The sequence below is a fragment of the Acinetobacter sp. CY05 genome (assembly GCF_059515805.1).
The window spans coordinates 1-57,671 of record NZ_JCAKMW010000004.1 but is presented as its reverse complement, the minus strand read 5'-3'; the positions used below and the strand labels follow the sequence as shown (position 1 = coordinate 57,671).

46 protein-coding genes (1 of these 46 running past the window's edge) are annotated in these 57,671 nt (G+C 41.2%); 30 read left to right on the top strand and 16 right to left on the bottom strand.

The annotated features are described in order from the left end of the window. From cyoB to alr, 9 genes are all read left to right on the top strand, one after another. Positions 1-1,976: the 3' portion of a cytochrome o ubiquinol oxidase subunit I gene (cyoB, locus tag AC5YCD_RS05355; RefSeq protein WP_496129038.1), read on the top strand. Its footprint begins 13 nt before the window's first position; only the last 1,976 of its 1,989 coding nucleotides appear in the window; its start codon lies off the left edge, out of view; its stop codon occupies positions 1,974-1,976. 4 nt (positions 1,977-1,980) lie between these two features. Beyond that, entirely contained in the window at positions 1,981-2,601 is a 621-nt protein-coding gene (gene cyoC, locus AC5YCD_RS05350) for a cytochrome o ubiquinol oxidase subunit III (RefSeq protein WP_122898055.1), read from the top strand. Continuing rightward, entirely contained in the window at positions 2,598-2,933 is a 336-nt protein-coding gene (gene cyoD / locus AC5YCD_RS05345) for a cytochrome o ubiquinol oxidase subunit IV (protein ID WP_122898146.1), read from the top strand. The genes cyoC and cyoD overlap by 4 nt, the downstream gene beginning before the upstream one ends. A 10-nt stretch (positions 2,934-2,943) precedes the next feature. After that, on the top strand, positions 2,944-3,828 hold the full coding sequence (gene cyoE, locus AC5YCD_RS05340; RefSeq protein ID WP_496129036.1) for a heme o synthase: 885 nt from the start codon (positions 2,944-2,946) through the stop codon (positions 3,826-3,828). A gap of 193 nt (positions 3,829-4,021) precedes the next feature. Beyond that, a complete protein-coding gene (rpsF, locus tag AC5YCD_RS05335) occupies positions 4,022-4,411 on the top strand; it encodes a 30S ribosomal protein S6 (protein ID WP_122898059.1) in 390 nt (129 codons plus the stop codon). A 12-nt stretch (positions 4,412-4,423) separates the two neighbouring features. Beyond that, complete coding sequence (gene rpsR, locus AC5YCD_RS05330) at positions 4,424-4,651, top strand: 30S ribosomal protein S18 (protein ID WP_004278792.1); 228 nt, start codon at positions 4,424-4,426, stop codon at positions 4,649-4,651. 9 nt (positions 4,652-4,660) lie between these two features. Next, entirely contained in the window at positions 4,661-5,107 is a 447-nt protein-coding gene (rplI, locus tag AC5YCD_RS05325) for a 50S ribosomal protein L9 (RefSeq protein ID WP_122898061.1), read from the top strand. Between the two features lie 141 nt (positions 5,108-5,248). Next, on the top strand, positions 5,249-6,670 hold the full coding sequence (dnaB, locus tag AC5YCD_RS05320; RefSeq protein ID WP_496129034.1) for a replicative DNA helicase: 1,422 nt from the start codon (positions 5,249-5,251) through the stop codon (positions 6,668-6,670). A gap of 25 nt (positions 6,671-6,695) precedes the next feature. Then, entirely contained in the window at positions 6,696-7,766 is a 1,071-nt protein-coding gene (alr, locus tag AC5YCD_RS05315) for an alanine racemase (RefSeq protein ID WP_496129033.1), read from the top strand. A gap of 35 nt (positions 7,767-7,801) precedes the next feature. On the opposite strand, the gene AC5YCD_RS05310 is transcribed toward alr, so the two are convergent. Genes AC5YCD_RS05310 through AC5YCD_RS05290 form a run of 5 tightly spaced genes read right to left on the bottom strand, consistent with a single transcriptional unit; the run spans position 7,802 to position 11,940 of the window. Continuing rightward, complete coding sequence (locus AC5YCD_RS05310) at positions 7,802-8,227, bottom strand: BLUF domain-containing protein (RefSeq protein ID WP_496129032.1); 426 nt, start codon at positions 8,225-8,227, stop codon at positions 7,802-7,804. Positions 8,228-8,231: 4 nt separating this feature from the next. Beyond that, a complete protein-coding gene (locus tag AC5YCD_RS05305; protein ID WP_496129031.1) occupies positions 8,232-8,966 on the bottom strand; it encodes a proteasome-type protease in 735 nt (244 codons plus the stop codon). 26 nt (positions 8,967-8,992) lie between these two features. Then, complete coding sequence (locus AC5YCD_RS05300; protein ID WP_496129030.1) at positions 8,993-9,772, bottom strand: transglutaminase family protein; 780 nt, start codon at positions 9,770-9,772, stop codon at positions 8,993-8,995. Beyond that, entirely contained in the window at positions 9,769-10,371 is a 603-nt protein-coding gene (locus AC5YCD_RS05295) for an alpha-E domain-containing protein (protein ID WP_496129028.1), read from the bottom strand. Before AC5YCD_RS05295 ends, AC5YCD_RS05300 begins: the two co-directional genes overlap by 4 nt. A gap of 27 nt (positions 10,372-10,398) precedes the next feature. Beyond that, positions 10,399-11,940: a circularly permuted type 2 ATP-grasp protein gene (locus tag AC5YCD_RS05290; protein WP_496129027.1), complete on the bottom strand. Its 1,542-nt coding sequence runs from the start codon at positions 11,938-11,940 to the stop codon at positions 10,399-10,401. 244 nt (positions 11,941-12,184) lie between these two features. Here AC5YCD_RS05290 and AC5YCD_RS05285 point away from each other — a divergent pair, with 244 nt between their 5' ends. Continuing rightward, complete coding sequence (locus AC5YCD_RS05285) at positions 12,185-13,192, top strand: helix-turn-helix transcriptional regulator (protein WP_496129026.1); 1,008 nt, start codon at positions 12,185-12,187, stop codon at positions 13,190-13,192. A 352-nt stretch (positions 13,193-13,544) separates the two neighbouring features. Here AC5YCD_RS05285 and mhpT read toward each other — a convergent pair whose 3' ends face one another. After that, positions 13,545-14,744 (bottom strand): 3-(3-hydroxy-phenyl)propionate transporter MhpT, encoded by a 1,200-nt coding sequence (gene mhpT / locus AC5YCD_RS05280; RefSeq protein WP_496129025.1) that lies wholly within the window; start codon positions 14,742-14,744, stop codon positions 13,545-13,547. A 298-nt stretch (positions 14,745-15,042) separates the two neighbouring features. Further along, complete coding sequence (gene mnmG / locus AC5YCD_RS05275) at positions 15,043-16,923, bottom strand: tRNA uridine-5-carboxymethylaminomethyl(34) synthesis enzyme MnmG (RefSeq protein ID WP_496129023.1); 1,881 nt, start codon at positions 16,921-16,923, stop codon at positions 15,043-15,045. A gap of 241 nt (positions 16,924-17,164) precedes the next feature. Here mnmG and AC5YCD_RS05270 point away from each other — a divergent pair, with 241 nt between their 5' ends. The 7 genes from AC5YCD_RS05270 to AC5YCD_RS05240 all read left to right on the top strand — a co-directional run bounded on the left by AC5YCD_RS05270 (position 17,165) and on the right by AC5YCD_RS05240 (position 24,309). Beyond that, positions 17,165-17,524 carry a hypothetical protein gene (locus AC5YCD_RS05270; RefSeq protein ID WP_496129206.1) on the top strand — a complete coding sequence of 120 codons (360 nt, stop codon included), beginning with the start codon at positions 17,165-17,167 and terminating at the stop codon, positions 17,522-17,524. Positions 17,525-17,703: 179 nt separating this feature from the next. After that, positions 17,704-18,606, top strand: coding sequence for a 50S ribosomal protein L11 methyltransferase (gene prmA / locus AC5YCD_RS05265; RefSeq protein ID WP_496129022.1), 903 nt, complete (start codon positions 17,704-17,706; stop codon positions 18,604-18,606). A 14-nt stretch (positions 18,607-18,620) separates the two neighbouring features. Beyond that, positions 18,621-19,484 carry an MJ0042-type zinc finger domain-containing protein gene (locus AC5YCD_RS05260; RefSeq protein WP_496129021.1) on the top strand — a complete coding sequence of 288 codons (864 nt, stop codon included), beginning with the start codon at positions 18,621-18,623 and terminating at the stop codon, positions 19,482-19,484. Positions 19,485-19,872: 388 nt separating this feature from the next. Beyond that, the gene (gene fis / locus AC5YCD_RS05255; protein ID WP_001086304.1) at positions 19,873-20,142 is read left to right on the top strand and encodes a DNA-binding transcriptional regulator Fis; all 270 of its coding nucleotides are present in this window, start codon (positions 19,873-19,875) and stop codon (positions 20,140-20,142) included. A gap of 95 nt (positions 20,143-20,237) precedes the next feature. Continuing rightward, complete coding sequence (purH, locus tag AC5YCD_RS05250) at positions 20,238-21,812, top strand: bifunctional phosphoribosylaminoimidazolecarboxamide formyltransferase/IMP cyclohydrolase (RefSeq protein ID WP_496129020.1); 1,575 nt, start codon at positions 20,238-20,240, stop codon at positions 21,810-21,812. A gap of 129 nt (positions 21,813-21,941) precedes the next feature. Further along, positions 21,942-23,225 carry a phosphoribosylamine--glycine ligase gene (gene purD, locus AC5YCD_RS05245; RefSeq protein WP_496129019.1) on the top strand — a complete coding sequence of 428 codons (1,284 nt, stop codon included), beginning with the start codon at positions 21,942-21,944 and terminating at the stop codon, positions 23,223-23,225. 85 nt (positions 23,226-23,310) lie between these two features. Beyond that, positions 23,311-24,309 carry a hypothetical protein gene (locus AC5YCD_RS05240; RefSeq protein WP_496129018.1) on the top strand — a complete coding sequence of 333 codons (999 nt, stop codon included), beginning with the start codon at positions 23,311-23,313 and terminating at the stop codon, positions 24,307-24,309. Positions 24,310-24,492: 183 nt separating this feature from the next. Here the strand turns inward: AC5YCD_RS05240 and AC5YCD_RS05235 are convergent, their stop codons facing one another. Beyond that, entirely contained in the window at positions 24,493-25,119 is a 627-nt protein-coding gene (locus AC5YCD_RS05235) for a hypothetical protein (RefSeq protein WP_496129017.1), read from the bottom strand. Positions 25,120-26,150: 1,031 nt separating this feature from the next. Here AC5YCD_RS05235 and AC5YCD_RS05230 point away from each other — a divergent pair. The 8 genes from AC5YCD_RS05230 (at position 26,151) to AC5YCD_RS05195 (ending at position 37,285) form a co-directional block, all read left to right on the top strand. Further along, the gene (locus AC5YCD_RS05230; protein ID WP_496129016.1) at positions 26,151-27,017 is read left to right on the top strand and encodes a MetQ/NlpA family ABC transporter substrate-binding protein; all 867 of its coding nucleotides are present in this window, start codon (positions 26,151-26,153) and stop codon (positions 27,015-27,017) included. A 73-nt stretch (positions 27,018-27,090) separates the two neighbouring features. Then, positions 27,091-28,116: a methionine ABC transporter ATP-binding protein gene (locus AC5YCD_RS05225; protein WP_496129015.1), complete on the top strand. Its 1,026-nt coding sequence runs from the start codon at positions 27,091-27,093 to the stop codon at positions 28,114-28,116. Continuing rightward, a complete protein-coding gene (locus AC5YCD_RS05220; RefSeq protein WP_496129014.1) occupies positions 28,113-28,808 on the top strand; it encodes a methionine ABC transporter permease in 696 nt (231 codons plus the stop codon). The genes AC5YCD_RS05225 and AC5YCD_RS05220 overlap by 4 nt, the downstream gene beginning before the upstream one ends. Before the next feature lie 121 nt (positions 28,809-28,929). After that, complete coding sequence (dnaE, locus tag AC5YCD_RS05215; protein ID WP_496129013.1) at positions 28,930-32,502, top strand: DNA polymerase III subunit alpha; 3,573 nt, start codon at positions 28,930-28,932, stop codon at positions 32,500-32,502. Positions 32,503-32,520: 18 nt separating this feature from the next. Beyond that, a complete protein-coding gene (locus AC5YCD_RS05210) occupies positions 32,521-33,369 on the top strand; it encodes an RNA methyltransferase (protein ID WP_496129012.1) in 849 nt (282 codons plus the stop codon). Beyond that, on the top strand, positions 33,369-34,172 hold the full coding sequence (gene cysE / locus AC5YCD_RS05205) for a serine O-acetyltransferase (protein WP_496129011.1): 804 nt from the start codon (positions 33,369-33,371) through the stop codon (positions 34,170-34,172). Before AC5YCD_RS05210 ends, cysE begins: the two co-directional genes overlap by 1 nt. Before the next feature lie 108 nt (positions 34,173-34,280). Then, the gene (locus tag AC5YCD_RS05200; RefSeq protein ID WP_496129205.1) at positions 34,281-35,180 is read left to right on the top strand and encodes an ABUW_2363 family tetratricopeptide repeat lipoprotein; all 900 of its coding nucleotides are present in this window, start codon (positions 34,281-34,283) and stop codon (positions 35,178-35,180) included. Between the two features lie 113 nt (positions 35,181-35,293). Then, positions 35,294-37,285 (top strand): esterase/lipase family protein, encoded by a 1,992-nt coding sequence (locus AC5YCD_RS05195; RefSeq protein ID WP_496129010.1) that lies wholly within the window; start codon positions 35,294-35,296, stop codon positions 37,283-37,285. Between the two features lie 38 nt (positions 37,286-37,323). Here the strand turns inward: AC5YCD_RS05195 and AC5YCD_RS05190 are convergent, their stop codons facing one another. Then, entirely contained in the window at positions 37,324-38,094 is a 771-nt protein-coding gene (locus AC5YCD_RS05190; protein ID WP_496129009.1) for an iron-containing redox enzyme family protein, read from the bottom strand. Positions 38,095-38,440: 346 nt separating this feature from the next. On the opposite strand from AC5YCD_RS05190, the gene AC5YCD_RS05185 reads away from it, so the two are divergent. Continuing rightward, positions 38,441-39,649: a GGDEF domain-containing protein gene (locus AC5YCD_RS05185; RefSeq protein ID WP_496129008.1), complete on the top strand. Its 1,209-nt coding sequence runs from the start codon at positions 38,441-38,443 to the stop codon at positions 39,647-39,649. Here the strand turns inward: AC5YCD_RS05185 and AC5YCD_RS05180 are convergent. Together AC5YCD_RS05180 and AC5YCD_RS05175 are read right to left on the bottom strand one after the other, a co-directional pair. Beyond that, complete coding sequence (locus tag AC5YCD_RS05180; RefSeq protein WP_496129007.1) at positions 39,576-40,700, bottom strand: 5-methylcytosine restriction system specificity protein McrC; 1,125 nt, start codon at positions 40,698-40,700, stop codon at positions 39,576-39,578. The two genes, AC5YCD_RS05185 and AC5YCD_RS05180, sit on opposite strands and share 74 nt — an antisense overlap. Next, positions 40,667-42,730: an McrB family protein gene (locus tag AC5YCD_RS05175; RefSeq protein WP_496129006.1), complete on the bottom strand. Its 2,064-nt coding sequence runs from the start codon at positions 42,728-42,730 to the stop codon at positions 40,667-40,669. Before AC5YCD_RS05175 ends, AC5YCD_RS05180 begins: the two co-directional genes overlap by 34 nt. A gap of 167 nt (positions 42,731-42,897) precedes the next feature. Between AC5YCD_RS05175 and mutS the strand changes: the two genes are divergently transcribed. From mutS to AC5YCD_RS05155, 4 genes are all read left to right on the top strand, one after another. Continuing rightward, on the top strand, positions 42,898-45,522 hold the full coding sequence (gene mutS, locus AC5YCD_RS05170; RefSeq protein ID WP_496129005.1) for a DNA mismatch repair protein MutS: 2,625 nt from the start codon (positions 42,898-42,900) through the stop codon (positions 45,520-45,522). Positions 45,523-45,723: 201 nt separating this feature from the next. Continuing rightward, positions 45,724-46,047, top strand: coding sequence for a ferredoxin FdxA (fdxA, locus tag AC5YCD_RS05165; protein ID WP_004696359.1), 324 nt, complete (start codon positions 45,724-45,726; stop codon positions 46,045-46,047). A gap of 135 nt (positions 46,048-46,182) precedes the next feature. Then, the gene (locus AC5YCD_RS05160; protein ID WP_496129004.1) at positions 46,183-46,908 is read left to right on the top strand and encodes a D-Ala-D-Ala carboxypeptidase family metallohydrolase; all 726 of its coding nucleotides are present in this window, start codon (positions 46,183-46,185) and stop codon (positions 46,906-46,908) included. 115 nt (positions 46,909-47,023) lie between these two features. Continuing rightward, positions 47,024-47,689, top strand: a complete 666-nt coding sequence (locus tag AC5YCD_RS05155) for an O-methyltransferase (protein ID WP_122898154.1) — start codon at positions 47,024-47,026, stop codon at positions 47,687-47,689. A 128-nt stretch (positions 47,690-47,817) separates the two neighbouring features. Here the strand turns inward: AC5YCD_RS05155 and AC5YCD_RS05150 are convergent, their stop codons facing one another. From AC5YCD_RS05150 to AC5YCD_RS05130, 5 genes are all read right to left on the bottom strand, one after another. Further along, the gene (locus tag AC5YCD_RS05150) at positions 47,818-48,660 is read right to left on the bottom strand and encodes a universal stress protein (RefSeq protein ID WP_496129003.1); all 843 of its coding nucleotides are present in this window, start codon (positions 48,658-48,660) and stop codon (positions 47,818-47,820) included. Positions 48,661-48,743: 83 nt separating this feature from the next. Further along, positions 48,744-49,361: a DapH/DapD/GlmU-related protein gene (locus AC5YCD_RS05145; RefSeq protein ID WP_496129002.1), complete on the bottom strand. Its 618-nt coding sequence runs from the start codon at positions 49,359-49,361 to the stop codon at positions 48,744-48,746. Beyond that, positions 49,354-49,950 (bottom strand): IMPACT family protein, encoded by a 597-nt coding sequence (locus AC5YCD_RS05140; protein ID WP_496129001.1) that lies wholly within the window; start codon positions 49,948-49,950, stop codon positions 49,354-49,356. The genes AC5YCD_RS05145 and AC5YCD_RS05140 overlap by 8 nt, the downstream gene beginning before the upstream one ends. Before the next feature lie 92 nt (positions 49,951-50,042). Continuing rightward, on the bottom strand, positions 50,043-50,411 hold the full coding sequence (locus AC5YCD_RS05135) for a hypothetical protein (protein ID WP_496129000.1): 369 nt from the start codon (positions 50,409-50,411) through the stop codon (positions 50,043-50,045). A 72-nt stretch (positions 50,412-50,483) separates the two neighbouring features. Further along, on the bottom strand, positions 50,484-57,647 hold the full coding sequence (locus tag AC5YCD_RS05130; protein ID WP_496128999.1) for a BapA/Bap/LapF family large adhesin: 7,164 nt from the start codon (positions 57,645-57,647) through the stop codon (positions 50,484-50,486). Positions 57,648-57,671: the final 24 nt, after the last annotated feature.

The following is a 57,671-nucleotide window of genomic DNA, read 5'->3' as shown; positions in this document are numbered from 1 at the left end:
GTAAGTTAAATGTAGACGCGATTCCGTACGATCCAATCGTACAGGTGACCGTTCTCATGATGATTTTAGGTGGTATCGCGGTATTTGCGGGTATCACTTATTTCAAAAAATGGGGCTACTTGTGGAACGAATGGTTCACATCAGTCGACCATAAAAAAATTGGTATTATGTACCTGTTCGTATCGATCATCATGTTATTACGTGGTTTCGCCGATGCGATCATGATGCGTCTTCAATTGTTCCTTGCAAAAGGTGGCGGTGAAGGCTATTTACACCCAGAACACTATGACCAGATCTTCACCGCACACGGTGTGATCATGATCTTCTTCGTGGCAATGGGTCTTGTAGTAGGTTTAATGAACATCTCTGTACCACTTCAAATTGGTGCACGTGACGTTGCCTTCCCATTATTAAACTCTTTAAGCTTCTGGTTATTTGCCGGCGCTGCGGGCTTAATGATGGTGTCTCTTGCTCTTGGTGAGTTCGCTGCAACAGGTTGGATGGCTTATCCACCGCTTTCAGGTATCGAATACTCTCCTGGCGTAGGTATGGACTACTACATCTGGGCACTTCAGATTTCTGGTCTTGGTACGCTTTTAACAGGTGTTAACTTCTTCGTTACCATCATCAAAATGCGTGCGCCTGGCATGAAGTTAATGGATATGCCGATTTTCACTTGGACATCTTTATGTACTTCTGTGTTAATCATTGCATCATTCCCTGTACTAACTGCAACTATTGCAATGCTTACTCTTGACCGTTACTTCGGTTTCCACTTCTTCACCAACGACATGGGTGGTAGCCCAATGTTGTATGTGAACTTGATTTGGACTTGGGGTCACCCAGAAGTATACATTCTGATTTTACCTGCATTTGGTATTTACTCAGAAGTGGTATCAACGTTCTCTCGTAAAACGTTGTTCGGTTACAAATCTATGGTGTATGCAACGATCGCGATTACTGTACTTGCGTTCGTAGTATGGTTACACCACTTCTTTACCATGGGTGCTGGTGCCAACGTTAACGCGTTCTTCGGTATCATGACCATGATTATTGCGATCCCAACAGGTGTGAAAATCTTCTCTTGGTTATTCACCATGTATAAGGGCCGCATTACATTTACAACACCAATGCTTTGGACACTTGGCTTCCTTGTGACTTTTGGTATCGGTGGTTTAACGGGCGTATTAATGGCGGTTCCACCAGCGGACTTCCTTGTTCACAACTCGTTATTCTTAATCGCTCACTTCCATAACGTAATTATTGGTGGTGTAGTGTTTGGTATGTTCGCAGGTATCATTTTCTACTGGCCAAAAATGTTTGGTTGGAGACTCAATGAGACTTGGGGTAAAGCTGCATTCTGGTTCTGGTTCTTCGGTTTCTACTTTGCATTCATGCCGTTATATATCCTTGGTTTCATGGGTATGACACGTCGTTTGAATACATATGACAACCCAGAGTGGGATCCGTACTTAGCCATTGCTTTATTCGGTTCTGTGCTTGTGCTTTTCGGTATTCTTTGCTTCATCATGCAAATCGTGGTTGGTTTCTTACAACGCAACCAACGTATCGACTACACAGGCGATGCATGGGATGGCCGTACTTTAGAATGGGCAACTTCATCTCCTGCTCCGTTCTATAACTTTGCTCATCTTCCTAAGATCAATGGTATTGATACTTTCTGGAATGACAAAGAAAATGGTATTGCTTATGCAAAACCAACCAAGTACGAAGACATCCATATGCCAACTAACCGTGCTGCGGGTATTGTCATCGCGTTAATTATTACCGTGATGGGCTTTGCGTTAATCTGGCACATTTGGTGGTTAGCTATCGCAACTTTCGTTGCTTCGATCATTGCCTTCATCGTTTCTTCTTTCACGAAGAAAGTGGACTACTATGTTCCTGCTGCTGAAGTTGAACGTATTGAAAACGAACGCTATGCGATCCTTGAAAAACACTTGAAGAAGGACTAAGACAATGGCTGACGTACTTCATCACGACAATCATGGACATGATGAGCATCATCACCACGATGATACTGACATCACTGTCTTTGGTTTCTGGACGTATTTGATGAGTGACCTTGTACTATTTGGTACACTCTTCATCGCGTTCGCTGTATTAAGTAGCCATATTCCTGTGGGTACACCAAGTGCAAAAGATTTATTCGAAAACTCTTTAGGTTTCGTATTAACTGAAACTTTTGCCTTACTTATCTCTTCTGTAACGTTTGGTTTTGCAGTGCTTGCTGCATACAAAAAAGACGTTGCAAAAGTGTTAACTTGGTTAGGTATCACATGGTTATTTGGTGCTATCTTCATCGGTATGGAACTGTATGAATTTAATCATTTAGTTCATGCTGGTCACGGTCCAAGCACAAGTGCGTTCTTATCTGCGTTCTTTACTTTAGTTGGTACGCACGGTATTCACGTAACTTCAGGTTTAGTTTGGATGTTAGTGTTAATGTATCAAATCAAGAAAAATGGTTTGACATTAATCAACTTACGTCGTTTAGCTTGCCTAAGCTTGTTCTGGCACTTCCTTGACATCGTTTGGATCTGTGTATTCAGCGTCGTTTACTTGATGGGAGTTCTATAATGAGTCACGATCATAACGCAGCTGGTGCTTCACACGGCAACGTCAAACAATACACGATTGGTTTCATCCTTTCTGTCATTCTTACCGTAATTCCTTTCGGTATGGTAATGGCAGGTATGCACCATGACAATCGTGGCATGGTTGTTGCTGTAATTGCGATTACTGCTGTTGCTCAGATTCTTGTACAATTAGTTTACTTCTTGCACATGAACTCTTCGTCTGAACAACGCTGGAACGTGATTGCATTCGTTTATACAATCCTATGTATCGCTGTATTACTCATCGGTTCTGTATGGATTATGAACTACTTACACTACAACATGATGATCTAAACTGGTTGTCATGCTGAAGAAGTATTTATTCCTGACAAAACCAGGGATTCTCTTTGGTAACTTCGTTACCACCTTGGGCGGCTACTTTGTAGCTGCTCAAGGTTCTGTAGATTTCCTTCTCCTGCTTCTTACCCTACTTGGCACAACTTTGGTTGTCGCTTCTGGATGTGTAGTCAATAACGTCATTGACCAAGACATCGATCAAAAAATGCAACGCACACAAAATCGTGCGATGGTAAAAAAATCCGTTTCTGTTCCTGTTGCCCTTGTTTACGCATTGGTGTTAGGTGCTTTGGGTTTTAGCATTTTATGGTTTTGGGTGAATGCATACGCTTTTCTCTTTGCCATGATTGGTTATGTGTTTTACGTGGGCTTTTATAGCTTATGGACCAAACGCACAACAATTCATCAAACTGTTGTTGGTAGTATCTCTGGAGCGAGTCCTCCGGTGATTGGTTATACCGCGATTGCCAATCAATTTGACTTAGCTGCTTTGCTGATTTTTTTAGGCTATGCACTTTGGCAAATGCCCCACTCTTGGGCGATTGCGATTTATCGTTTTGACGACTACAAAAATGCAGGTATTCCGATTCTGCCTGTGGCGCGTAGTATTTTACGCACCAAAATTGAATCCTTGATTTATGTGGTGTTATTTACCATCGCAATGAATGGCTTGTTTATCTATGGTTATGCCAATTGGATTTACGCGATCATTTTAAATGCCTTGTGTATCTACTGGCTGTATATTGCCATCCTTGGTTTTAAAGCTTCGGCTGAACAAGATGTGCTCTGGGCCAAACGCTTTTTCTTATTTTCAGTGATTTTAATTACTGTAGTAAGTTTGTGCTTTAGCTTTACATCTACAGCACCATCAATCAATACGGTATTCTTTTAAAAGATAGTTGCGTGCTATCTTTTAAAAGGTATCGCCCTCTCTGCTGATAAAAACAACAATCTATTTTTCTTATTGCGCTTCTCTTGTATTTTTCAATCAAACCCTCTAGAATTGCGGCTTCGCACAACTTAGGTTGTGACTCCTTGCCCCTAACAATTGCGTTAGCGGCTGTATAATCCGTAAGGAGCTGACAATGCGTCACTACGAAATCGTACTTTTAGTACATCCTGATCAAAGCGATCAAGTAGTGGGTATGGTAGAACGTTACCTAACTCACATCAAAGACGCTGAAGGTCAAATTCACCGTTTAGAAGATTGGGGCCGTCGTCAATTGGCTTACCCAATTAACAAAATTCACAAAGCGCATTACATTTTAATGAATGTTGAATGTAACCAAACTACGCTTGATGAATTAGAAGAATTGTTCCGTTACAACGATGCAATCCTTCGTAACCTTATCATCCGTCGTGAAAACGCAATCACTGAAGAGTCTTTATTGGCTAAGAGTGCTGAAGAAAAACGTGCGCGTAAAGCTCAACGTGAAGAAGCACAACAAGTTAACCAAGACTCTGCTGAAGCATAAGGAGAACACTAAATGGCACGTTTTTACCGTCGTCGCAAGTTCTGCCGCTTTACAGCTGAGAACGTTACGTACATCGACTACAAAGATATCGATACTTTAAAACAGTACATCACTGAAAACGGCAAGATTGTTCCTAGCCGTATTACAGGTACTAAAGCTCGTTACCAACGTCAATTAGCGCTTGCTATCAAACAAGCTCGCTACTTATCGTTGATCCCTTACACTGACAATCATAAGTGAGGTTGAGCTGTGGACATTATCTTATTACAACGCATTAAAAACCTAGGTAAACTAGGCGATAAAGTATCTGTTAAAGCTGGTTACGGCCGTAACTTCCTTATCCCACAAGGTAAGGCTGTTGCTGCAACTGAAGCTAACACTGCTGCTTTTGAAGCTCGTCGCGCTGAACTTGAAAAAGCTGAAGCTGACGTTTTAGCTGCTGCTCAAGCACGTGCTGACCAATTAAACGAAGTAAATATCGTAATCACTGCGAAAGCGGGTGATGAAGGTAAATTATTCGGTTCAATCGGTACTCGTGATATCGCTGACGCGTTAACGAATGCTGGTCTTACTGTAGACCGCGCTGAAGTTCGTTTACCAAACGGTGCGCTTCGCAATACTGGTGAATTCAACATCGCAATCCAATTGCACCATGATGTTGTTGCAGAAGTTCTTGTTACTATCGTAGCAGAGTAATTTCTCGCCAAAAAAAAGGGCATGCTTTGGCATGCTCTTTTTTTATCTGTAAAATTTGCAAATCCCCCGCTGTACCCAGCCATTTTTTGTTAATATCGGTCTTTGCCGTTTGTTTTGCACTAGCTTCTTATAGGGTTTTATATGTCTCAGGCGAATGCCACTGCGAGTTCTGAAAAAAAATCAGAACAACTCAAAGAGTTTCGCACTCCCCCACACAACCTTGCAATTGAGCAAGCTGTATTAGCTGCGCTCATGACTGTGGCTGAGTCCTTCGAACAAGTCGGTGACATCTTAGTTGAAGACGATTTTTATGCCACACGGCATAAATATATTTTTCGTGCAATTCATCAACTTGCCAAAGACAGCTCACCTTATGATGCCGTGTTGGTGAATGACTGGCTGATTAAACAAAATTTAATTGATGCTGTGGGCGGTGAAGAGTATTTAATGCAACTCATGGCAGAATCGCCGTCGAGTTTTTATAATTTAGAAACCTATGCCGGCAAAATTAAAGAATTTGCCACACTGCGCAATATGATTAAGGTCAGCACCGAAATTTTACAAAGTGCTTATGACACCAAAGGCCGCAGCGTTTCTGAAATTTTAGATTTAGCTGAAACCAATATTTTCTCAATTGCTGAACAACACAATAACAATGCTAAAGCACAAGGACCAAAGGCCATTACCTCTGTGGTGGCAGATGTCTTTGATAAACTCAATGAACTGTCACAAATGGATGGCAATATTACTGGCCTGACCACAGGTTTTGTTGAATTGGATAACAAAACCTCAGGCATGCAATCGGGTGACTTAATTATTGTTGCAGCCCGTCCATCGATGGGTAAAACCACTTTTGCTATGAACTTAGTGGAAAGCGTACTATTTAACTGTGATTTACCCGCGCTGGTATTCTCCATGGAGATGCCGGCTGACTCCATCGCTATGCGTTTAATTTCGTCTTATGGTAAGGTTCATCAAGGACATTTACGTGCCGGTAAACTTGATGGTGATGAATGGTCAAAAGTCACTGGTACCATTTTACAATTACAAGAAAAGAATCTATATATTGATGATTCCTCTGCGCTGCCCCCTACGGAATTACGTGCCCGCGCCCGTCGTATTGCCAAACAACATGGCGGTAAACTCGGCTGCATCATGGTCGATTACTTACAGCTCATGAAAGTGCCGGGTATGGGCGATAACCGTGTTGGTGAGATCTCGGAAATTTCTCGAAGTCTTAAAGCCTTAGCCAAGGAAATGATGTGCCCTGTGATTGCCTTATCACAGCTGAACCGATCACTGGAAAACCGTCCAAATAAACGCCCTGTGATGTCCGATTTACGTGAATCTGGTGCCATCGAACAAGATGCCGACTTGATTATGTTTATTTACCGTGATGAGGTTTACAATAAAGAATCCAAAGAAGCCGGAACAGCTGAAATTATTATTGGTAAACAGCGTAATGGTCCAATTGGTACAGTGCGTTTGGCGTTTGAAGGTCACTACACCCGTTTTAGTAACCTTTCACCAGAGTACTATAACCAATACAACGACGACGAATAATTTAATCACGAAGGAGTGACTTAAGGTGCGCCAAGCAACCGTCTATATTGACAGTCAAGCACTGCAATATAACCTAAACCGTGTCAAACAACTTGCCCCCAATGCCAAAGTGGTAAGTATGGTTAAAGCCAATGCCTACGGACATGGTGTAAAAGACTGCTTAGCAGCCTTAAGTGCAACTGACGCCTTTGGTGTCGCTTGCTTAGAAGAAGCCTTGGAAATTCGTAACTTAGGCTTTGAACAACCGATTACCTTAATTGAAGGTGTATTTAGTGCTGATGAAATGCAGATGGTGCTTGAACAAAATATTGAAGTGGTCGTGCATCATCAGCAACAAGTCGGTTGGTTACTTGAACACAAGGCTGCTTATATTGCTAAAGGCTTAAAAGTTTGGGTCAAGCTCAATAGCGGTATGAACCGTCTTGGCTTTAAAATTGCTGAGATCAAAGATGTTATCAATCGCTTAAAAGCCGAAGGTTTTACTTGTGTACTGGTAATGCACTTTGCCAATGCCGATGCCGATCATCCGTTAAATGATGAACAAATTCGTCAATTTTTAGACATTAAACATGACTGTGCCCCACTGTTAGCTTCATGCTGTAACTCTGCGGCCATTTATAAGTACCCAGAATTGCATTTTGACTATGTGCGTCCAGGCATTATGCTCTATGGCGCAAGCCCTTTTGCTGATCAAACTGTCCATGACCTTGACTTACAACCAGTGATGCAATTTACTGCTGAAGTGATTGCTTTAAATTCTATTCAAGCTGGTGAATCAGTGGGTTATGGTTCAACCTTTGTTGCCAGCCAAGCCATGGATTTAGCCATTGTTTCGATTGGTTATGGCGACGGTTATCCGCGTGCCTTTGTAATGCCTAATACAGTGGCGATAAATGGTACGCTGACACCTGTAGTCGGTCGTGTGGCGATGGATATGATTGCCATTGATGTCACAGGCTTAGATGTAGCTTTAGGTACGCAAGTAGAACTGTGGGGTAAACAGCGTTTAGTCGATGATGTCGCGACTGCCAATGGTACCATTGGTTATGAATTACTGTGTCGTTTAAGCAATCGACCACAGCGTAAATTAATTTAAGCATCTATAAAAAAAGAACCTGAAAGGTTCTTTTTTTATGCCACTAAATCAGGTGCTTCCAATTGATACAGTAGATGTAACAATTGGTTCAATTGGTTTGGATTTAACAGATGTGGATAAAATTGCGCATAACCATGTTGCTGGAAAAACTGCTTAACCTGATTGTGCCTTGCCACAAATTTCATTGACCAATGCTTAAAAATCGCTTGTTCAACCATGTCTGTAGCAATAATACGCAAATCCTGATGACGAGGATCACGTGTTAAACGTTGCAGGACTAGCTCAATGGCCTGGCTTTCCCCTTCTAAACATTGTAAAAAATAACCGTCAGCAAAATACAAAACACCTTGTACGTGATGTCTAGCATTAAAGTCGCGTGCTTCCGTTAAAATATCAGTTAAACATTGCAGCTGCTCGGGCAACTTAAACGTTGCTTGACTCACGTAACATAGTCTTTGCATAGGATTACTCTAAATAATCATGAGTTGGAGTGGGTAACTCATGTAAACCTTTTCTTAGGGTTTCTGACCATTGTTTACTAATGCCAGAAAAATATGGATCTTCTTCATAAATACGCTTGCCTACAGGAATATGCAAACTATTAATATTGTAAACTAAACAATCTAGTGGCAAACCTACAGATACATTAGAACGTAAAGTCGAATCAAACGAGATTAAACTGCAACGTAGTGCTTCATCTAAAGGCATGTCATAACTAAGCGCACGATCTAAAATTGGCTTACCATATTTACTCTCACCAATTTGAAAAAATGGCGTATCTTTGGTGGCACAAATAAAATTCCCTTGTGGGTAAATATTATAGAGCTGCATTTCTTGATCGCCAATTTGGCCACCAACCAATAAACTACAATAGTAGGTGCTTTGATCTTCAGGATCAGGCGCGACATTATGAATCACTTTTTTCACTAAACTACCCACCAGTTCAGCTGCCTCAAACAGCGTATTAACACTGTTTAAGTTGGGTTCTTGTTCAAGTGCTAACTGATTTTTTAAATGGCCAATTACCGCCTGTGTTGTGGCTAAATTCCCTGCAGCTTGTATGGCAATAAATCGCTCGCCCTCTATACCAAAAGTATAGAGCTTACGAAATACTGAAATATGATCGACACCGGCATTGGTTCGGGTATCGCTAATAAAAATAAGTCCTTGCTTTAAACGTAGCGCACAACAATAGGTCATACATCCTCCTCTGATGATTGATTAAATTAGCAGGCCAACACTTGTACAATTGAATGCATGCTCTCTACACCACCTTGTTGGCGTACACCACGCACCGGTGCCACATCCCAATAATCACGTCCAATCGCAACATAGATATGGGAAGATGGGGTAAAAATTTGATTACTAATATCAAAACTATACCAATGATTGTTTAAAAATACCTCAGCCCAAGCATGACTGGCAAGATGCGCTGAATTGGGCACATATAAATAACCCGATACATAACGTGCTGGCAGACCTAAAGCCTTGCACATGGCAATAAAGACATGACTATGGTCTTGGCACACGCCTTGACGATAGGCAAAGGCCTGTGGTGCCGATGTAGTCACTGAGGTCGTGGCGGGCAAATATGGCATATAATCTAAAACTGCCCCAGCCAAGTGAATTAACTGTTGCCGAGAAGGCTGTTTGACATAACGCTTGGCAAATTCCAGCATCTCTAAACTGCACTGTGTGGCGACCGTGGGTTGTAAAAATAAAGTCGGATGAAGATGATCAGCAGGCATGGCCTCAGTTTCAGGCTCAATCTCAATAATGCCTTGTGCCATAATTGACATTTGTTGGTAGCTAAAACGCTGTGAACTGGTAATCCAAATGTTGGCAAAGGCATCTTGTTTTATCTGTCGTTCACCCGGCACGCTCACATCCCAATATTGTACCTGTTGATGCCGATTAGAACCCGGTGACATACGAATATATTGGATGCTGCTTTGCACAACATCCGTATAGTAATAATGGGTTTGATGATTAATCATCAATTTCATACATCAACCTCAAACAGCTGTTGGATATGGTCGCTAAAGCGATAGAAGTTAATACTGTTGGGTAAAATTTGTAGTTGTAACCATGCGCCTTTGAGTTTGCTCCAGCCCATCGTGTTGAGTAAATCAATAATTTTTTCTAAATCATTCAGGGTATGTTGGGTGTCTTGTTGTAAACGTAATTGACGATCCAGTTGTTCGACGTTTTGTCCTAAAACAAAAAATAAGAAGATATCTTGTGATTCGGCCTCGAGAATATCATGACACTCACCCACTACATCACAGATATAATTCTTATTTTCACTTGCCGCTTTAATCAATTGATTTAACTCAGCATAACTTTTTGATGATAAAACGCCACGCAGGTCTTGAATATTATCTTTAGCACATTGGAATTGCTGAGCAAACGATGCCAATTGCTGTTCATCTTGCACTAAGCGATTTAAAGCTTCAGCATCTTGAGCATCTAATACAAAAGCCTCTGCATACTGTTTCGCTAGTGCGTCATCCTCAAAAGGAAATTGGCTACATAAATACTGTACACGGGTTAAATAACGGCCTAACCAAAAAATTTGCTGTGCATTACTGCTGAGTAAAATCATATATTCCCTCCTTATCATTGTTTTATTTTAAGAATGTAATGCGTCAACAACCCAAGTGTCTTTAATGCCACCACCTTGCGACGAGTTGACCACCAATGAACCAGGTTGCATGGCAACACGTGTTAGGCCACCTGGTACAATTTCAGTACGTAATGGCGAACTTAAAACAAATGGACGTAAATCAATATGACGTTCTGCCATGCCATGCTCAGCTAAGGTTGGACAGACCGAAAGCTCAAGGGTAGGCTGAGCAATATAAGCCTGCGGCGTTTCTAATAGTTTTTTACGGAAGCTGGCAATTTCTTGACCCGATGCCTGTGGACCAATCAACATACCATATCCGCCTGAACCCTGTGCTTCTTTGACAACCAGTTTTTCTAAGTTTTCAACCACATATTCTAAAGATTTTTGTTCACGGCATTGGTAAGTCGGCACATTCTTTAATATCGGTTGTTCATTTAAATAATATTCAATCATTTTATCCACATAAGGATAAATTGATTTGTCGTCAGCAACACCTGTGCCTGGCGCATTGGTAATCACCACATTTTGCGCTAAGTAGGCAGACATTAAACCCGCCACCCCTAAAGTACTGTCGGGTTTAAAGCACAATGGATCTAAATAGGCATCATCGACACGGCGGTAAATCACATCTACTTGTTGACGACCACGTATCGTACGTACATAAACTTTGTCATTTTCTACAAACAAATCACGCGCAGACACCAAAGGTACATCCATTTCACGTGCTAAGAACGAATGTTCATAATACGCGCTGTTAAAACGCCCCGGTGTTAACACCACAATAAATGGATGATCGACGTTGGCACTTTCAGCCAAAATCTGACGTAGTAGTTGTGGATATTGCTCAATTGATAAAATATTATTGCTTTGACATAGATCAGGTATAAGTTTCTGGCTGATTTTACGACTCTCTAACATATAAGAAACACCTGATGGGGTGCGTAGATTGTCTTCTAATACGTAAAATTCGCCCGCACGATCACGAATAATATCAATACCGCTAATTTGGCTATAAATTCCACCTTTAAGATGATGTCCTAACATCTGAGGTAAATAAGCTTCATGAGTCAGCACTTGCTGGGCTGGAACAATACCTGCTTTTAAGATTTCTTGGTCATGGTAGATATCATGTAAAAATAAATTCAGGGCTCGCACACGTTGCGCTGAACCTAGGGCGATTTTATTCCATTGTTGTTTAGCAATAACGCGTGGAATCACATCAAATGGAATAGTGCGCTCAATACCCGTGTCTTCACCATAAACTGTAAAGGTAATGCCCTCATATAAGAAATGTTGTTTGGCTGCTTCGTTGAGACCTTTAAGTTCAGTGAGGTCATGTTGTGATAACCAATGCTCAATTTTGGCAAAGGTTTCAGCAGACATGGTTTTGTCATCACGTAATTCATTAAAAAATTCAGACTTTAATTGTTGAAATAAATAATGTGCCTGTGCTGGTGTTCGTTTGGCTTCTTGTACCGTTTTAGGCTGTAAACTTTCTTTGCTCTTGGCAGGTGCTATTTCACCTTGTTTCGTCTCTTTTAACATGCCTACCCTCTCTTATGTATTTGTTATGTATTGTTTATATATGTAAGCAAAATCAATGCCATAGTTACAAATTGGCATGTAATCTATGTTAATAGATTGGCTATAGGCTTGCCAATGGTCTTTTACTCCAACTTATTTCAGGACAATTGTGATGTAGCTCATATTTTAAACAGCAAAAGCATTCATTTTTGCCAACAACAGGCTTTACAATGGGAAAGAAATTAAATTTGAGCATCATACATCTATGGCTGCAACTTCAGAAAAAGAAACCTCCAATAGCTTATATCGGCAATGGCAAATCTTGTCACGCTTATCTACAGGCAAATGGATGGGTACACGTGAACTGCAACAACAGTTACAACGTGAGGGCATTGAGACCAGTTTAAGGACCATTCAACGTGACTTAAACCAAATTGCACAACGCTTTCCAATTGAGAGTAATAAAACCGTGCCACAAGGTTGGCGCTGGTGTAGCGATGCACCAATTCAGAGCTTACCGCATATGACCAGTTCACAAGCAGTAACGTTCATGATGGTTGAGGAACATTTAAAACATTTACTTCCGCCGAGTTTAGTTGCAGAAATGAACCCCTGGTTTGATGCCGCCAGACGCAGCTTGCTCGAGCAAAATCATGTTAAACAATGGGTCAATCGTGTGCGTATTGTGCCTTCTAGCCAACCTTTGATCCCACCAACCGTGGATCAAGATGCACAGCAAGCCATTTATGAAGCCCTGCTACAAGATCGCCAATTAGAGTGTGTTTATCAAAGTCGTAGCCATACCAGTGGTGAAAAAAACTATACTTTAAATCCTTTGGCCTTGGTACAAAAAGGTGCTGTGATTTATTTAATCTGTACGCGGCATGACAAAACTGCCATTCAAACTTTTGCTTTGCACCGTTTTAGGTCAGCAAAAGTATTAGACAGTCGTACCGTGCACCAAAATGATTTTCACTTAGACCATTATATTGAATCAGGTGCTTTAGGTTTTCGTGTGGATTATCAAAAACCTACCGAAAACATTGAACTCAAACTGACCATGAATGCAAATTCAGTGCATTTTTTTGAGGAGAGTGCTTTAAGTCGCGATCAAGTGATTGAGAAGTTAACCGATAATTTATATCAGGTGCGTGCGACCGTACCGTTTACTTCACAATTGGTGTGGTGGTTAAGAGGCTTTGGACGAAAGATCTTACAGATTGAACCTGAGGCCGTGGCACATGCAGTTTACGAAACAGACAGCAAAGCATAAAAAAGAGTCCCAAGCTGCGGGACTCTATAATTGATAACTTATATTTTTATGATTGCTTTTTTTGAGTTTTTTTCTTTGACTTAAGCAAAGCGTGTGCCAAATCCCCCTACGCTTTGCCAAGCCGCTGTTGACCCTTAACACATTGAGCAACCACATGCGATTTCTGCACGGTTATAACGGATCGTCTTTTTAGTCATTGTTTTGATCTCCTTATTAAGCGGGTCAATACAGCATAGATGCTGATCTATCCGCTGCAAAACAATGATTTTTGCTAAACTTTGCAGAAAATAGCTTAAACCTCATGCATAAAAATAGGCAGCCTTAGCCACCTATTGCAACAGCAGTCTATGTGCTATTGATCATGATGCTTGGCTTTATAGCGCGATAATGCAGTCACTGCGACAGCTGAAACCACGACAGCAGGAAGACTGGCCATGAGGATGCCTGTTGTGCCTAAACCCAATGCTAAAATCTTTCCGGTCAGTAGTGGCCCAGTCATGGCACCTAGACGACCCAAAGAAATCGCACTGCCCACTCCTGTGACTTTTCCTAAACCTGAATAAAAGATGGGTGAGATTCCATACAGAATCGACTGACCACCCGTTGAAAAGATGCCGCCCATCACACCTGCTAGAATAAGGAGTGGAATTGAAGTTGTGGTAAACAATAAGGAAAGCGCCACAAATAAACCGCTATAGATAATCACAGCCATTTGCCATAATTTAAGACGGTCAAGTAGATAACCCAGCCCTAAAGTACCAACCACTGCACCGACTTGGAACACCAGCATAACTAAAAAGGCTTGTTGTTTTTCTAAACCTTGCTGCATAAGTAAGTTAGGCAACCAACTAATTAAAATATAGTTAATCATTAAGGTAAAGAAGAAACCTACCCAGAGCGGTAAAGTATGCTTGTATTGTTGCTGTTTAAATAAAACTTGCGCCATGCCCGGCACAGCTTCTGTGCTTACTTGCTTTTCTACACGTGGTTTATCTTTTAAAATCATTGCCATAAACGGAATCAGCAACAACGGCGTTAAACCACCAATTAAAAACAGCGTCTGCCATTGAATATCAGTGATTAGCATAGCGAGACCTGCCACAAAGATCGCGCCTACAGGTAAACCACAATACATTAAGCTGTTCAACTTACCGCGGTTGGCCTCAGTGGCTTCATCCCCAACCACCGAAATCATGGTTGGCATGGCTGCACCTAAACCCAGACCAGTCAAAAAACGTGCCACATATAAAATCTCTACATTAGGCGCAATTGCAGTTAAAGACATAAACACGCCAAAAATGGCAATCGAGAGCATCAGGACTTTCTTTTGACCTAAAAAATCTGCAACACGCCCACCAAAGAAGGCGCCAAACAGCATACCAAACACCCCTAAACTAAACACATAGCCCATTTGAACTTGATCTAAGCCAAAACTTGCGGCAATACCTTGTGCTGCAATACCGGGGGCTTGCAAGTCGAAGCCCTCAAAAAAGGCCACCCAAAAGCATAGAAATACGGTTAATATTTTTTGGGTTTTAGTGCTATATGCCATGGCGAACCTCAGTTATTCACAGTGCATTTATATGTGGGCAGTATTTTGAAGTGCCTTGATCTGAATACCTAGCAAGACAATAGTCGCAGCATTCAGCGCTAAAATAACACTGATCTCATTTATTTATACACAAAAGTTTCACTATCAATACTTTTTAAGTCTTAATATTTATTTTAATGATTTAAAAACATATACTTATAAATATGAAAGTTCTTAACTATCATGCCATCATTAAAAATAATAGCGTATAAAAAAGCCCGCACTTGGCGGGCTTTTAAGCTTTATATTTTCGGATCTATTAAGCAGATTTTTTCGCTTGGTTATTTTTACGAATCGTAATCATCACCAATTGTACTGCCGCAGGTGTTACACCTGGAATACGACCTGCTTGCGCCAGTGTTTCAGGGCGTACATCTTTTAATTTTAAGGTAATTTCACGAGATAAACCTGAAACCATATCATAATCAAAATCGGCAGGAATTTTGGTTTCTTCCAGACGCTTCATTTGCGCTACATCTTCTTGCTGACGGTTGATATAACCCGCATATTTCACTGCAATTTCAATTTGCTCACCGACAAATGCAGACACTTCAGAACCTGTAATTTCAGCAATTTGTGAGAAATTGATATTTGGACGTTTTAACAAATCAATCGCATTGGTTTCTTTAGATAAATCGTCACCTGTTAATGCTACAAACTTTTTACCTAACGCATTGTTTGGTGCAGCCCAGAGATGTTGTAAGCGACCTTTTTCAGTCTCAATCGCTTCCATTTTGGCGCAATATGCATCCCAACGTGTGTCATCGACTAAGCCCATTTCACGGCCAATCGCCGTTAAACGTTGATCCGCGTTGTCTTCACGCAGCATTAAGCGGTATTCGGCACGTGAGGTAAACATACGGTACGGTTCTTTGGTACCTAAAGTAATTAAGTCATCCACCAATACACCCATATAGGCTTCGTCACGTTTTGGTGTCCATTGTTCTTGATCCCATGCACGGCGTGCTGCGTTTAGACCAGCCAGTAAACCTTGTGCACCAGCTTCTTCATAACCCGTTGTACCGTTAATTTGACCAGCAAAGTACAAGTTATTAATGGCTTTGGTTTCAAGTGAGAATTTAAGTGCTTGTGGGTTAAAGTAATCGTATTCGATTGCATAACCCGGACGCAGAATGTGCGCGTTTTCCATACCACGGATTGAGCGTACCAATTCAAACTGTACGTCAAATGGCAATGATGTTGAAATACCATTTGGATAAAGTTCGTGTGTATCTAGACCTTCAGGCTCCAAAAACACTTGATGTGAGTCTTTATCAGCAAATTTATGGATTTTATCTTCAATCGATGGACAGTAACGTGGGCCTACACCTTCAATTACACCCGTATACATCGGTGAACGATCTAAACCGCCACGGATAATGTCATGAGTTTTTTCATTGGTGTGGGTGATATAACAGTTCACTTGCTCAGGATGCATTGATGCATCCCCCATAAATGACATAGTTGGCGATGGGAAATCACCCGGCTGTGCAGTCATCACCGAGAAATCAACTGAACGTGCATCAATACGTGGCGGTGTACCTGTTTTTAAGCGACCCACAGGTAAGTTTAATTCACGTAAGCGCGCAGCCAATGAAATTGAAGGTGGATCACCCGCACGGCCACCAGAGGCATTGTTGAGACCAATGTGGATCACACCGCCCAAGAATGTACCTGTAGTCAGTACCACTGTTTTGGCATCAAAGCGTACGCCCATTTGGGTCACTACGCCTTTTACAGTATCACCTTCAACAATTAAGTCATCGGCCGCTTGTTGGAAAATATCCAAATTGGCTTGGTTTTCTAATGTTTCACGAATGGCAGCTTTAAAGCGTACACGGTCTGCTTGGGCACGTGTAGCACGTACTGCTGCACCTTTACGTGAGTTTAAAATACGGAATTGGATACCGCCTTTATCAGCAGCCAATGCCATCGCACCGCCTAAGGCATCAATTTCACGTACCAAATGTGATTTACCAATACCACCAATGGCTGGGTTACAGCTCATCTGCCCTAGAGTCTCAATGTTATGAGTTAAGAGCAACGTCTGGCGTCCCATACGCGCGGCAGCAAGCGCGGCTTCAGTACCTGCGTGACCGCCACCGATAACAATGACATCATAAACTTTAGGATAGTGCATAGTGGTATTAGAGAGATTGAAAAAGAAGACCGCAGATTATAGCAAAAAATTGCCTATAAGTTGACATCTTGGCAGATTTTCTTTAGCAAAAAAAAACCATGCTGGTTTAGATTAAAAAGTTCTATTTATTGGCTATTTAGTTTAAGGTTGCAACTTAGTTTTACAAAAAATTAGCATCTGTGTTTGTATTCTTTACGCTATTTTTTATGCTAACAACTATATCCATAGAGGATCAGTCATGATGAATAAGAAAATTTTACTTGCTGCCACTTTATGTGGTCTGCTCAGCCCGATCAGCAGCTTTGCCAATGACAAAGTGGCGACTGTTTATCATCCACAAACCTTTCAAAAAATTTGCCAAGGCAAAACACAAGGTGATTGGGTCGAGTTTGCCTACCGTGGCATTATTTGGAATGGGAGTTGTCAGAATCAATTTTTTAGCTCTGATAAAAATGCTGTGATTTATGGGGATGAACCTGAATTACTAAACGTGTGCCGTCAAGACCCAAATAGCAAAACGGTCACGATTGAAGGTCGTACCTATAATGGCAAATGTGCCCTAGCATTTAGCCCACCGCGCCCACAAGCAGGTAACCGCTAATTCAATTGGCGTGTGTTGCAAAATAGCTGCACGTCAAGCTTAAGCTCGATGTGCATTTTTTATGGCTGCTTAGAAATTCAATCCTATCACCAGTTGAGCAGATCAATTGCACGCAACACTCGCGGTTTACCCTAGAGGTACGTTACACTAGGCACTTTATTTTGTTTTAGGTTACGCCCGTGAAATGGTTACAAATTCATATTACAGTTGATCAAGCCCAAGTCGATTTTACCGAGACCCTATTAGAGTCTTTAGGTGCGCTGAGTGTTACTTTAGATGATGCTGAAAACCAAGATTTACTCGAGCCACTTCCGGGTGAAACGCCGCTTTGGAATAAAGTGATTGTAACCGGCATCTATGCGCAAGAAGATGGCGAAGAGATTGATGTCGACTCTCTTGTGACCTTTATTCAAACACAAATGCCAGAAGCACCATTAACGCATGAGTTTATTGAAGATCAAGAATGGGAACGTACTTGGATGGATGCCTATGAGCCAATCCAAATTAGCGACAATTTCTGGATTGTACCTGAATGGATGACAGCACCGGATGCTCAAGCCGTTAATCTTAAATTGGATCCAGGTTTAGCCTTTGGTACAGGCAACCATGCTTCAACTTTCCTGTGCTTACAATGGCTCGGTAAAACTGATCTTAAAGATAAAATTGTCATCGACTACGGTTGTGGTTCAGGCATTTTAGCTGTGGCAGCTTTATTATTGGGCGCGAAAAAAGTCTATGCGACGGACATTGATCCACAAGCGGTACTCGCAACCCAACAAAATGCTGAGCTCAATGGTGTAATGAACAACCTTTATGTGGGTTTACCTGATGAGTTTAACGAAACCCTTAAAGACCAAAAAGCTGATGTATTTGTTGCTAATATCTTAGCTGGCCCTTTAATGATGCTTGCGCCACAGTTCGCAACTTTAGTTAAATCTGAGGGTGAGTTCGCACTTGCAGGGGTAATTGAAGAGCAAGTCTCTGATGTTTCTAATGTTTATTCTGAATTTTTTGATATATTAGAAGTAGAAAAACGCGACGGATACTGGTGCCGTATTTCTGGTAAACGTCAATCTCACTAAAAATATCTTAAAGTATGAATAAAAAACAAACCCAATGCCCTGAATGTACAACAATCTATAAAGTCTCTGTTGAACAGCTCACCATTGCACAGGGCATGGTTTGTTGCCCCAAATGTTTTTCTAGCTTTAATGCCCTACTACATTTGGTTGAAATCTCAGCTCAGCAGGAAACAGTAAGCAACGCGCACGCTAGCTTAGTCCAACCTGAGGTTCAGCAACCCGCCACTCAGCCAAGCGTAGTACGCCGCTATAGTCAACACCACTTACTCGATATTTTTGATCGTAAGATTGAGCACTCTAATATTGACCTATATACCTACTTAAATAATTTAAACTATTTTAGTAGCGAACCCATTCACCAATTTCCAGCCTTAAAACTTTCAGAAAAAGAACGCTGCAGTACACCAAAACCTGGGCTTGGTTATTATGTTATGTGGAGTGCCATTAATCTTAGCCTAATGGGATTTTTAGCCTTTCAAATTTTATGGTTCAATCCAAAAATCGTGGCACATTACCCAGCTTTAAAGCAAGGTTTTAGCTACGCCTGTAGCATGATCAATTGTCAAAGCCTAGAACAGCGCTATGAAAAAGTTACAATTGAGCAATTACGCTTAAATGCTAAAGGCCTTTATGCAACTGAATTTAGTGGCGCCTTAAACAATACAGATCTAAAGAGTATTCCCTTACCTCGCCTATTAGTGACTACACAAACCGAAGTGGGCCAAGTGGAATATATTTTTCATCCCGATGACTATTTAGAAGAAAAGTATCAAGGAATTGAGCGTCTACCCGCTGACACACCTTTTAAATTTAGTTTTGAAGTACCTGTTGCTAAAAAGCACTTACAAGAGCCACATTTAGAAATCATTCAACCTTAAGATCAAAAAAAACGATGCAAAGTGCAAAAAAAATTGAAAAAAAATGCACTTTTCTTGCTCACTTTTTCTTAGACAATGGTATTATACGCGCCATTACAGCTTATGCTGCAAACACCTCGCTTTACGTAAGAACAAATACAACTTCTGCTTGACTGCGCTTTATTTCCCATAACAGCGTACGAGCCGATTTTTTGTTTATTTTTGCCCGTAACAAAAATTCATCTATTGTTACGATCAAAAAAACATCAAGGCGTGGGACTGTGGCAAGCTAGCCTTTCTGTTTTAGAGCTTCTGGATTTAAGATCTAAAACCGGGGTTCATTTTATTTTTAGACCACATTGATATATCACTTTATCCCAGTGATATTTTATTTTTCGGATTAATTCGCATGAATAGCAAATCTCCTATTTTTACTGCACAATCTGATGTCGCTTTGCGTATTCACGTAGATCGCGCAGTTCGCCATTACTTTGCACAACTGCAAGGCGAGCAACCATCTCAGGTTTATGACATGGTTCTAGCAGAAATGGAGAAACCTCTTCTATCTGTTGTTTTAGAATATACACGCGGCAACCAAACTCGCGCTGCTGAGATTCTAGGACTTAACCGTGGTACTTTACGTAAAAAGTTGAAAGCTCACGGTTTAATGAGTGAATAAATGATAAGATGCTTGCGTTGAACGCAGGCATTTTTTTTGACCGAAATTTTGCCTTATTTGTTTTAATCTGTTCCTTGAAAACTGTGACGAAGATCATGACTATTAAACGCGCTTTAATCTCTGTTTCCGACAAAACTGGTATTGTCGAATTTGCACAAAACCTAGTGGCTCTGGGGGTAGAAATTTTATCTACTGGCGGAACATACAAATTGTTAAAAGACAATAATGTTGCCGTAGTTGAAGTTTCCGAGCATACTGGTTTCCCAGAGATGATGGACGGCCGTGTAAAAACACTACATCCAAAGATTCATGGGGGTATCTTAGCTCGTCGTGGTCTAGACGAAGCTGTGATGGCTGAACACAACATTGATGCTATTGATTTAGTGGTTGTAAACCTTTATCCATTTGCTGCAACTGTGGCAAAACCAAACTGTTCACTGGCCGATGCGATCGAAAATATTGACATCGGTGGTCCTACCATGGTTCGTGCTGCTGCGAAAAACCATGCATCTGTGGGTATCGTGGTGAATGCGTCTGACTATGCAACTGTAGTTGCTGAGCTTAAAGCTGAAGGCTCACTTTCTTATGCAACTCGTTTTGACCTTGCTGTTAAAGCATTTGAACATACTGCACAGTATGACGGCATGATTGCTTCTTACTTAGGTGCACGCGTAGGTAAAATCGAGGGTCAAGCAGATCAATTTGCACGTACTTTCAATACGCAATTGAACAAAGCACAAGATTTACGTTACGGTGAAAACCCACACCAATCTGCTGCATTCTATGTTGACCCTGCTGCAACTGAAGCATCTGTTGCAACAGCTAAACAGTTACAAGGTAAAGAATTATCTTATAACAATATTGCGGACACCGATGCAGCACTAGAATGTGTTAAATCATTCGCTAAACCTGCATGTGTAATCGTAAAACATGCGAACCCATGTGGCGTTGCGGTATCTTTAGACGGCATTCAAGCTGCTTATGATCTTGCGTATGCAACTGACCCAGAATCTGCATTCGGTGGCATCATCGCATTTAACCGTGAATTAGATGTTGCAACTGCTCAAGCCATTGTAGACCGTCAATTCGTTGAAGTGATTATTGCACCTAGCGTTGCTGAAGGTGTGCTAGAAGTAACTGGTGCGAAGAAAAACGTACGTGTACTTGTATGTGGCGAATTACCAGCAATTGACGAACGTGCGCCACAAATGGACTATAAACGTGTGAATGGCGGTTTACTCGTTCAAGATCAAGACTTAGGTATGATTACTAAAGATGATCTTAAAGTTGTGACTAAACGTGCCCCAACTGAACAAGAAATTGATGACATGATCTTCGCTTGGAAAGTTGCGAAATACGTGAAATCAAACGCGATTGTGTATGCTAAAAACCGTCAAACCATCGGTGTTGGCGCAGGTCAAATGAGCCGTGTAAACTCTGCGCGTATTGCTGCAATTAAAGCTGAACATGCAGGTCTTGTAGTTGAAGGCGCGGTAATGGCATCTGATGCATTCTTCCCATTCCGTGATGGTATTGATAACGCTGCAAAAGCGGGCATCAAATGCATTATTCAACCGGGTGGTTCTATGCGTGATGAAGAAACCATTGCAGCAGCTGATGAAGCAGGTATTGCCATGGTGTTCACAGGTATGCGTCATTTCCGTCACTAATCTGGCGCCTGTATAATGACGTATAAGCACGCAATAATGCTTACTACATTAGATTTCTAATCTTCATAAAGTCCTCTCCTGCTTGCAGGCTGAGGACTTTATGCTTTTCGATTCATGGAGTATGAACCGATGAATATTTTAGTTTTGGGTAATGGCGGTCGTGAACATGCATTGGCATGGAAAATCGCACAAGATGAAAAAGTGGCTAAAGTGTTTGTTGCACCTGGTAACGCGGGCACAGCAACTGAGCCAAAATGTGAAAACGTAAATTTAAGCATTTTAGATAATGCTGCAATTATTGATTTTGCAAAAAACAATGCGGTTGAGTTGATTGTAGTTGGCCCAGAAGCACCGCTTGTGAACGGTGTGGTGGATGCTTGCCGTGCAGCAGGTGTAAAAATTTGGGGTCCAACGCAGTTTGCAGCGCAGTTAGAAGGCTCTAAAGCATTTGCCAAGCATTTCTTAAAACGCCATAACATCCCAACCGCTTTTTATGACGTATTTACCGAAGTGGATGCGGCCAAAGCATTTGTTGAGAAAAATGGTGCGCCAATCGTGATTAAGGCGGATGGTCTTGCTGCGGGTAAAGGCGTGATTGTTGCCATGACCAACGAGGAAGCATTTGCTGCGATTGACGACATGCTTGCAGGCAACAAATTTGGTGATGCCGGTTCTCGCGTTGTGATCGAAGAATTCTTAGCCGGTGAAGAAGCATCTTTCATTTGTATGATTGATGGCGACAACATCTTACCAATGGCAACTTCTCAAGATCATAAGCGTATTTTTGAAGGCGACCAAGGTCCAAATACGGGCGGTATGGGTGCTTACTCACCTGCGCCTGTTGTAACGGCCGAAGTATTTGAAAAAACCATGAATGAAGTGATGCGTCCTACCGTTGAAGGTATGAAAAAAGACGGTCACGTTTATACAGGTTTCTTATACGCAGGTTTGATGATTGATGAACAAGGTCAACCTAAAGTGATCGAGTTTAACTGTCGTTTTGGCGACCCTGAAACTCAACCAATTATGATGCGTTTAAAATCATCATTAGTTGATTTAGTTGAAGCAGGTATTGCAGGCAATTTACCAGCAGAAGCTGAATGGGATGAGCGTAAAACTGTAGGTATCGTTTTAGCATCTAAAGGCTATCCTGAAACGTCTAGCAATGGCGATGTGATTTCAGGTTTAGACACCCAAATGACAGATGCCAAAGTATTCCATGCGGGTACAAAAGCGCTTGAGAATGGCGATATCGTGACTGCTGGCGGACGTGTACTTTGTGTAACTGCACTAGGTAATACCATTGGTGAAGCGCAAGCAAAAGCTCTTGAGCTTTGTGAAAAAGTAACGTTTGATGGTGTTCAATATCGTAAAGATATTGGTTACCGTGCCATTGCGCGTGAAAATGCTTAATTTAGTTTAAGCAATAAAAACCCACTTCGGTGGGTTTTTTTGTATAATTACCACAAAGTTGTATAAAATCTAGAAAATACTTAAAATGAAAGACTTACATACTCCACTAGAAGAACAGACTCTATTTGAATCATGGATTCTTACTAGCCATTTAAGTAGCCTCCATCATGATTTAGCTTCAGCAAAAAAATTTAAAAAAATAATCAAGAATGACAGTCATGATGCGTTGAAAATAAATACCCTTAGTTATTACCATCAAGTTACTAAAAAAGAAGTATCACAAGAACATAGGGAAAAATTTGATGATTTTCTATATCGGTCAGAAAAAACATGTTCATTTCTACAATCTCTTATAGAACTTAAGCTTTATCCAAACCCAAATTTTCCACTATGGAATCAGCATTTAGAACTTTATGATCTTTTAGAGAAAAATAATTTTTGTGCAGAAAATGCCAAAAATATACAAAGTTTTTTATTAGATACTTTCTTAATCCCTGAATATAGATATATCGAAATCAATATGCTAATAAATAGATATTTCAATATTTTTCTAATTTTATTCCATTTAGATTCACTCATTTTTAAGGATTTTCAACAAGCATCTATTTCTAAATTTTTATTAATAGGAAAAATAAAAGGACAACAAAAATCTAAAAACCATCTATTTTGGAATCTAGTCAAAGTACTTTCATGTATTGAAGCAAATAAAAAATTAGGTATATCTTTTGATACAAAGAAAAAATTTCCTAAAGATGAGGATTGTTTTTCCTTTCTCAATGAAGATCAAGCCGAACGAATCAAATATGCTGTAAGAAAATTAAAAGAAGGAAAAAACACATTTTTCTATCTGACTCATTTTTATCAATTACTTGGTGCAAAAAAACTTTTTGAAAATACAGAATGCTTTAATCATTGTTCAATCACAGGCTTATGGTTCATATATATATACTGCAAGATTTTAATCACACCAAACTCAATTCTCGCCAACTTAACTGTTAAAGATCTTGATGCCATATACTTAATGTTTAAAACTCAATATAAATCAGAAGGCACATATCAATGGCCTTCTGACTTAATTATGTAAAGTTACTTCCGTGGTGGATTATTACCACGCCCCCCACCTGAAGGATTACCTGTTGTGCTTGGTGCATTAACTGGTTTTGACATTTTTTATTTCCTTAAATTTACCGTGTATTCGGTAAGTTAATTATCAATAAATCAACCATTAAACTATATGCGAAAAATTAATTTTTTGTTTATTTTTTAATCAAAAATTTCTTTTCAAAAGCTCTTTAAATCCAAAAATATCACCCAAGGGATCATATCTATTGGTTTGTTTAAAAAAATCAGAACCTACAAGCATTGGCTTATATTTTACTTTCAATGATTGCTCAAAAAAGTCAGCATGCCCTATAGGAAAGTTAATCTCTTTTGGATAATGATAATTTTTCCATAATCGCTCAGGTAATGCATAATCAATAATAACATCTCCACCTAATCCAACCCAAGCATGCACATCTTGCTCCCCTTTTTTAATTTTTTTAGAGAACTCATTTTCTAGGTAATGAAAAGTGGTATCCCATTCATCTTCGGGAGAATTATTGATATTTACATTACCAAATATCATTTCTACATTAAACCCCTTAGCCCTTAAATACATAAAAGTAATTGCTGAAAGATCAAGACACATATTACCTAGATAAGGATGAAATTTAAAAAAATCTTCAATAAAATTAAATAATTCACCCTTAACAATATTCTCTATTTTATATAAATCTTGTTTATCTCTATAATTTTTATCTATAAATTTAGTATTGATATTTTGTACTCCAATTTGATTCGCAAAGTTTAAGGAATTTTGAAGTAAGGTCAAATAACAATTTTTACTATTCATCTCTGATTAAGTCCTAGTGTTGAATTAAAATTCTTCTGACATTTAGAATTAACCTATTATCAAAAGCACTATATAATTTTTATATGCGAAAATAATCAAATTCGTTCAAATATCAAGCAACCTTAAACTAGAAGCAGAAGATGAATTCCAGCATCCAAACCCCTCGCCTAATCCTGCGCCATTTATCCAAATGTGTGCAGATGATGAAGTTATGCTTTACTTTTATAAAAACTGGATAGCGACCTTTAAACCAAGATGTCTTCTATGAAATTCATCGCAGTGATTTTCTACACCATCCATTTTGTTAAAATATATGCCAAATTCAAGCACTACAGCGTATGCAGTCATACAGTAAGTCATGCGATAAGCTCTTCCTGTTTTAATTGTACAAAATAAAAACTATTGGTTATGCCAGTCTATGATGAGCTAAAAGCAAGATTTAAGCTCTTAAGGCATTAAAATTTGACGCGCTGTTAAAGCCTTAACCATTCAATGGAGCTTAAAGCTAAATATGGTAAATCTTTAATATCCATGATTAATACTGAATTAAATTGTAAGAATTCATAGGATTAGTTTTGGCTCATATTTAGATTTTTTGACTAGTCGATAAAAACTTATATTTTTTATGACCTATTTCCCAAGTTCTAAGATGTTTATATTCATTTTTAAGATATTCATCAGACAAAATCTTATAAAGCAAGCATTAATAACAATTGGTTATTTTTTAACAAAACAAAATTTATTAATCTCTTGTTTTACCAAATCTTTTTTATTTATACTGTATACTTCTTATGCGCTTTATTAGATAAAGAAAAGCTCTTTATCCACTATATCGAATATCGTTTTATTGCTATGATGCAAAAAAGCTGTTGCAGTTTAAATCGGTTTTATATGCGTTGCATTACTCTCTCTTGATACCGATTTAAAATGCCGCACTGTCACTTAAGCAAGGTTAAATCCGCATAAAATTTAAACTTCACAAGCGAAGATGCGTGCTTTAACATTGAGTTAAATTTAATCAGGACGAACATATGAAAAAGCTTCTCGGTCTTGCTTTAGGTGCCTCTGTTGCCCTAACGGGTTGCGGTCAATCTGAAGCGCCGCAACAAGATGCTGCAAAACCAGGTGAATTACAAACCATTACTATGGCATCTACAGGCTCGGATGCTGATGTATGGCGCTATATCGCGACTTTGCCTGAAACCAAAGCTGCTGGCATCAAGTTAGAAGTGAAAAACTTCAATGACTACGTTGCAATGAATACGGCTGTGGCCAACCAAGAAATTGATGTTAATACCTTCCAATCATATAACTATATGGTGGCGTACAATACAGAAACCACAGACAAAAAAGTGGCTGCTGTATCGACAACTTATATTGAGCCAATGGGTATTTATTCAGATAAATACAAAAAAATTGACCAATTCCCTGCTAATGCAACCATTGCAATTCCTAACGATGCAGCCAATGAAGCACGCTCTTTATCTTTATTACAAACTGCTGGTTTAATTAAACTTAAATCAGATTTCAGCCCAATCTTAGGTACCACCAAAGATGTAGTTGAAAATCCAAAGAACATCACTTTAAAAACCATTCCAATGGCAACTGCGGTACGTGTAAAAAGTGAAGTCGATGCGATTGTGTTGGGTAATACCTTGGCAATGGAAGGTGGCTTAAACGTACTTAAAGATGCGGTATTCTATGAGCCAGTAGATCAATCAACTAAGCTGTATGTCAACTTATTGGTGACAGCTGAAGGTCGTGAAAATGATCCTTTATTGCAAAAACTTGGTACGCTGTATCACACAGAAGCAGTGAAAAAATATGTGGCTGATCACTTCGGTGGTACAAAAATTGATGTAAATAAACCGATGAGCTATTTTGCTGACGTAAAATAGTCCTATAATCAGCTTTTATAAAATAGGCAAAGCAATTTGCCTATTTTTTTCTTTTTTGGCAAATGTTGACGATATGATTCAATTTAAAAACATTTCAAAACACTACCAGCTTAAAGGTCAAACTTTACGCGCCTTAAACCAAATTAATTTGGAAATTCCAGAAGGCAGTATTTTTGGCATTATTGGCTATAGTGGTGCAGGTAAAAGTACCTTAATCCGTTTGATTAACTTACTCGAGCGCCCAAGTGAAGGCCAAGTGATTGTCAATGGACAAGACTTAACTGCGCTTGATGCGAAATCATTACGTCAGCAACGTAGCAATATTGGCATGATCTTCCAGCATTTTAACTTAATGCAAACCAAGACCGTGGCGGCCAATATTGAAATGCCAATGCAGCTTTTGGGCTGGAGCAAGCCTGAGCGCGAAAAACGTTTAGAAGAATTACTGGATTTTATTGACCTTAAACATAAACGTAATGCTTATCCAGATGAACTTTCAGGGGGGCAAAAACAGCGTGTGGGTATTGCGCGTGCCCTTGCCAATCATCCTAAAATTTTACTCTGTGATGAAGCCACTTCTGCACTTGACCCACAAACCACGCAATCGGTATTACAACTCTTGAAAAAGATTAATCAAGAGCAAGGCATTACTATTGTGATGGTCACGCATGAAATGGATGTGATTGAATCGGTATGTGACCATGTGGCGGTGATGGAGCAAGGTCAAGTGATTGAAATGGGTAATACCCTCTCAATCTTTAGCCAACCGCAACATCCAACCACCAAAACCTTTATTCAAACTGTGCTGCAGCAGCATTTGCCTGTGAATATTTTAAATAACCTAGAAAATAAAAATCATCACAGTATTTATAGTTTGCAATTTTTAGGCACTTCAGCACAAGAAACTGTAGTACAAGCAGTGATTAAACAATTTGATTTAAGCTTAAACATTTTATTTGCCAATATGACCGAAATTGATGGTTCGGTGATTGGGCAAATGTTTGTGCAGTTATTGGGTGATGAACGTATCATTCAACAAGCGATTGAGTTTTTACAAGCGCGTGGCGTGAAAGTGGAACAAGCAGGAGTACAAGCATGAGAGATTTAATTGTTGCTTGGCTGACCGATGTTACTGCGCCATTTTGGAAAAGTTCACTTTCAATTGACCAATTTGTCACGGCGTTGCAAGAAACCATGCATATGGTGTTTTTTGCGTTGCTGTTTGGTTGTATTTGGGGCTTTATTCAGGCGATTATTTTATTGCTGACCCGTCCTGCAGGGATTTTACCCAATAAAATTATCTATCACGGCTTAAACCCGATTGTAAACGCATTACGTTCGTTACCGTTTATTATTCTATTGATTGCGGTGATTCCGTTAACCAAGTTCTTGGTAGGCAGTTCGATTGGTACATGGGCCGCAATTGTGCCACTTACTATTTATATCGGGCCATACATTGGGCGCTTAATTGAAATCTCATTACTTGAAGTCAATGACGGGATTATTGAGTCAGCGCAAGCCATGGGTGCAACGCCAATGCAAATTATCTTTAAATTTGTACTGCCTGAAGCACGTAGTTCACTCATTTTAAACTTAACCACCGCCACCATTAGTTTAATTGGTGCCACAGCGATGGCCGGTGCCGTAGGTGCAGGTGGTATTGGTGATTTAGCCATTTCTTATGGTTATCAGCGTTTTGATACCTCTGTGGTGATTTTAACGGTGATTGTATTGCTGATCTTGGTACAAATTGTCCAAATGACTGGTGAATGGTTGGCAAAGCTACGTTAACCCATCCCTAAATCATAGCCCTCACTATGAGGGCTTTATTTTTACCCATAAAATGCGTCAAGACTAAAAGAATAGCTGCTGAACATGATAAAATAACGACAGTTTTAGCAAGGATTCATCTATGCACTTTGTCCATCTTGGTATTCATACAGAATTTTCAATCACGGAATCTATTGTACGTGTGCCAGAGCTTGTAAAAGCCGCAGCCAGTGATGAGATGCCCGCTTTGGCCCTCACAGATTTATCCAATTTGCATGCCGCGGTTAAATTTTATAAAAAATGCTTGGACAAAGGCATTAAACCCATCTTAGGTTCAGAAATTCGCCTCAATGATGCCGAGCATCGTGTGACCTTGTTGTCCATGAGCAATAAAGGCTGGCGTAACCTCACCGAAGTGGTGTCGCGTGGTTATATCGAAGGCCAACAGCTCGATATTCCTTGTGTTCAAAAACAATGGATTTTAGAACAACAACAAGATCTGATCGTATTACTGGGTGTGCATAGTGATGTGGGTAAGATGTTAGTGTCTTCCAATCCACAAAAAGCTGAGCCTTTATTAGAAGACTGGATTGCCAAATTTGGGGATCGAGTCTATTTGGCTTTAACGCGTACCAACCGTCCTTATGAAGATGATTTTATTAGTGAAGCGGTCAAACTGGCGCGTAAATATAATATTGGTGTGGTGGCACATAATGATGTGCACTTTATTCATGCCGAGGATTATGAAGCCCACGAAGCGCGTGTGTGTATTGCCGATGGTTATGTGCTAGGCGATAACCGCCGTCCTAAACGCTATAGCCCAGACCAATATTTTAAAACCGCAGCCGAAATGAGCGAGCTGTTTGCTGATATTCCATCGGCGATTGAAAACACCTACCATATTGCACGGCGCTGTAACGTTACCCTACGCTTAGGTTTTAACGACCTACCTGATTATCCAATTCCGGAAGGTCATACCATTGATACCTTCTTTGCGCATTTATCCGAAGAGGGTTTAGAAGAGCGACTCGACTTCCTCTATCCCCCAGAAACGCGTGGCGAAGATTGGCCTGAAGTACGTAAACCTTATGATGAGCGCTTAGCCTTTGAGATTAATATTATTAACTCCATGGGTTTCCCCGGCTACTTCCTCATCGTGATGGACTTTATTCAATGGTCGAAAAACAATGGCGTGCCGGTCGGTCCGGGGCGTGGTTCGGGTGCTGGTTCTTTGGTGGCCTATAGCTTAAAAATTACCGACCTTGACCCACTGCGTTATGACCTACTCTTTGAACGTTTCTTAAACCCAGAACGTGTCTCGATGCCCGACTTTGACGTGGATTTCTGTATCGCCGGTCGTGACCGCGTGATTGATTATGTGGCACGTACTTATGGGCGTGATGCGGTATCGCAAATTGCGACTTTTGGTACTATGGCGGCTAAAGGTGCGATTCGTGACGTGGCACGGGTGTTGGGTAAATCGTATGGTCTAGCCGATCGTATTTCTAAAATGATTCCAACTAAACCTTTGGGTTTAAGTTTGGAAGAGTCACTTGCCGCCGAACCCCAGCTGAAAGACATTGTCACTAATCCATCCAATCCTGATCATGACGATGCTGCTGAAATTTGGGAAATGGCGCTTAAGCTTGAAGGCATTACCCGTAATACCGGTAAACATGCTGGTGGTGTGGTGATTGCACCCACCAAGCTGACTGACTATTCTGCCGTGATGTGTGATGCCGACGGTACCAACCGTGTGGCCCAGTTTGATAAAGACGATGTCGAATCCGCAGGTCTAGTCAAGTTTGACTTCTTAGGTCTGCGTAACTTAACCGTGATTGAAGATGCCATTCAGCATATTAATCGCCGCTCAGACATGAGCAAGCCGGTGGATATTTCTTTAATTCCACTCGATGACAAAGCAGCTTATGCGGTGTTTGCCGAAGCCAACACCACCGCGGTATTCCAGTTTGAATCCGTGGGCATGAAAAAAATGCTCAAAGAAGCACGCCCAAGCAAATTTGAAGAAATTATTGCCTTCGTATCGCTGTATCGTCCGGGGCCAATGGATCTGATTCCTGACTTTATCCATCGTATGCACGGTGGTGAGTTTGAATACTTACATCCTCTTTTAGAGAGCGTACTCGAACCCACTTACGGGATTATGGTTTATCAAGAACAGGTGATGCAGGCGGCACAGTTTTGTGCGGGTTATAGCTTAGGTGGTGCTGATTTACTACGCCGTGCCATGGGTAAGAAAAAACCCGAAGAAATGGTCAAACAACGCCAAATCTTTATTGAAGGTGCGGCCAAAAAAGATATCGATAGCGATACCGCCAACCATATCTTTGACTATATGGAAAAATTCGCAGGCTATGGTTTTAACAAATCACATGCCGCGGCCTATGCTTTAGTTGCCTATCAAACCGCATGGCTCAAAGCGCATTACCCTGCCGAATTTATGTCGGCGGTAATGACCTCAGAGATGCAAAACACTGACAACGTCGTGTTTTTAATTGATGACTGTCGTATTAACAACCTAGACGTTCTACCGCCTTCGGTCAATATGTCACTGTATAACTTCCATGCTGTCGATGAAAAAACCATCGTCTATGGTTTAGGGGCGATTAAAGGCGTGGGGGAAGCCGCAATGCAATCGGTTATTGAATCACGCCAACAACAAGGTCCATATACCGATCTGTTTGATTTCTGTCATCGCATTGATTTAAAAAAAATTAATAAGCGCACCTTAGAAGCACTGATTCGTGCTGGTGCTTTAGATTGCTTAGGGGTGGAACGTGCCGATTTAATGGCGCAGCTCCCTGAAGCAGTACAAGCAGCCGATCAAGCGCGTCAAAACCGCGAAACGGGTATCATGGATTTGTTTGGTGAAGTGGCTGAAGTACAGCGCAAGCCAGCAAAACCTGTAAAGCCATGGTCAGATGAAGTACGTCTCAAAGGCGAAAAAGACACTTTAGGACTTTATTTAACCGGTCACCCGATTGATGTGTATCGCAGTGAGCTTAAAGCTTTTATTCCAAGTAAACTCAATGAACTGACCCCAACCCGCCGTGGCGTCACCACTGTCTTTGCAGGTTTAGTCTTAGATGTTGCCAATTTCCCAAATCGTATGGTAATTACCCTAGACGATGGTACAGCGCGAATTGAAGTGTCGTGTAACCATGAACGCTTCCAACGCTTTAAAGACATTGTGCAAGTCGAAAAAGTGGTGGTGATTGAAGGGGAAATTTACGAACGTGAAGGTTTTGACCGTCCAATGGGACGCTTAACCAAAGCTTTTGCCTTAAATGACATTCGTCAAAAACGCGCCAATTGCCTCAAAATTCAATTACGACCTGAGCATATCAGTCAAAGTTTTAGCCAAGATTTGGCGCAAATTTTATTGCCATTTTGCAATGTGGATATGTGTCAGCATATTCCATTGCAGCTGCAATTGGATTATGACTATGCCCGTGCCGATTTAAACTTAGGTGTAAATTGGAAAGTTGCGCCTTTAGATGATTTGCTCGCAAAATTACGTGATTATTTTGGTAAAGACAGTATTCAGGTCGAATACCAAGTCAAATCCAAAGCCGCGAAAGCTGCACCTATGCAATATGGTCAACCGGTACAGGTGGCAGCACCACCACCTGAACAAAGTCTTGAAGATGCTTTAGACGCGTATAACGATCAGCTGCAACAACAATATTCTTAAATGAACTTCGGATCACACATGAACCAATTTGATAATACCGCACTCAATGCAACGCTCTCCCACGTGCGTATTGTGATGGTCAACACCACCTTACCCGCCAATATTGGTAGTGCTTTGCGTGCTATGAAAACCATGGGTTTAAGCAAACTGGTATTGGTTGCACCCAAAACCTATCCGCATCCAGATATTGATGCGCTGGCCGCTGGTGCAACCGATTTAATCGAGCAAATTGAAATTGTTGAAACCCTCGAAGACGCGATTCAAGATTGCCATATTGTGTTTGGGACCAGCGCACGTAGCCGCACCATTCCTTGGCCTTTACTAGATGCGCGCCCTGCGGCACAAAAATCCATGCAAGCGGTGGTAAAGCAGCAACAAGAAGTGGCTGTGATTTTTGGTCGCGAAGACCGTGGTTTAACCAATGAAGAACTCGCGCTTGCCAATTATCATGTCACCATTCCTGTCAATACAGATTATGGTGTGCTCAATGTCGCGCAAGCCATTCAAGTGATTTGCTATGAAATGCGTATGGCAGCCATTGAACAAGCCAATATGCCAACCGATGACACTGCCGATATGCAAGTGATTGATGGTCAGCATATGCATTGGGATGAACCCTTAGTGACCCATAAAGACATGGATAAATTCTATCCGCATTTAGAACAAATGCTGGCAGAAATTGAATTTATGGATCCAAATAATAAACGATTATTGCCTTTACGCTTGCGTCGCCTTTTTGGACGTATACAATTGGATAAAATGGAATATCACCTCCTACGCGGCATTTTTAGCCGTGTACAGGCAATGCGTCATGGAACATGGAAACCATCGGGTAAATCTACCCCAGATCATGAGGATCAGTCCTAATGCTTAAACAGCTCAAAGAAGATATACAAGCTGTATTCGCGCGAGATCCTGCCGCTCGAAATACGTTAGAAGTTTTAACCACCTACCCAGGTATTCATGCCCTCATTATGCACCGTATGGCGCATGAGTTATGGAAAAAAGAGTGTAAAGGTTCAGCACGCCTCCTCTCGTCATTTAGCCGTTTTGCCACAGGTATTGAAATTCACCCAGGCGCTAAAATTGGTCGTCGTTTCTTTATTGACCACGGCATGGGTGTGGTGATTGGTGAAACTGCGGAAATTGGCGATGACGTGACCTTATATCATGGTGTGACTTTAGGCGGCACGACATGGAATAAAGGCAAACGTCACCCCACTTTAGAAGATGGTGTGGTAGTGGGTGCAGGTGCCAAAATTTTGGGGCCCTTCACGGTTGGTAAAAATGCCAAAGTCGGTTCTAATGCGGTGGTGACCAAAGCAGTACCTGCCGAAACCACGGCAGTGGGCAACCCTGCACGTTTTATTAGTAAAGATAAGGCTGCTGATGAAGAAAGTCGTCGTCGTGATTATGCACAAAGCATTGGTTTTCAGCCTTATGCTGCGACTCAAGATCAAACTGATCCAATGCTCGAAGGAATGCGCGTATTATTAGACCGTATTCAACATAATGAACAGCGCATGAACCTGCTCTGCCAACGTTTATCTTTGCTTGATCCGACCTTTAATAAATCTTCAGCCAATGCCCAACCCTTTAGTGCAGAAGAGCTAAAAATTATTGATGAAGTACGCCGTGAATGTGAAGCACAAAGCACCTTAGCGAAATAAGCTTTTCGGTTTCAATATGTAGTCAGACTTGCATGTTCGTCAGAGTTTTTTTAGACTGACGAACAGCTTAAACCCTTATGTTTACAATAAATTGAATGGATCACCATGATGAAATTAACGCCATTGGCATGTGCTTTTGTTGCAGCCTCACTTCTAGTGGGTTGCGCGAGTACAGCAAGTAAAAATAATAACGGCAGTGCAACAGTTTTTGCAGAACCTGAAATTTCTGCACCTTTTTACCCGCTTAATCCAATCCATTACGACAAACCATCTGATTTTGAATTGGCCTTAATTGCAGCGGCTAAACAACCTGTGACCAAAATGCTGGTTAATCGTCAAGATGATCCAAATCGCAAACTGACTTTAGATACCAATAAGTTAATCATTCCAACGGTCAATAGCACTACGCGCAGTATGAGCTATGCGGCATTGGCAGGTGACAATCAAATTGACATTACTGATATTGATGACTTTTTAAACATGGTGGAAGGCAAAGCCCGTCACTATCCACCACGCTTTAGCGACCGTAAAGAGCGCCGTGGCTTTGAATATAAACTTAAGCAAGTCAGCGCTCAACTTGATACCTTAGCCGCAGCTCCCAATGCCTCTTTTGACGTGCTGTTACGTGCTTTTAAAGCAGCAGTCATGGGTCGTAATCTAGATTTAGGTTCGGCTTACACCACTAAATCTTTAAATTATGCACAAAAGATTTTAAGTATGAATCCAAATGACCCAGAGGTAAATTTCTGGTTTGGCTTTGCTTTATCTGAAGGCGGCGGCCAAAAAGAAGCAATCCCCTACTTAAATAAAGCCATGCAAGCAGGTGTACAAGAAGCCTATCTGTCTGCGGCAAATAACTACATTGCCATGGAACAAAAGAAAAATGCGGTACAAACCTTAAAAAATTATAAAGTTAAGTATCCACAAGAAGCCGCTGTAGCAGACCGCCTGATTCAAGAAATTGAAAAACAAGGTCGTTGGAACGTGTGGCAAGTCATGAACAAATAAATGTAAAAATTTGAAAAAAGACCGCTTACTGCGGTCTTTTTTTGAATAGTTTAAATGCTGTAAACGCTTAAGATCACGTATGATAAAAATAATTTTCCATTTTGCAGCATGCTATGAATAAACTCCTCTTGCTCAGTTTAGCAAGTACGCTCTTTGTGTCTGGCTGTCAGGTGGTCAGCGTGAAAAGTCAGGCTTTAAATGTCACGATTGCCAATGAGCGTGACAGTATCTTAACACGTAACCAACTCAGTGAAGCGAGTCTCAATGTATTGTCGATGACAGGCCGTGAAGCTAAAACCTGTACTCTTACACCTGAACAATGTGTATCTGAACTCCAAGAGATTCCACAAATTCAAGATGAGCAACTCTTCTCAACAGCCAGTGAAATTTATCTTGCCAAAGCCATTGAATTAGATAAATCCACTGAATGTAAGAGTGGCCTTATGAACACTGTGCAATCCAAAGATAAACAACAACAAAAACAGCAAGCACAGCAAAACTGTCTCGATCAACAGCTCACCATGCTGGACAAAAGTTTACGTTATAGTTATGCCTATATGTTCCAAAGTGAGCGTGGCCCAGAAGATCGGATTTTTGATAACCGCCAAGTGCAAATTCGTGATTTTTATAATCAATCGATTGCTAAAATGGTGAGCGTTTATGCCATGCGCCATAAACCGAGCCAAATGCCCAATACTATTCAGGTTGGACAGAGCCGTTATCATTTAAATTTTGATGCTTATCCTGAACTGAAAAATCAGCCCATTGAACAGCTGATTTCCACCTATAACCTAAATTTTTCAGGCTTACGCTCGATTACCCGTCGTGATGGTTTTGGATCTGAGTTTGCGGTGGTGTTACCTGAACAACATCAACCACACACCAAGATTCCGTATATTATCGATCCACTGCGTTATGCCTATAAAAATGGCGTCAACCCTAATATTCATGCAGCCCGCTATTTGGCTGCCACTATTACAGCCCAGCCCAAAGGCATACAATCCGTAGAGCGCATTTTAAATCATAGTGATTTTGAACTTTCGGCTTTTGATCCTTATCAATATGATACGGTGAAAGTAGCGCGTAAAACCTATCCATTAGCAGCCAATTTTTCTGCACCTTATGGTTTATGGCTGGCACAGAATAATTTGGGTAAAGCCGCCTATTTAAGTTTAATTGATCGTGATGATCGTCTGACCATGCCGCATTTATATATGCTCGAGCCGTATAATCCTAAAAAGAAAGTTATTATCTTGGTGCATGGTTTGGCCAGCAGTCCTGAAGCATGGGTACGTTTAACCAATGATATGATGGGTGATCCGGTACTGCGCCAACATTATCAAGTCTGGCAGGTGTTTTACTCCACCAATATGCCAATTATTGAAAGTCGTTTTCAGATTTATGCCCTGCTCACCCAAGCCTTTAAGCAAGTGGATCATAATGCCGCTGCCAAAAACGACGCGGTTTTAATTGGTCATAGCATGGGTGGTATTATTTCACGGCTATTGGTGAGTAATGCTGATATTACGCAACAAACCTTAGCCTTAATGAATTCACGGCAACTGAATCAATATCGTAATTTACCTATTGTGCGCCAACGTATGGTTATGAATTCGATTCCCAATATTGACCGCGCCATTTTTTTAGCCACACCACATCGCGGCACTGATTTTGCCGATCGTTGGTTTACCAAAGCCGCACGTAAAATTATTAAATTACCAGGCGCTTTTTTAACAGCCATTGGTGATGCGTTAATTGATGAAGACCCAAGCTTAAGAGAGCTTTGGAAACATATTGATCATAGTTTGATTCAAAATGGACCAAGTGATTTGAGTCATCAGTCTAAGTTTATTGGACTCACTGAAAATATTATGCCGCGTCCTGATTTACCGTTTCATAGCATTATAGGCAACAATACAGGGCTTGATGATCCATTGAAAATCAATGATGACGTGGTGCCTTATCAAAGCGCCCATCTTCAAGGGGCAAGTTCAGAGAAAATCTTAAAAGGCAGCCATTCTATTCAGGAAACCCCTGAGGCAGTATTAGAGTTGCGTCGCATTTTACGCCTACATTTAAGCGAAAAAGGTTTATATAAACCTTAATTAAAAAGCCGAAGTGATCACTTCGGCTTTTTTTTCAGCTAAGCAAGTTCAGCTTGTGCTGCTTTTTTTAGGCTTTGTTCATGGACACGTTGACATTCATCTAGTGCTAGTTCGTAATATGCCAAGCCCTCTTTGACTGCATGAAAAGCTTGTTGCTGCATCAGCACATCATGATTGGCTAAACGTTTAATCAGCTCCATAGCCTCATAGGGATGGATATCATCATAATGCGCATGGGCACGTAACCACGCAATGGTACGTTTATTGATATTAATTTCGGGATGATTGGCGTAGGTTTGAATACCTTCGTAAACACGACTACTCCAGTCACCTGTTGCCCATTCAATGGCCAAATTGGTGGCTGCTAAGGCTTCTGCCAAATTACCGCGGCTATTGTTACTCCATAAGAAATGGTTCACGGCGTTCATCGCAGCACTCGGTTTTACATTATCTAGCTCTTCGACAGTTAAACCAAAACCTGCCGCCCAATCACGGTACCAATTTAAATGACGCTCTTCAACTTTAATGTTTTGAATCAGCCAATCACGCGCCTCATTTACACCCGGATCAGAAAAATTGGTTGCTTTGGCTAAAGCCAGTGACATATAGGATGGGAAATGCGCCACTAAAGGATAAAAATTAAGTAAAGCATAACGAAAACTTTCTAAAGTCAGATGACCTGCAGCCATATTGGTAAAAAATGGATGCTGACTAATGCGATCCTTAAAAGGAATTAAATCATCCCAAAATTTTTGCGACCAGGCATTGTGCGGTGTAATTTCCAATTCGTCATGGTATTTGGTCGTCATGTCATTCCCCTTTATGTCGATTTTTTGAGTCATTTATTGGCATCAATGTTTGATTTTTTCTAAGATTATTCACTTTAAATTTGCATTAAATTCACTCACAATTCGTACAAAAAGTGACTCACATCACAGCTTATAAAAAAACTGCAATCAAGGTCTATTTTTTATTCTGATTGTGCATTGTTTAATGTAAGCCACTATTATTAAAAGCAAATATCGTATATATTGAACATTAATCTACAACAATTTGCACATTTTGCAAGTGCTAATACCGCATCTTTCATTATCTCTTTAGACCAATAACAATCATGGATATGCTGCTTATTTTTTTTAATTTTGAGTTAGGGTTATGAAGCTGCCCGGATCAAATCAATTTACTTATGATCAGATTCAAAAGTTGATCCAAAACGGCTTAAATTTTGTGCATTTCCCTTGGCAGATTGAGGCGCTTTATCGTCTTCATTATTGTCGCGAAGCTGCACGTGAGTTTCGTTATCGTGCCCCCATTATTTTGGCGCTGTATAGCTTTTTAACTTTTGGTATTTATAAAATCAGCCTCGGCCATGATGTGGGTACCACGTGGATGTATTATTACACGTGGGTCGGGCTAATTATTTTTATTGCGTGGATCTTATCTTTTATCCCAAGGCTAAGCCATTTCTTTGATCTTTATGTTGGCATTGGCGCGATGCTGGCCGTAGCGCTGACCTTTTTAATGATTACCGTCATTGGCCCTGTGCAAAGTAATGCGCTGTTTCATGTGGCCATGATGTATGCAGTAGTCATTATTTACGGTTTTGTTGGTTTACGCTTTTATACGGCTTTTATTGCAGGCTGGTCAGGTGGCTTAATGGCCATGATTGTGAGCATATTACTGAACTATAATATTGATTGGGTTTTGTTTAACCGCACCTATACCTTTAGCAGTTTTTTAGGGATGGCGCTTGCTTACGCCATTGACCGTCAACATCGTGAAAACTATTTGCAAAACTGTATTATTGAGCTCAATCAACAAAAATTAAGCCAACAAGCTGAACTGCTCGAATCTTTGTCCCGGCAAGATGCCTTAACCAATCTTGCTAATCGACGCTATTTAGAAGAAGTCCTTACTCGGGAATGGTTTAGCGCCTTACGCTATCAACACCCTTTGACGGTGATGATGTTAGATATTGATTATTTTAAACACTACAACGATAGCTTTGGTCATGTGGCAGGCGATAATTGCTTAAAAGTCATCGCTCATGTGTTAAAACAAATGACTTCGCGTGGCAATGAGTTGGCTGCACGCTATGGCGGCGAAGAATTTATGCTGATTTTCCCGATGACCGATGCGCTACAGGCAGAAAAAATTGCCGAAAACCTGTTACAGCGCGTCAATGACTTAGCCTTACCTCATCCCACAAGTTTGATTGGTGACCATATTACCGTCAGTATCGGGGTGATTAGCACCATCCCACAGCGTCATCATCAGCTGTCAGATCTCATTATGCAAGCGGATCAAGCGTTATATCAGGCCAAGAAATACGGTCGTAATCAGTATGCTTTGCTGCGCTTATAAAGCCGAGGAGTTGCTGTTCAATCTGAGTGTGGGTTTGAGTTAAATCAACGCTATAAAAACCAATGGGATAATGCTGCAAGTGCACATCAGCTTGAATGACTTGTCCCACGCTAGGATACAGCAAAATCCCTTGGCTAAATCGAAAACGACTGCCCTGATATTCCTGCGAACGTAAATAAGTATATAACTGATAAATATGCTGACTTTTAAATAAATCTTGTTTTTTATAATAGCCTTGCTGAAAAATTTGAGTAAATTTGGTATCAATTAAAATACATGTCCCCTGTGAATGGCGTAAAATAATATCACTTTGCATGTGGGGTAAGGCCGCATGTATGAACTCCTGTGGCCATCTTAAAATCACACCATGTAAGACTTGCCAGTCTTTAGGCAAATATTTTTTATAAAAGCCTGCCATCGCTTTTTCAAATAAACGACGCAGCCAATGCGCATGACTGGTCTGTGGCTGTTGTAATTGCTCAGGGCCTAAGTCAGTAGATGGAATGGCAAATTCTTGCAGTAATTTTGCCAATACCAGCAGTTGTTGGCATGGTGCGTGCAATTGAGCTTTAGGTGGTGTAATCGGCTGTGCTGGCAGTTGGATGCCCATGGCATGGAGTTGTCGCTGGCAACGCCTTAAACGTGTGCTTAAGCGTGCTGGACTACGTTTTAACACAGCATGCACGGCCTGCAAAAGATATTGATGCAGCGGATGATTCACACTGAACTGCTGATACTGACAATAGACCTTACCCTGTTGCAGACTTTGCCGTTGATAGGTTTGGCGTACATCCACCTTACCGCGAATATAGGAGACAGCCTGTTGCTGAGTCACATAAGCAGCATTAGGCTGCTGCAAATATTGCTCGAGTAGATCGGTAAACCAGCTGATCAAAGCGGCATCAGCACTGTGATAGGAAAGGCTTTGTATGGCTTGTCGTGTTTGACTTAAATTAAAATCCGAGGCATACAACATCAGTAGCCAAATATTGGCTATCGGAATTCCTGCATAATGCTTCATTGAGGCAGATCCAAGAGCTGCTGTTGCCATGCAGCAAGCTGTGCAGCATCTTCAGCATAATATTGTTCTAACAGCGGTAAAATTTCCGCCTCAATAATATCTTGATACCAACTTCTTTCATCGCGAATAGGCTGCCGTGGGGTAAAATAGCTCTGCCCAATTACAAAGGCAGAGCCTAAATAAGGCTGTTCTGCAATGTCCTGATTCAGCTGTTGCATGCTACGTTGAATATGTGCCAATAAGCTCATACTTAAGCCATATTGAGCGCTGTACTCTAACCACTGTTGATTAAAACTTGGTGTTAAAGTCGCAAAGGCAAAACGGCGTCTTAGGGCAAAATCTAAAGCGGTTAAACTGCGATCTGCATGGTTCATGGTGGCAATCACATACAGATTCTCTGGAATATAAATTTTTTCCTGTGCTTTGGCGTAAGTCAGACTAAGCGCCTCTTGAGGATGCCGTTTAGAACTTTCTAATAGGGTGAGCATTTCACCAAAAATCTGTGCGGTTTGACCGCGGTTAATTTCCTCAATCACCATCACAAAGCGGTCATTGGGAGCGCGTTGCGCCTGATGAATGAGCTGTAAAAAAGGGCCATCTACCAATTGTAACTCATGTTGCCCTTGTGAATTGGCCAAGGGACGCCAACCACGAATAAAATCCTCATAACTGGTATTGGCATGAAACTGCATCACACAGACATGACCTTGTGCCTTGTGTCCCACCAATGCATACGCTAAACGCTTGGCGAGCCACGTTTTACCTGTACCACTAGCACCTTGTAAAATTAAGTTTTTCTTATTCAGCACACGCTGCTGGAGTTGACTTAGCCTCTCTAGGCTTAAAAAACAACCTTCATCTATAATATGTGCAAGGCTATAATTTTGCACAGGTAAATCTTGCAAATAGTTCTCCACTTGACTTAAGTCTTGATCATTATCATTGGCCAAACTTTTTAAGCCGCCTAATTGCTCCCAAGCATATAAAGCCAGTTGTGGGAAATTACGCGGCAAACTATAGGGTGTTTGAAAATGATGCTGTAAGTGATACAACAGCTCTAAATAATCATCAGCATTACAGCGCCCTTTACTGCCATGTTTGGCAATGCTCAATTGTAAATCATCTTGAATATATTGCTGCGATTGGCTGTCTAAACTGACAAAAAATTCAGGTGCTAGCCAAAACAAGCCCATGCTCAAATTCCAGCCCACAGCATGTTGCTGACTGACATGATCATAGTGCTGAATAAACTGTTGTTTTAAGCTGGCTGTGGGCTGCTTGGCATAGGCATGCGCAATAGCAAAAAACTGCCACAGTTGTTCAATATCCTGATTGTAATTACTTTTATTCACAGCAAAAAAACATGAACTTTGGTTATTTAAAATAGGAATACCATCAAAGCTGAGCGGTGCAGCACGCTTAATATTAAAAAAATCTGCTAAATCTTGAGCAATAGCATGACGTTTTTGACAAGTGATGCCACGGTTAAACATACCGAGCACGGTAAATGGGCAAATATCGGTTAAATTTTTACCCAGTAAATAGCTCAGTTGATAGCGCTGTGCCAATTGCAACACAAATGCCAACAGCGACTGACGTTTATTTTGATAGTTGAGTAAAGCTGTGGCCAGGGCTTGATAAAACTCGGTCCATTCAAAACGTAAGTCTAAACTGGGTTGCTGCCAATACGCAGCGTTTAAAAAGGCTGCCGTATTTTGCGGTTTATCCTGCAACACAAAGTCAATTAAGGCTTGATTCATCCAATGTGTGGCTTGAACTGGCCAAATCTTGGCCTGATTAATATAATGATACCAGGTTTTGGTTGTAAAATTGTTCTGCCAAGTGATGGTAATGCTTTGACTGCTTTTGTCTTGAATAGAACCTAGCGCTTGAATGTCCAGAGACGATGTTTGAGTTGCCTGATCAAACTCTCTGAGATTTTTAATTGCCACCACGTCACCCACTTGCATGCGCTTTAATACATGCGGCATTACGTAAAGTGAATCTGAATCTTGTACCCTCAAAGCTGCATCAATCAACCAAAGCGTCTGCTGTGTCATGAAAACCTACCTATCTCGATTGGCTTATTATAGCGCTTCATAGTGCGCTGCTGCTGATAAATTACAGACGCGTAACGCACAATGATTCATTTTGAGCAGTTTTTAATTTTTGCTAAACTAACCCCTTACGTTATGACCTTTTGACTTTCATTCAGGCTTTTTGATCTATGAGTAGCTCCAGCGCAGCAGCAATTGCTAATTTATCTTCGCTTACCCCGATGATGCAGCAATATTTTAAAGTCAAACTCCAACATCAAGATTCATTGCTGTTTTATCGCATGGGCGACTTTTATGAGCTATTTTTTGAAGATGCGCAGCAAGCAGCAAAACTATTAGGGATTACCTTAACTCACCGTGGCAAGGTCAATGGCGATCCAATTCCTATGGCAGGTGTGCCGTATCATTCTGCAGAAGGTTATTTGGCGCGTTTGGTCAAAAAAGGCGTCACGGTCGCCATTTGCGAACAAGTGGGTGAAGTCACAGGCAAAGGCCCTGTTGATCGTCAAGTGGTGCGTATTTTAACGCCCGGCACCTTAACCGATGATGCACTCCTCAATAGTCATCAATCCTCTAATTTAGTCGCGCTATGCTTACAACAAAAACAAATTGGGATTGCGTTACTGGATTTAAGTGCAGGTATTTTTAAAGTTCAACAACTCGAGTTTCAGCCTGAACATTTAGCCATTGAACTGGCACGTTTAATGCCAAGCGAAATTGTGATTGATGAAGATTTTGCTGACTTAGAACTGATTGAAAACTTAAAAAAACAATTAGAATGTCCGGTATCTAAACGTCCAAACGTAGACTTTAACTTAAACAATGCCCAAAAAACTTTATGTGATCAGTTTGCGGTGAGCACTTTATCTGGTTTTGGAATTGACCATTTACCGCTAGCCAAAGCGGCAGCGGCGGCTTTAATTCATTATGCCAAAGACACCCAAAAAACGGCATTACCGCATATTCGTAGTATTCAGCTGGAACAAAGTTCTGATTTTATTGCCTTAGATCCCGTCACACGGCGCAATTTAGAATTGGTTGAGCCATTATTCGAGCATGGCACTTCCCTGTTTGATTTGGTCAATGACTGCCAAACTGCCATGGGGGCACGTTTACTGCATCGCACACTGATGCAACCGATGCGTGACAGCAAAATTTTAGATGCACGTTTAGATGCGATTCAAGCCTGTGTCGAGGGTTATTTTGAAGCGCCTCTGCGTTTAGTCCTCAAAGATATTGGTGATATCGAACGCGTTTTGAGCCGTGTTGCTTTAGGTACAGCGCGTCCACGCGATTTGGTGCAATTACGCCAAGCTTGTGCACAAATTCCAGAGTTGCGTCACAGTATTCAACGCCTTAGTGAGCATTCTGACCTAGTGACACAGCTGAATCATGAATTGGGCGATTTTAACGATTTATATCAACAGTTAATGGCGGCAATTGTCGAAAATCCACCAGTGTTATTACGTGACGGTAACGTCATTGCCGAGGGGTTTGATGCCGAACTGGATGAGCTGCGCCAAATTCGTGATCATGCTGGGCAGTTCCTCATTAATCTTGAAATTCAAGAACGCCAAAACACGGGCATTAATACGCTTAAAATCGGCTATAACCGCGTGAGTGGCTATTATATTGAATTGACCCGCGCCCAAGCAGAACAAGCACCTGAGCATTATATCCGTCGTCAAACCCTTAAAAATGCTGAGCGCTATATCACTCCAGAACTGAAAGCCTTTGAAGATAAAGTCTTATCCAGCGAATCACGTGCTTTAGCACGGGAAAAAATGCTATTTGAAGCCTTGCTGGAAGAACTTCGAGCAGATATTGGCAGTTTGCAAATGATGAGCAGCGCCATTGCGCAGCTGGATTTAATTAGCAACTTTGCCCATCAAGCGCGTTTACGCCATTGGTCACGGCCTGAATTTTCTCCTGAAGTAGGAGTCAAAATTATTGCCGGTCGTCATCCTGTGGTCGAAGCTTTAAGTAAAGCCGCTTTTACACCTAACGATACCAGCCTAGACTATAACCATCGTATGGCCATTATTACCGGACCCAACATGGGCGGTAAATCCACATTTATGCGCCAAACTGCATTAATTGCGCTGCTTGGTTATTGCGGCTCTTATGTGCCGGCACAAGCAGCAACTTTAGGTCCAATTGATCGCATCTTTACCCGTATTGGTTCAGCCGATGACTTATCAACGGGTAAATCCACCTTTATGGTAGAAATGACGGAAACTTCACAAATTTTACATCATGCCACCAACCAATCTTTAGTGTTGATGGATGAGGTTGGTCGTGGCACCAGTACTTATGATGGTTTGTCTCTCGCTTGGGCCTGTGTGCTCGATTTAACTCAACGTATTCAATGCCTCTGTCTATTTGCCACGCATTATTTCGAGCTCACTGAATTAGGCCAAGAGACGGCAATTGACAATTACCATGTCACGGCCAAAGAACTCAATGGCAACTTAATTTTACTCCATAAAGTGCAGCATGGCCCTGCCAGTCAAAGTCATGGTTTACAAGTGGCTAAACTTGCGGGTATTCCACAGCATGTGATTATTGATGCACAACAACGTTTAAGTCTCTTGGAAAAACAACAACAGCGTCATGCTACTGTATTACCACAAGCAGATTTATTGAACACGCCTCAAGTGCTAGAGCGAGTGGTCGAAGTCGTTAAGCCATCTGCCACCTTAGCTGCTTTAGCTGAAATTGATGTGGATGACCTCAGCCCACGCCAAGCGCTAGAACAACTTTATGCTTTAAAATCCTTACTTAAATCAGAGTAATTCTCATTTAAATTCAATTATTTTAAAAAGGACAATCTTCGGATTGTCTTTTTTGTGCTTTTTTTAAGCAAATTTTAAGCTTTATTAATCTAAGCAGCCGGATATATAACAAATATCAATAAAAGGAATTGTTAGTTCAGGAGTTTTTTGCCTAAAATACACCTTAGTTATTCGAAGCATATTTTTTAGGTAGCTGTCGCCATGACCTTTGTTGTCACTGAAAACTGTATTAAATGTAAATATCAAGACTGCGTTGAAGTTTGTCCTGTTGACTGTTTCTACGAAGGTCCAAACTTCTTGGTTATTAACCCAGATGAATGTATCGACTGCGCATTATGTGAACCAGAATGCCCTGCCAATGCAATTTTCTCTGAGGATGAACTGCCAGAAGGTCAGGAAGTATTTATTGAGCTCAACGCTGAATTGTCACAAACTTGGCCAAATATCACGCAAATTGGCGATCAACCCGCTGACCGTGAAGAATGGAACGGTAAAGCAGACAAATTACAATATTTAGAAAAATAAGTATTGTGTAAAAAAGACCAGTTAATCTGGTCTTTTTTTATACGTAAACTACACATTTCATTGCAATTACTTGCGCTGTTACACTTTAATTTGCATTACACTTAAGCTCACACTCATAATCATTAAAATTGCCGAATGAAGCATTTTGTTAAGGCTGCACTGGCGGTCGCTATTGTGCCTTTTGTTATTCTTGGTTGTAGCGCGAGTCCTAAAAAAGGGATCACCACCAGCGACGGGAAACGCATTTATATTCCGCGTGAAAAAATTATTATTGAGCGTCCTATTCCCCCCAAAGTGATTCCTAACTCTTATCATAATTGGAGTAGTGTCAGCTATAACTTAAGCTTAGCACGTGATTATGATCAATTTTTACAGCGTCATCAGGTGGGTAATATTATCCCCATGCATGAGTTATTACGTACTGCACGTGATTGGCAAAAGTGTGGGCGTGCTGAGTATATGGTGCCCACGCGTGAACTTTGGAATAACCAAATCCCGACCTTACGGGTGTTTAAATACTTAGTGGCCTCTAAAGTGCTAACAGATTTTGAAGTGACTTCGGTATATCGTGATCTCACCTTAAATAAATGCGCAGGTGGCGCCAGCTCGTCACGGCATTTATTTAACTCAGCGATTGATTTTCGAATTGGGCCACAGTATCCGCGCGCGGAAGATTACGCCTTTATTGAAGCCGCTAAGTTTAAACTGTGTCAATTTTGGAGCCAGCATGGCCAAAGCTTTAATATGGGCTTAGGGCTGTATTCCTCTGGACAAATTCATATTGATACCCAAGGTTTCCGTACTTGGGGGCCCGATTTAAGTCGCCACAGTTCGATGTGTAATTACAATAGTGATTTTTAAAGAGGTCGATGACCTCTTTTTTATTGCTTAAGATTTACCCAACCATCCTCTTAAAAATTGCACTCTAGATGGAAAAGTTTAAAATGCATGCATGATTGATACGATGACCCTGACTATGCAACAAATGTGGACTGAACTCGACCAATATATCGAATCACATTTAATTCCTGAAGACCCAATTTTAACCCAAACCTTAGAAAATACCGCCGCGCATGGTTTTCCAGATCATTTAGCAGTTGCTGCCAACCAAGGCATGTTATTGCAAATGTTGATTCAAATGAACAACTGCAAACGCGTGTTGGAATTGGGTACTTTTGCCGCCTACAGTACGGTGTGGCTGGCACGTGCTTTACCTGAAGATGGCTACATCTTAACCATGGAAGGACGTGATACCCATGCTGCAATGGGTCAAGAAAACATTGATCGTGCCAATTTAAAACCAACGGTTGAACTTAAATGTGGTCGTGCTGCGGATATCTTACGTGCCCTACCTGAAGACACTGAAGCCTTTGACTTTATCTTTATTGATGCTGATAAACAAAGTTACCCAGAGTATTTAGAACTGTGCTTAGCCCGTTCACATTCTGGTACCGTGATTTTCTTAGACAACGTGATTCGTGCGGGTGCTTTGTTAGATGAAAATAACAAAAAACCAAGTATTGAAGGCTTACGTGATATGTTTAGCCTGATGCAAAATCATCCAAAAATTCTCTCTTGTACCGCTTTACAAACTGTAGGTTCAAAGGGTCATGATGGTTTTGCCTTAGCTATTGTAAAATAAGATTAAAAAGTAACCTATTGGTTTTTTGTTATATTTTTCATCTATTTAACAATATTATCCACGAAGTTATCCACAATTAATGCGGATAACTTTGGGATAACTTTTCCCTATCTTAAAGTTATAGCAGCTTATTTGACCACGAGCAATGGGACTTTACTGTTCCTAAAAATACTGGTGGTAATACTACCTAAGAAAAATTGATGAATTTTACTGTGACTAAAGGCCCCCAATAAAATCAGTTGAATGCCATGTTGCTGTTGATACGCCAAAATATTTTCTGACACATCGCCATAACGGTATTCCACCACCACATCTAAGCCTTGCTCACGTAAATACTGACTCGGTTCGGTGAGAATTTCTGGGTGATCTCCAACATAGAGTAAATGGCATTGTAGCGTGCGTAGTAAATCACTCTCTGCCACGCGTTTCATCATTTGTAGGCAGGTCGGCGAGTATTCATAGGCAAAAATAAAACGTGTCGGTGGCTTAAATGTTTCACCCACGGTCATCACGGCACAGCGCGCACCACGAATAAAGTTTTCAACATTGCCGCCTAAGATCTTATTTTTTTCTGCAGCACGTTCACCTACCCGCCCAATTAACACGAAATCATCTTCGCGTAATACATTAAAGCTTTGTTCTAAAAAATCACCTTTTTCCTGAATATGCGTGGTTTTAATGCCATGTTTAAAGGCAATTAAATCTGAAATATGTTTGAGTAAATTATTGCTATAGCTCAATGCCAATTCACTTTGCTTTTCTTCAAGCTCTCCTAACTCTTTGAGTAACATGGCATTACTTTCAAAACCAATGACGCCACTAATTTCACCTAAATGGTAACTGGCTGGATAGTAATCTAGAACTTGTAATAAGACCAATTCGCGACCGGTTTGCTTGGCAACCCAAGCTGCAGCATCAGCTAATGCATTGACACAGGGTGATGAATCGATACAGGCAATAACGCGTTTCATGTTCGCCTCTCTTCGCATGTTTTTGTGGCGGATGTTTTTAATTGTTGCCCTTAAATTAACATATTTTATTTACCTATGGCGTTTTATTCACGATAACGAATCAAACGGGCTGGATTACCTGCCACAATTTCACGTGCCCCGACATCTTTGGTGACCATACTGTTCATTCCTACAATCGCTTGTTCAGCAATGTTTACCCCATCTTTAATACCAACATGCGCGCCTAGCCAAACATCACGACCAATTTCAATGCCTTGCGAGCGTACTGGCTGTTGATAAATGGGCATATCTAAGTCCATGCCATGATCAAAAGCATATAAATGACAATATGCCGCCATACGGACTTGGTCATGCAGCTTAATACCAACACGTCCGCCATCTAAAATACAGTGATGGTTGATCGCAACTTCACGACCAATCTCAAGTGGGCCATGTAAGGTGCAATCGGCGGCAATAAACGTATTGTCTCCAATCACAATGTCACGACCACGCTCAGCAAAAATATGTGCTAGCGGCGAGATAAAACAGTTTTTACCAATGTGTACCGTTTCCATTTGCATTAAATAGTCTTGGTATTCTTGCTGCCACGCTTCAGCCCACGCCCGATGTTTAGGTTTTAAAGAATAATACAGCCATGGCATATAATTTAAACGTTGCTTGTGTTGTTCCCGGTATTTAAGTAATGGATCAATCTCAGTCATGGGCTGTGTCCTCAATGATTTTCATCACTTCACGACCGCGTGTGACATCTTGTATTTTAATTTTTAAAGGCTCAATTTGATGGACTTGTAAACGTGCCTGAATTGCTACACCTGTGGCGGTATATTCTTCTTGATACTCAATCTGCTGTTGTTTCAACTCATACTGCAAAATCGCCCATTCATTAAATTGGCAGGCAAATGCAATGTGTTTTTTTTCAATTAGCTCAATTTTTTCTGCGTGTAGCAAACATTGCCCTGCACAGCCTCCATAAGCACGTACCAAGCCCCCTGTGCCGAGTTTTATGCCACCATACCAACGATTGACCAAAACCAATACATTGGTCAAATCATTGCCTTCAATGGTGGCCAAAATAGGACGCCCTGCTGTGCCTGAAGGTTCACCATCATCATTAAAACGCACATTTACGCCAATTTTCCATGCCCAACATTGATGCGTGGTACTTGGGTCCTTAACCGCGTCTAAAAAATCTTTCACTTCCTGCTCACTTTCTACAGGTACAGCAATCGCTTCAAAACGACTTTTTTTAATCTCTTCTTCATAGCGTACTGACGCAGCTAATGTAAACATAGCACTGATCTTAAACAATCTTTGTGGCCTATTTTAACCAAAAAAAAGCGACTTTCCTTAGAAAATCGCTTCTTTTCACAACGCTTAACAGCTTATAAGCATTGCTTTAATAACACTTTATTGTCAGGTCTTAAAAAGCTGAATAATCGTTTTGACTCAACAAAAGCATAATGCTGCTGCTCAAATCCATAAAAGGTGACTTGTTCTTTACCATAGTTTTGTACTTGCAGTTTTTGATAATTTTCAGGTACTTGACGTAAGGATTTCTCTACAGAAACATGTGGTGTAGCTAAACCTTCAACCAAACGCACTAAGGTTCGATCACCTAGAATATAAGACAACTCCGCTGCTTGCTCCATCTGACAATTTAAGGCATAGCGACCTTTTAATTGCTGTGGCAATTCAGCATAGCTGGCAACACTGATACTGGCTAATCCTAGACCTAGTAACATATTTTTCATGTAAGATTCTCGCTCTATCTTGCAAGTTAAAGTTAAGCAAGGAAGCAGCATGCTGCTTCCTTGACCTCGGTCTTAGTAAAGGATTTGGTTGTTTGTGATTAACTCATCAAGACTGACTGTGGTGTCTTTTAGAATCAACAACTGAGTATCAGTAAATTGATCTTTCTTCACACTGCCATCAGCTTCGAATTGTTTACCATCACGGTCAATCGAAATCACAGTATCTTTGCCCTGTTGTGTCACGCTAACAAAGTTGCCAAGGTTAAGAGTTGAGTTGTATTGATCAAGCAATGCCGAAACATCAATCTGATCACCACCTTTACCTAACTCGAAATCTTGCCAAGTGTCTAGACCATTGCCACCAACCGCATCTTGACGATCGAGTAAATCAAAGATTACCGTGTCGCTACCAGCGCCCATCGTAAAGATATCATTGGCTGCACCACTTTCTACGATATCTGCCTTTGATGATCCCAGTACGTTTTTACCCACATTGATTTCAATGGTGGCTTTATCGGATTCACCTGTTGGTGATACGATTTCGTAAACAAAGATGTCTTTACCACCACCTTTACCATTTGGCGTATAGGTGTAACTACCATCAGCACGCACCGTTAAGCTACCGTATTGCCCCAATACTACAATTTCTTGAGATGGTTCTTTAGCATCAGGCGCAGCGTCAAGACCTAATACTTTATTGCCAAACTTAACAATGGTTTGCTCAAGCAAATCTTCCATCAACATATCATTGGCAAGGAAGTTACCATTCACCTGATGCTCAGTATAGTTTTCCTCTGGATCAGTGCTCCATTGGTCAACATAGGCTTCTTTGACTTTAATGTCATAACCATAGCTTTGACGTGTCCATGTACGACCTGGTACTTCTAATACCACTTGGTACTGACCTGCAGCCAAATTATGCAACTCTGCCGTTGCAATTGCTGTTGTTTCACCCGTCACTGTCGCTTGTTTCACAACTTCATTGATCGTGTTACCCAACTCATCTTTTACACGAATAATCGAGTAAATGACTTTGACGTCATAGCCTGAAATCTCAGTTAAAGTTTGCAAGCTCAGTTCAATACTCTTCGCATTTGTATCACTTGCTAGAATATTGAAGGTTTCTGTAATTTTAACGCCACTCGAGTTGGTTGGACCAATTGCATTTTTATTGGCTGTAATATCACTAGACTTGTCAAATATAACAGCTTCGTCATTGACCTTATTGATCATTACAGCTGTGGTATACAACTCTTGTCCTGCAGCATCTACAGTATCTGCCTTAGCATCAACCGTACCTAACTTGACATTTAAGATGGCAACTTCGCTTTCACCCGTCACTAAGTTTTTGATGACATAGCTAAAGGTGTCCACTTTACCGTAGTTAGGTGGTACTGCTGTATTATCTACAACATATTTATAGCTACCATCCGAATAAACGGTAATCGTGCCGTAATCGCCTTTTACCACAACCCCTGCAGGCGTCATGTCTTGGCCATCTACAGTGCTTACTGCAAATTCTGGGCTCAAACCAAGCTCATCACTAATACCACCTTGGTATGTTTTCACTTGATTATAGTCATATACGGTCATGTTGTCGGCTGTTAAGGTTGAACCACCCGCTACACTTACTCCACCTGTCGTCAGGTAAGCCACATACTCACCCTCAACAAAAGTCACCGTTTCAGGATCATTGTGAATACCACCCAACGGAATACCTAATACAGCCAACGGTACAATTAAGAAACTTTCATTGACATGATACATTTCATATTGACCCGTAGTTGGGTTTTTCTTGTAGATGACTAAGTCAGATACATTGCCTAAGCCGACGACTGAACTACCCGTGGCACTAAAGGTCATATCCACGATTTGACCTTGTTTTACGGTAATGTTTAAGCCTTTGTTAGTGCCAATCACACTCGCATCAACCACACTACCTAAGCCAATACCTGCCACACCAAATGCTGTGGTTTTATTTTCGCCATTGGTAATTGGGTTAGCGACATTGACTTTCGGATATTCCGTTACACCTGGGTCAATGGTTAACTCCGCAATTACAGTGTCCACATCTTGATTACGTGGTATATAATCTAAAGTCACATTGAGTTTTGCAGTGCTGCTGGTTCCCAAAGTTGGATCAAAAATAGTGTACTCAAAACTATCTACATCACCATAGTTAAAGTTCTTGGTGCTATAGGCGGTATAAGTGTAATCCCCATTGGCAGAAATAGTTAAAGTACCGTATTTACCTTCAATGATGGTTAGCTCTGACAACTGATCCGTCTGTACAACTTGTCCATTGACCATCGTGACATAAGTGGTTGGTAACACATAATCTGCTGAACCTTCCTCTAAATTTAGGTCCTTAATCACGTTGCCTTGTGCCTGACCTGCAACTGCAATTGGGTTGGCATAATCAAGTAACAAGTCTTGTGTGGTTTCTAAGGTATAACCAAACAGTACGTTGACACCACGAGTTGGTTCTAATAAAGCAATATATTGACCTTCTTCTAAGGTATAAGTTAACTCATCAGACACACCACCAAGTAATGCCGCACCAAACCAGCTTTCTTCTTGGCTAAACAGCTCATATTGTTCAAATTCAGCATTCCATTTATAAATAAATAGATCGAAGTCAGCCAGCAGTTGTATACCACCTGTTTGTGCCTTAAAGGTAATCTCACGCTTGGTATCCGCTGCAACATTCACTTCAAAACGGTTTTCAGGTTTGACTGCACCTAGGTCTAAAACGCTACCTAAGCCTACATATGCCACGTTGACAATACTCTTACTTGCCAGCGCTTGTTCAGAAACCGTCGGATCTACCATTAAAGTTAGATCAACAGCATCATTTACTGCCTCAATGCTGCTTTGTTCCCCGCCATTAATATCAATGGTTAAGGTCACATTTTCTTGAACATTTTTACCATTGGTCACGGTATAACTAAATACATCTGTTTTACCCGACTGTGTCACTGTTGGGTTGACTTGATAACTATATTCACCATTTGACCAAATCGTGAGTACACCATGTTTACCTACAATTTGAGTACCGGTTTCTACACTTGGGTCTACTGTTAGATTTTGATTTTTTGTTTCGTCTAACAAATGGTTAGCAATATGCGTTACCTGTAAATCAGCAGCACCACCAAAGTCATTGTCTAGCACGTTGTCATTTACTGTACCTGGTGCATAGAAATACTCTGTATGTGAAACTTCCACCGTCATATTTTCAAGCAATGATAAGGTATTCGACACTAAAGGTGCGACGACGCTATCTACAAGTTTATCAACCAAGCCAACCACTTCGTTAATGACAGGTAGATTAAGCAAGGCATTCAGCAATACCGATACTGGACTAGTTAAAACATTTGCTGCACCAAGAACTGCACCTAGTAGGTCAACCAGACCTTGCGTTGATGGGCTCTTGGCACCGAGTAAGTTAGAAACTGTATCAAGTAAAGCTTGTTGACTTTGTGAACCTAATAATGTGCCTTCAGCCCCCAAATTACCTAACTCAATATCCGTTAATAATTCAGTTAAAGCGCTCTCATCGGCATACGTACTCACACGGTATTCACCCTCAGGTAAACCATAGAAGCTTAATGTATGTGTACCGTTATCAATTGCGCCAAGTGCATATTGTGTCCCTAAGGATGCCACTACACCTTCACCACCCAGTGGCGCAGACATAAAGATCTCCCATGCCCCTGTAGCTGGGTTTTGTTTTTGTACAATCACACCATAGGCTTTAGCAACTGTTAATAACGACTCACTCTTAAAGGAGACAGTTACAGCGCCAATTGAATCTGAGCTTTGCGCTGGTTTGGTAGCATCACCAATGGTGAATACTGTACCTTGCTGAATATCATCGTTCATTGAGTCATCGATAGCGAGTAAATTCAAGAACTGTGATGATTCAACTTTAATGACTGGCGCTATATCAGCTTCAAGCTTAGTGTCAAAGGCTTGTTCATCTGGTAATGCCAAACCTACAGAGATATCAAATTTCTGTGTATTTGATTGCACAAGCGCTGTATTACCTGCCGCATCGTAAACGGTTGCATAGGCTGTTAACTCTGCAGGACCATCAATTAATCCAATAAGATCATTTGCAACATTCGCTGTCCAAGAGCCATCACTTAAAATAGTAATGTTGTCATCAGCTGCATTGAGTTTCACTGTATAAGTTTGATCTGCAACAGTAAACGTTAACTCAATAGCTGAGATTAAATCACCTTGTGTTAAAGCGACTTGACCGGTAACGGTTACATAGCCATCCATTAACTCATCTGCATTCACAACAAAATCCGCACCTTCGATTGAAGTAATCGTATGTACGGCATCTGCTGAAGCAATCTGAGTATCTACAACCGCTTGATCCTTGCCTGGTGCAGACTGGTTGCCCGCTGCATCTTTGATGGTCGCTGTCGCTACAAATTCAGCGCCTTGGGCTGCGTCCATTGCAACATCAACGATCACGTGTTTGGCACTAAGATCCGCTGCAGTCACTACGTGTTCAACACCGTTCACTGAAACAGTATCACCTGCTTGTGCATCTGCTGGTAAAGCAACGGTCACCGCAACTTTGCCATCCTTGACTTCAGCTTGGCTAATCCAGTCATCACCATTGCCAATCGACACGCTTGGTGCGCTTGGTGCTTGGCGATCTACAACGATCTCAGCTGTTTTGCTGATCTGAGCAGTATTACCTGCAGGATCAACGACTACGGCTTCAACGATGATCGGGTTCTTAGCTGTTGCTAAGTTCTCGCTTGGTACTATCGCGGTCCATACACCTTCTGGCGTCACTTGAGCGTCGACAAGTTGACCATTCACTGTCACTTTGATGCTTTGGGCTGTTTCACCATCTTTTAAGCCAGTCACTTGACCTTGAACTTTGACAGTGTCCGCTTCAAGCTCTTCAGCATTGAGTATGTTATCGGCAGTTATAGGATCAATCAAAATCTCAGCTTGAGGTGCTGTACTATCAAGTGTGAGTGCGTTTGGACCAGCTTCAGCTTTATTACCTGCGTCATCTGTTGAATTTGCTGTAACTGTGTATTCACCATCTTTGAGTACTGGTGCATCAACACGCCAGTTACCTTCAGCATCGACAGTTGTTTCAAGCTCTGCAACAGTTTCACCTTCAGCATTTTTGATAACAACATTAACTGTTTCGCCTTTGTCACCTGTACCGCTAATCGCTGGGGTCGTGTCATTGGTTAATTCAGGCACGTTCAGAGTTAATTCTGGTGCTGTTGTATCTACTTCAAAGTCACGATTTGCTGTTGTCGTTTTATTTGAGATGCTAGTTGCAACGGCATCAACATAATAATGACCTTCAGCTAATTCAACTGATGTATAGCTCCAGCTACCATCTGCTGCAACAAATGCTTCACCTTGTCCGACAATATTTTTACTTTGATCAAGAATTTGAACAATGACCTTATTCCCTATATCTGTTTTACCAGTAATGGTTGGGGTAAGGTCATTAGTCGAACCTATAACATCAATTAATAAAAATAGCTCAGCTGTATGAATGATGGTATTTAATGGACCAGCTTCAGCTTTATTCCCTGCGTCATCTGTTGAATTTGCTGTAACTGTGTATTCACCATCTTTGAGTACTGGTGCATCGACACGCCAGTTACCTTGAGCATCGACAGTTGTTTCAAGCTCTGCAACAGTTTCACCTTCAGCATTTTTGATAACAACATTAACTGTTTCGCCTTTGTCACCTGTACCGCTAATCGCTGGGGTCGTGTCATTGGTTAACTCAGGTACTTCAAGCGTTAATGTTGGTGCTTGGCGATCGACCACTGCTGTGTCATTCGCTGGTGCAGACTGGTTGCCCGCTGCATCTTTGATGGTCGCTGTCGCTACAAATTCAGCGCCTTGGGCTGCGTCCATTGCAACATCAACGATCACGTGTTTGGCACTAAGATCCGCTGCAGTCACTACGTGTTCAACACCGTTCACTGAAACAGTATCACCTGCTTGTGCATCTGCTGGTAAAGCAACGGTCACCGCAACTTTGCCATCCTTGACTTCAGCTTGGCTAATCCAGTCATCACCATTGCCAATCGACACGCTTGGTGCGCTTGGTGCTTGGCGATCGACCACTGCTGTGTCATTCGCTGGTGCAGACAGGTTGCCCGCTGCATCTTTGATGGTCGCTGTCGCTACAAATTCAGCGCCTTGGGCTGCGTCCATTGCAACATCAACGATCACGTGTTTGGCACTAAGATCCGCTGCAGTCACTACGTGTTCAACACCGTTCACTGAAACAGTATCACCTGCTTGTGCATCTGCTGGTAAAGCAACGGTCACCGCAACTTTGCCATCCTTGACTTCAGCTTGGCTAATCCAGTCATCACCATTGCCAATTGACACTGAGGTAGGTGGCGTGACCTTTTGTATAGAGTTATTTTGTTCTACTACAAGGTCAAAACTAGCCGCATCATTTCCTGCAACATCTTGAATCGCTAAAATATCATTTCCAGAAGTTGAATCTGTGTATTTTACCGATACAGTGTCGTCTTTTTGAATTACAGGGACTGTAATGATGATGATTTTGTCAGCCTCAACCGTAACCTTAATCTGATCTTCAGTTAAATTTTGACCATTTACTGTAATAATGAACTGTTCTGTAGCAGGAGAATAATAATCATCAAGCAATTCATCATAATCAAGAATTATTTGCCCTTGTTCATTAATTGTAACATTTTCAAGCTTAGGCGCTACACCATCCACAGTCGAGTTGTTCTCGATTGGACCTGTGCTGAAGTCGGCAACGTCATTGCCTGCGGTGTCTTGTAGGGCTTTGTCGTCATCTTGAGCCGATGGATCTTGATAAGACACTTCAACCTGTTGACCCGGTAGGATTGGGTTCACCGGCACCAGCGTGGCTTTGTCACCCTCCACTAGTACGTCAGCAATTTCAACTTCTTTGCCATCCACGATCACAGTGAAGTCATTGTTGCTTGGTGGGTTGGCTGGGTCTAGATTTTCAGTGAAATCCAGCTCAACTTGACCCTGGTCTGTCACTTGCGCGTTTTCAAGCTTAGGCGCTACACCATCCACAGTCGAGTTGTTCTCGATTGGACCTGTGCTGAAGTCGGCAACGTCATTGCCTGCGGTGTCTTGTAGGGCTTTGTCGTCATCTTGAGCCGATGGATCTTGATAAGACACTTCAACCTGTTGACCCGGTAGGATTGGGTTCACTGGCACCAGTGTGGCTTTGTCACCCTCCAC

Excerpts from the sequence above, each read along its gene's own strand:
- AC5YCD_RS05135 (WP_496129000.1), bottom strand. The coding sequence starts at position 50,411 with ATGAAAAATATGTTACTAGGTCTAGGATTAGCCAGTATCAGTGTTGCC.
- AC5YCD_RS05155 (WP_122898154.1), top strand. The coding sequence starts at position 47,024 with ATGCAACAAATGTGGACTGAACTCGACCAATATATCGAATCACATTTA.
- AC5YCD_RS05310 (WP_496129032.1), bottom strand. The coding sequence starts at position 8,227 with ATGCAAAGACTATGTTACGTGAGTCAAGCAACGTTTAAGTTGCCCGAG.
- AC5YCD_RS05145 (WP_496129002.1), bottom strand. The coding sequence starts at position 49,361 with ATGACTGAGATTGATCCATTACTTAAATACCGGGAACAACACAAGCAA.
- AC5YCD_RS05240 (WP_496129018.1), top strand. The coding sequence starts at position 23,311 with ATGAAAGACTTACATACTCCACTAGAAGAACAGACTCTATTTGAATCA.
- AC5YCD_RS05230 (WP_496129016.1), top strand. The coding sequence starts at position 26,151 with ATGAAAAAGCTTCTCGGTCTTGCTTTAGGTGCCTCTGTTGCCCTAACG.
- dnaB (WP_496129034.1), top strand. The coding sequence starts at position 5,249 with ATGTCTCAGGCGAATGCCACTGCGAGTTCTGAAAAAAAATCAGAACAA.
- AC5YCD_RS05290 (WP_496129027.1), bottom strand. The coding sequence starts at position 11,940 with ATGTTAAAAGAGACGAAACAAGGTGAAATAGCACCTGCCAAGAGCAAA.
- cyoC (WP_122898055.1), top strand. The coding sequence starts at position 1,981 with ATGGCTGACGTACTTCATCACGACAATCATGGACATGATGAGCATCAT.
- AC5YCD_RS05270 (WP_496129206.1), top strand. The coding sequence starts at position 17,165 with ATGAATAAGAAAATTTTACTTGCTGCCACTTTATGTGGTCTGCTCAGC.
- AC5YCD_RS05300 (WP_496129030.1), bottom strand. The coding sequence starts at position 9,772 with ATGAAATTGATGATTAATCATCAAACCCATTATTACTATACGGATGTT.
- AC5YCD_RS05150 (WP_496129003.1), bottom strand. The coding sequence starts at position 48,660 with ATGAAACGCGTTATTGCCTGTATCGATTCATCACCCTGTGTCAATGCA.
- AC5YCD_RS05235 (WP_496129017.1), bottom strand. The coding sequence starts at position 25,119 with ATGAATAGTAAAAATTGTTATTTGACCTTACTTCAAAATTCCTTAAAC.
- AC5YCD_RS05195 (WP_496129010.1), top strand. The coding sequence starts at position 35,294 with ATGAATAAACTCCTCTTGCTCAGTTTAGCAAGTACGCTCTTTGTGTCT.
- mnmG (WP_496129023.1), bottom strand. The coding sequence starts at position 16,923 with ATGCACTATCCTAAAGTTTATGATGTCATTGTTATCGGTGGCGGTCAC.
- AC5YCD_RS05220 (WP_496129014.1), top strand. The coding sequence starts at position 28,113 with ATGAGAGATTTAATTGTTGCTTGGCTGACCGATGTTACTGCGCCATTT.
- AC5YCD_RS05225 (WP_496129015.1), top strand. The coding sequence starts at position 27,091 with ATGATTCAATTTAAAAACATTTCAAAACACTACCAGCTTAAAGGTCAA.
- AC5YCD_RS05140 (WP_496129001.1), bottom strand. The coding sequence starts at position 49,950 with ATGTTTACATTAGCTGCGTCAGTACGCTATGAAGAAGAGATTAAAAAA.
- purD (WP_496129019.1), top strand. The coding sequence starts at position 21,942 with ATGAATATTTTAGTTTTGGGTAATGGCGGTCGTGAACATGCATTGGCA.
- fis (WP_001086304.1), top strand. The coding sequence starts at position 19,873 with ATGAATAGCAAATCTCCTATTTTTACTGCACAATCTGATGTCGCTTTG.
- AC5YCD_RS05190 (WP_496129009.1), bottom strand. The coding sequence starts at position 38,094 with ATGACGACCAAATACCATGACGAATTGGAAATTACACCGCACAATGCC.
- AC5YCD_RS05260 (WP_496129021.1), top strand. The coding sequence starts at position 18,621 with ATGAATAAAAAACAAACCCAATGCCCTGAATGTACAACAATCTATAAA.
- cysE (WP_496129011.1), top strand. The coding sequence starts at position 33,369 with ATGCTTAAACAGCTCAAAGAAGATATACAAGCTGTATTCGCGCGAGAT.
- AC5YCD_RS05200 (WP_496129205.1), top strand. The coding sequence starts at position 34,281 with ATGAAATTAACGCCATTGGCATGTGCTTTTGTTGCAGCCTCACTTCTA.
- AC5YCD_RS05175 (WP_496129006.1), bottom strand. The coding sequence starts at position 42,730 with ATGACACAGCAGACGCTTTGGTTGATTGATGCAGCTTTGAGGGTACAA.
- AC5YCD_RS05285 (WP_496129026.1), top strand. The coding sequence starts at position 12,185 with ATGGCTGCAACTTCAGAAAAAGAAACCTCCAATAGCTTATATCGGCAA.
- AC5YCD_RS05295 (WP_496129028.1), bottom strand. The coding sequence starts at position 10,371 with ATGATTTTACTCAGCAGTAATGCACAGCAAATTTTTTGGTTAGGCCGT.
- AC5YCD_RS05185 (WP_496129008.1), top strand. The coding sequence starts at position 38,441 with ATGAAGCTGCCCGGATCAAATCAATTTACTTATGATCAGATTCAAAAG.
- fdxA (WP_004696359.1), top strand. The coding sequence starts at position 45,724 with ATGACCTTTGTTGTCACTGAAAACTGTATTAAATGTAAATATCAAGAC.
- purH (WP_496129020.1), top strand. The coding sequence starts at position 20,238 with ATGACTATTAAACGCGCTTTAATCTCTGTTTCCGACAAAACTGGTATT.
- AC5YCD_RS05210 (WP_496129012.1), top strand. The coding sequence starts at position 32,521 with ATGAACCAATTTGATAATACCGCACTCAATGCAACGCTCTCCCACGTG.
- AC5YCD_RS05180 (WP_496129007.1), bottom strand. The coding sequence starts at position 40,700 with ATGGCAACAGCAGCTCTTGGATCTGCCTCAATGAAGCATTATGCAGGA.
- cyoE (WP_496129036.1), top strand. The coding sequence starts at position 2,944 with ATGCTGAAGAAGTATTTATTCCTGACAAAACCAGGGATTCTCTTTGGT.
- AC5YCD_RS05305 (WP_496129031.1), bottom strand. The coding sequence starts at position 8,966 with ATGACCTATTGTTGTGCGCTACGTTTAAAGCAAGGACTTATTTTTATT.
- mutS (WP_496129005.1), top strand. The coding sequence starts at position 42,898 with ATGAGTAGCTCCAGCGCAGCAGCAATTGCTAATTTATCTTCGCTTACC.
- rpsR (WP_004278792.1), top strand. The coding sequence starts at position 4,424 with ATGGCACGTTTTTACCGTCGTCGCAAGTTCTGCCGCTTTACAGCTGAG.
- rpsF (WP_122898059.1), top strand. The coding sequence starts at position 4,022 with ATGCGTCACTACGAAATCGTACTTTTAGTACATCCTGATCAAAGCGAT.
- AC5YCD_RS05160 (WP_496129004.1), top strand. The coding sequence starts at position 46,183 with ATGAAGCATTTTGTTAAGGCTGCACTGGCGGTCGCTATTGTGCCTTTT.
- mhpT (WP_496129025.1), bottom strand. The coding sequence starts at position 14,744 with ATGGCATATAGCACTAAAACCCAAAAAATATTAACCGTATTTCTATGC.
- dnaE (WP_496129013.1), top strand. The coding sequence starts at position 28,930 with ATGCACTTTGTCCATCTTGGTATTCATACAGAATTTTCAATCACGGAA.